Raw genomic sequence first — 57302 nt, 5'->3', positions numbered from 1 at the left:
ATTCTTGCGACATTTATTTTCCTTAGTAAATAGAATTAAGACATTAAAACACAAAAGCCAGCAAAAAATAATGCTGGCTTTCATCGGCTAACAACTTAGACTGAAAATATTATTATAACTGAGTAATTTCTGCCCACTCGTCATCTGATAATAACTTATCTAAATCGACTAAAATCAATAGTTCATTGTCACGGTTACTGACACCTTGAATAAACTTAGCGCTTTCTTCTGTGCCTACATTTGGTGCGTTATCAATTTCAGAACGGCGAAGATAAACTACCTCTGCAACGCTATCGACCAATATACCAATCACTTGTTTTTCCGCTTCAATGATAACAATTCTTGAAGAGTCATCCACTTCAGCAGCATCTAAACCAAAGCGTGAACGGGTATCAATGACTGTAACGACATTACCACGAAGATTAATAATACCTAGTACATACAAAGGTGCACCGGGTACTGGTGCAATTTCGGTATAACGCAAGACTTCTTGAACTTGCATAACATTAATACCGTAGGTTTCATTATCTAACTTAAATGTCACCCACTGTAATACTACGTCTTCTTTACCTGCAGCAACTGCCGCAACATTTCTCGAGTCTGTCATAAATAACCTCAGTCAATCGAATCTTGACAACCTAATCCTGCATCTAGCATTTCGATAAGTGCTTGCACGTTCAAAATACCACACATTTGTTCTTTTACTACTCCAGCAAGCCACGGGCGCTTGCCAGGTTTTTCACGCCAATTAACGTGTGATTTATCTATTCTAACTGCATTAACTAGAGATTCGCATGCAAGCCCCCAGTCACTGTCTTCAAGCATCACTAAATATTGATAATCAATGCTATCTGCCAATTCTTTAGTATATTTCTCTGGCATTACCCAACGGCAACTGTCGACTACATTTGCCTTTTGATCCCGATGAGTTTGAACACCTAAAAACCAATCTGGACGACCAATTAAATGATTTATATGCTCTATTTTAACAATACCACCCAAACTTACCAATGGCACAGCAAGGGTTAACCCCGCAACATTAAAAAATAAAACCTGAAACTCATCATCTAATACATCTTGTAAATTACGCGTAATACTTGGCGGTATAGCCGACTGCTGAAGCTTTGACGGTTGAATGTCTATTGAATCAGCTTCATTGTCAGTCTCACTAATATTAGTTTCTACTTTATCTAGATTTATATCGGCTGAAATTTCAGATTCTTTATTATCGATAGCAGATAAAGTCTCAATTTTCTCGCTTACAGCTTTTTCTGCAATGACTTGACCGAGTTGTTGCCTAACTAATTGAGCTTTCGATTTAATATCATCTTGCACTTGTTGCTGCGTTCTTTGAGCTGGTGCAGTACTTGCTTCTACCGTACCTGAACCTTTTACTGCAGAATCTTGCTCTAGTTTGATAGCGGGTTTCGATACCGCTGACAATAATTTTGAAAGTGCTGCTTTATCGACCTGAGGCTCAGCAAAGGTTTTTTTCGCTTCAGAAGGATCAACTTTAACCGTTTGGGCTGCCCCCACCGGCTTATACTTACCCGTAAGCTCATTATCATTAAGCTGAGGGTTGCCATTAAGCTGACTCTGAATATTGGGTTTGGAGATGGTTTTAGAATGCTGTTTTTTTAAGCTGACCGAATCTATTTTTGAGAATTTCCCACTAATTTTTTCATTCGAAGAAGCTAAATCAGACGCTAACGTATCTGGCACTGATGCTTCATGAATTGGAGCATCATCAATCGGAGCGTCATGAATCGGAGCGTCAATAGCCGGCTCTTGTAATAGAACTGAGAAGAAATCAAAAACAGTCTCGTCAACCGATTTTGACATGCTTAAACTCCTTCGCTAACAAAAAGTCTAATAATCGATTATAAGCTTTCATGCCGCGAGAACTAGGAAAAAAATGCGAAACAGGCACATGGGCTAAACTGGCATCTCTAAATTTAGTGTCAACAGGAATAACATCCGGCCATAAAGTATCAGGATAGGTTTCTTCTAAGGACTTTAGCGCTGTTGGTGAGGCTTTGGTGCGGCGGTCAAACATGGTCGGTAAAATAGTGAAACTATAAGATGTTTTTTTAGAACGTCCCATTAACCCCATAGTTTTGACCATCCTCTCTAAGCCTTTAATCGCCAGAAACTCAGTTTGTACAGGAATAATAATGTGCTCACTTGCAGCAAGCGCGTTTACCATTAATACGCCCAATATCGGCGGACAATCAATAATAGCGACATCATACTTATCTTCAAGTAATGAAATCACATTGCGAAGTACTAACCCCATCCCTTCTTGATGACCTAAAGCGCGATCTAATGTAGCTAATGCCATTGTCGCTGGTATTAAATCTAAACCATCAATCGATGTAGGAACAATATGTTTTTCAACAGCATCTAGTGTAAGGCTTTTATGCGCAAGAAAAATATCGTACAAAGAACTAGGCACTTGCTCAGAATCAATACCTAGATAATAACCAAGCGAGGCATGAGGATCGGTATCAATCATTAATACTCGTTGGCCACGCTTAACCAAAGCACCAGCAAGACTCGCAACCGTTGTTGTTTTACCAACTCCGCCCTTTTGATTAGCTATTGTCCATACTTTCAAATCACGCCTCGTCACTCAGTATTAATTGCACTATTTATTATTAGGTGATTCTGTTTCTCGCGTTGTCACGCGGATCCCACCATGGGGCAACGTGATAACTTTTACACCTTGTGCATTTTCAGTGACTGCTTGACTTGAAAGTGCAGGATTAGTTGTTTGTTTATTGCTTAAAAATGGAGCTGCTGAATCAGGACTGACACGTTCAGTCCCTGGGCCAAATGCCATAGTGATATCTTCACCTTTAGCCGCCCTTGCAGCCATAGCTTTGGTTTGCTCAGGATATTTTGCTAACCAATTAGCAATGTCTTCAGCCTGTTCGTCAGGAACCATTAACAAAACTTGTGAAGCTTTTAACTCAATGACTTCAGCGTTAAGTTCTCGATTTTTTTTGGCTAAATCAAAATATAAACTCCCCAAACAAATCACAGCAATAACCAATAGAAACACCAGTAGCATTTGCTGTGTCGACATTGATTGCTTAACCTTAGCCACGAGCAGTTTCTTTTATTATAGCTTCAGCCATATTTTCTAATGCAATTGAATGACTAGAAATACCCGCAGAAGCAACGGCTTGGGGCATACCATACACTACACAACTTGCTTCATCTTGAGCCCAAATGGTAGAACCAGCCGTTTTCAACATTCTAGCACCTTCGCGGCCATCAGCCCCCATACCGGTTAATACCACCGCCATAACTTCGCTACCAAAAGCTTTAGAAGCTGAAGCAAAAGTGATATCCACGCTCGGTTTGTAATTCATATCAGCATTACCGGCAATTACTTTCAAACGACCAAGACTGCCACTTTTTTCTACCATTAACTGCATACCACCTGGCGCAAGATAAGCGCAGCCTGGCTTTAATACATCGCCAGTTTGTGCTTCTTTAACTTCAATCTTGCATAAGCTATTAAGCCTGCTTGCAAATGCTGGAGTAAATGCTGCAGGCATATGCTGAATTAATAAAATAGGATGGGGGTAGTTAGCAGGAAAAGCCGTCAATATTTTTTGCAATGCAACTGGGCCGCCTGTTGACGTACCGATTAATAGAGCTTTATATTTTTTACCGCTGGCTCTAATCGAAGCCACAGAGGTAGAATTAGAAGCACTATTCAATTGACTTGCAGAACTTGCAGTCGTTGACCTAGCACTCAAAGATGGTTTAACACTTGTTGCTGCATTGCCAAGGCTAGAGCCTACAACTCTTGAGGTAGTGGAGCTGGTTCTTGGTTTATATAAACGACGACGACCTAATGCTTTTACTCTTTGTTGTAAAAGCTTAATCGCATCATCTTTATTTGATGCAATATCTTCAAAGCGTTTAGGTAAAAAATCTAACGCGCCAGCATCTAATGCATCAAGTGTTGCTTTAGCACCATCATGGGTTAGCGAAGAAAACATCAATATTGGAGTTGGATTTGCAGCCATAATTTTACGCACGGCTGTGATACCGTCCATTACAGGCATTTCTATATCCATCGTGATAACTTGAGGTTTCAATTGGGCAGCCATATCAACGGCTTCTTGACCGTTTACAGCAACGCCCACAACTTCTAAGTCAGGATCTTGATTAACAATCTCACTGACCCGTCGTCTAAAGAAACTTGAATCATCAACAACTAAAACTTTAGTAGCCATTTAATTCCTTAAATAATGGAACTTTTACTTCTTACTTTTGGCGTAATATTTTAATAAACCTGGCACGTCTAAAATGAGTGCGATACCGCCATCTGAAGTAATTGTCGCTCCTGCCATACCTGGCGTACCTTGCAACATACTGCCTAGAGGCTTAATCACCACCTCTTCCTGCCCAATAAGTGCATCAACAACAAAACCAATTTGCATGGTACCAAGCTGCACAATAACCACATGCCCTTGTTTTTTATCACCATGAGTAAAGTTAGTCTTATTTCGATGTAGCCACTGCTCAAGATAAAATAGCGGTACGGCTTTATCACGAACGATAACGGTTAATTGACCATCTACTACATTTGTTTTAGTTAGATCGAGATGGAAAATTTCATTAACGCTTGAAAGAGGTAAAGCGAATACTTGCTTAGCAACATCAACCATCAGAGTTGGCATAATTGCTAATGTGAGTGGGACTTTAATTTCTAAAATTGTTCCCTTGCCCTGAACTGAGTCGATATGAACCGTACCGTTTAGTTGGGTTATACGAGTTTTCACCACGTCCATACCAACACCACGACCAGAAATATCTGATATTTCTACTTTTGTAGAAAATCCAGGAGCAAAAATTAGATTATAAGCCTCGTTATCAGTCATACGAGCAGCAGAATCTTCGTCTAGCACTCCGCGACTAATTGCGATTTCTTTTAGTTTACCTGCATCCATACCCGCGCCATCATCTTCAATTTTAAGAAGAATGTGATCGCCCTCTTGGCTTGCTGATAAGGTAATAGTACCCGTTCTTGGTTTGCCATTCGCTTCACGCGTAATGGGCATTTCAATACCATGGTCAACCGAGTTTCTTACTAAATGGACCAAAGGATCGGCAAGAGCTTCAACTAAGTTTTTATCAAGGTCGGTATCTTCACCCACCATGATTAAATCAATTTCTTTATTAAGCGTGCGCGCTAAATCCCTTACAACACGTGGGAAACGACCAAATACTTTTTTGATCGGTTGCATACGTGTTTTCATCACTGCGCCTTGAAGATCGGCAGTCACTAAATCTAAATTTGCTAACGCTTTAGACATTTCTTCATCATCACGAGAAATACCTAAACTGACTAATCGATTACGAACTAATACAAGTTCACCAACCATATTCATAATTTGGTCTAAACGTGAAGTGTCGACACGAACAGTCGTCTCGCCTTGAGGCATGGCACTTTGCGCTTTAGCTGGTTCTGCTTTTTTCGTTGCTGGAGCAGGTGCTTTAGCAGCAGGTGCGGTCTTTGCTACTGGCGCTTTTGGTGTTTCTGCAGGAGCTGGTGATTTAGGAGCGGCTTTAGCTGGTTCAGCTGGTTTGTTAGTCTTAGGAGGACTAACTGGAGCAGCAGAGGCTGAAGGCGTTGGCGTAACAGCTGCTGGCGCTGAGCCTTTGCCATGTAACTCATCAAGTAATTTTTCGAATTCATCATCAGTGATGTCATCAGCGTCAACTTTAGGCTCTTCTGCTACAGGAGCAGGCTCACTAGCCTTGGGGGTTGATTGAAATCCCCCAGAACCATGAAGCTCATCAAGCAATGCTTCAAACTCGTCGTCAGTGATTTCATCGCTAGCGGTGCTTTCAGTGTTCTCTGTCGCTACAGGAACAACTGCTTCTACAACTGGTGCTTTTGGCGTTGCAGTAGGACTCTTACCTTGTCCGTGTAAAGCATCAAGTAATGCTTCAAATTCACTTTCATCAATATCATCAATGCTGCCTGCGGAGTCTGCATCAGCGGCGACACTTTCTATTGTGCTTTCAACTGTAGTTTCAACAACAGCTTCAGCGACGGTTGGTTCTTCGATGATGGCTTCTATGAGCTCTTCGACCGCTGCGGGTTCTGCAGAGGGTTCGCCAAGTTCAGAAGGAAGAGGAGCACCAGAGCTCAGCAGCTTAAGCTTTTCGAGTAACGTAGGATCAGCATCGTCTTGCTGCTGCCCTTGCTGAGTTTGTTCAAACATACTATTGATAGCATCAACAGCCTGTAAAATGATATCCATTAACTCTGCGTTTACTTGACGCTTGCCGGTTCTCAATAGATCAAAGGTATTTTCAGCTTCATGACAAACATCGACCATTGGTCCCAAGCTTAAAAAACCTGCACCACCTTTTACAGTGTGGAAACCTCTAAAAATAGCGTTAAGTAAATCAGCATCATCAGGATTATTTTCAAGAGCAACGAGCTGCTCTTGTAGAAGCTCTAAAATTTCACCAGCTTCAATCAAAAAGTCCTGGAGTATCTCTTCATCAACATCAAAAGACATTAAATTTGACTCCTAATTAGAAACCCAGACTTGATAGCAGATCATCCACCTCATCTTGCCCTGTCACCACGTCTTCTCGTGTTTCGGCATTCAAGATGGGGCCTTCTGCTTCAATTTTATTTTCATCAACGACCCGTGCGGAGTCTGCTGCATTCTCGCCAAAGATAGTGAGCATTGAGACTAAACTGCTCTCTACTTCTCTGACTAAATCAATAACACGACGGATCATTTGCCCAGTTAAATCTTGGAAATCTTGCGCCATCAAAATTTGATTAAGCAATTCCTTTAATCGTCCTGAGTCATGCTCGCTATGAGACATAATGTGTTGAACGTCATGGCACAGAGATTTAAATTCGCTTAAAGCGATGTCTCTACGCATCAATTTGTCCCACATTGGCGTGACCGATTGAATGTTATTAATTATTGTATCGGCCAAAGGTAAACATTCTTCAACTGCATCCATGGTTTTATTTGCAGCTTGCTCTGTCATGTCGATGACAAAGTTCAATCTTTCTTTTGCGTCAGGTATTTCACTGTTGGCAAGTTCAGCTAATCGCGTATCAATTTGGAATTCATTTAATGAACTATGAAGTTGACGGGTCAACTTACCTACTTCATCAAATAACTCTCGCTGAAGAGGGGCTGATAAGTCACGAATGACTTCATCTGCTTGTTCTTGCTGCCCTTCTTCAAGTAACTTTACGAGTTGCTTGGCTTGTTCAAGATCAATTAACCCCGATGTGGCTGCCTGCATAACTTATCCTTAGCTTATGCTAAACGCTCAAAGATCTTATCGAGTTTTTCTTTCAAAGTTGCAGCGGTAAACGGTTTTACTACGTAACCATTCACACCAGCTTGTGCTGCTGCAATAATTTGCTCACGTTTTGCTTCTGCAGTTACCATCAATACTGGTAAATGCTTGAGTGAATCGTCTGCACGAATCGCCTTAAGCAAGTCAATACCTTGCATTCCTGGCATATTCCAATCCGTTACAACGAAATCGAATTCGCTTTTTTGTAACATTGGTAAGGCGGTCGAGCCATCATCTGCTTCTTGAGTATTGTTGAATCCCAAGTCTCGCAACAAGTTCTTGATGATACGTCTCATTGTTGAAAAATCGTCAACAATAAGAATCTTCATATTCTTGTCCAAGGTTTCCTCCGGTGAGCTTTACACATTGTGCTCTATATGAATAATTATACCTGTGTCCAATGCTTGAGTTTGCCTTTAAGACGCAACATTGCCTGACTTAATATCTGACTAACACGCGACTCGCTGACCTCAAGAATGGCACCGATTTCTTTTAAATTTAATGCTTCGTCATAATATAGCGACAAAACTAACGCATCTCTTTCGGGTAATGTGGTAATTGCTTCCGATAATGCAGATTTAAATTGCATTTCAGCTAACGAATCAAAGCTCTCATCATGAGTTGATTCTTCCGTTACGATAACATCCTCAGAAACACCAAGATCTTCTATCCCAATGATTTTACCTACTGAAACATCATTCAATATGTGATGATACTCTTCTAGAGTCATCTCTAACTTTTCTGCTATTTCAGTATCTTTAGCATCACGGCCAAGCTCTTGCCCTAACTCATCAATAACCTGTGCAACTCGGCGCTGATTACGATGAACAGAACGGGGAACCCAGTCGCCACGACGAATTTCATCAATCATAGAGCCACGAATTCGAATACCTGCAAAGGTTTCAAACTTAGCCCCTTTACTACCATCAAACTTCGATGATGCTTCCAATAACCCCATCATCCCTGCTTGTAATAAGTCATCTAATTGCACTGATGCCGGCAGCCGTGCCAACATGTGATGTGCAATTCTTTTTACCAACGGAGCATACTGTTCAACAATTGAAGTTTTATTATCAAACTGAGTATACGCTGCGGCTTTATTCACTCGTCGAGTCCTCTTGTGTATCTTTACGCTGAACTAAACGTTCAACAAAGAATTCAAGATGGCCGCCAGGTTGTTGCGGAACAGGCCAGCTCATAATTTTATTTGCTAAGCCATGGTAAGCAATTGCCGCAGGTGACTTAGGAAATGCTTCGATAACCAACTTCTGTTTACGTACTGATTTACGTAAGTTTTCATCGAAAGGAACCGTTGCCACTAATTCTAAAGCAACATCCAAAAATCTATCAGTCACTTTACTGAGTTTTGCGAATAATTCCATGCCTTCGCGCAAACTTCTAACCATATTAGCCACAATTTTAAAACGAAATACGCCATGTTCGCGGCTCAGAATTTTAATTAAGGCATATGCATCGGTAATAGATGTCGGTTCATCACAAACCACAATCAATACATCTTGTGATGCGCGTGAAAAACTTAAGACCATATCAGAGATACCAGCTGCGGTATCAACGATTAAGATATCGAATTGAGTTTTCATCTCGCTGAAGGCGCGAATAAGGCCGACATGTTGTGCTTGAGTCAGTTCAACCATAGCCTGAGTACCTGAAGTCGCTGGCACAATACCAATCCCTTTAGGTCCACGAACAATAATATCATCTAATTCAGCTTCACCAGATAGTACATGTGATAAGTTGCGCTCAGCTCTAATACCTAACATCACATCAACGTTCGCTAGGCCTAAATCGGCATCAAGTACTAAAACCCGTTTGCCTTTTTCAGCGAGTGCCACAGCCGTGTTAATTGACACACTGGTTTTACCCACGCCGCCTTTACCACCACTGACTGCAATTACTTTTACTTTTTCGTTATTTGGTTGATTCATCATACGTAAACCACTTGCTTGATCTCGGGTCATATTTTTACTCGAATGCGTAGGCCATGTCATTTGACCACGCAGTGTCATGTGACGTTTGAGGTTTGGTGTCGTTTAATGCTGCTAACGCTTGTTTTGCCAGCATCAGCGTATCGGCAACTTGCATATCTTCAGGAACACGTTGGCCATCGGTTATATAGCTCAATGGTAACCCATTTTGAATCAATACACTTAACGCGCCAGCAATCGAAACTGATTCATCTAGTTTGGTTAAAATTACTCCAGAGAGTGGAATTCTTTTAAAATGCTCTACAGCATCTTGCAATACTCTTCTTTGAGAGGTTGCTGACATCACTAGATAACTTCTAATCGGTATTCTTGTATTTGCCATTAAATCGTCTAATTGCTGATAAAGGCGCATATCACGCTGCCCCATACCAGCCGTATCTATTAATACTAACTTACGATTCTTAAACTGATAGAGAATTTGTTCTAATTCAGCAAGATCATGAGCCTGTTTAACCGGACATCCCATTATTTTGCCATAAGTTGCCAATTGCTCATAGGCTCCAATACGATAATGATCTGTTGTAATCAGTGCAACCTGCTCTGGGCCGTGATGAGCTGCAAATCTTGCCGCTAATTTAGCAAGCGATGTTGTCTTGCCAACTCCTGTTGGGCCAACAAATGCAACCACGCCACCAGTGCGAACAATATCATCACCTTGGTTATCTAGAAGGTTAGCTAAACTTTGCGGTAAAGCCCGCACTAGATCAGCAGGTGTATATTGTTGACTCAATCCTGCAAGCTTTGCTGCAACGGCTGGAGAAAACTCAGCATTAATCAATTTACTTTCAAGCATAGCCCCTACAGGGTCAGTGCGTTTTTTCTGGTCTTTCATTAACGATGACACTTGATGAGTTAATAACCCACGCAATGACGCCATTTCTTCTCGCATTGCTTCAATTTCAGCAGACTGACTTTTATTCGATGTTCTTGGTTGAGCAAATTGCTGTTGCTCAATTTTAGGCTCAACTTTCGATGTCTTGGTATCTTGTAATTGCTTTGCCCAATCAGGTAGTTCAGGTTCTTCAACTCGCTGCGAAATTTGTTGCTGCAAACGATTATGCTGTTTTTCCAGCAAAGCTTGTAATGAGTCAGCAGCCGGTGGAGGACTCACTTTCGTTTGTGCTTTCACTATAGGCTTACTTTGCCCAAGTGATACTTGGTCATCGCTGACATTCATAAATCCAGGTACTGGCGAATTCACAGCGACATCCGCTTTAGGCTCATCGTAGTCAACTGCCGCAACGATTTCTATACCGCCTGTGACTTTTTTATTAGACATAATAACGGCATCTGAACCCAAAGTTTCTTTTACTTGAGCTAATGCAGAACGCATGTCTTTGGCAAAAAATCGTTTAATTTTCACTACGCACCTCTTTCAAACACAAAGTCATCGCTATTGCCCTACAGCAGATACTATGCGTATTTGCTTTTCATCAGGTATTTCTTGGTAAGAAATAACCCGTAAATTCGGGATAGTATATTTAACAAATCGTGACAGCGTTGACCTTAGCATGCCTGATGTCAATAAAATGGCTGGTTGTCCAACCATCTCTTGCTTCTGAGAAGCGTCTAATAATGACTTCTGCATGCGTTCTGCAAGGCCAGGTTCTATATTTGGCCCTTCACCGCCTGTCGCTTGCATAGACTTGTGCAACATCTGTTCCAACTCTGGTGCCAATGTTATGACAGGAATTTCTAATTCCGGACCAGAGATCTCTTGAACAATCATTCGCTTCAATGCAATTCGAACAGCAGCAGTTAATACTTCCGTATCATTACTCTTTGTACCGTATTCTAACAGGGTTTGCACGATTGTGCGCAAATCGCGAATAGAAACTCCTTCATTAAGAAGGTTTTGCATTACTTTAACGACTGAACCTAAAGGCATGATGTCAGGAATAAAGCCATCAATTAATTTAGGTGAGTTTTTACCTAACATATCCATTAACTGCTGTACTTCTTCATAGCCTAGTAGTTTCGCAGCGTTGTTAGTCAATAACTGGCTTATATGAGTGGCGACAACCGTTGCGGTATCCACCACGGTATAGCCTAAGGTTTGTGCATGCTCTCGCTGCTCTGGAGCTATCCAAACTGCTTCTAAACCAAATGCAGGATCAGTTGTTTCAATGCCATCTAGCTTGCCATAAACCTGCCCAGGATTAATCGCAAGCTCGCAATCGTGTCTCACTTCAGCTTCACCTACAACGACTCCCATTAATGAAATCCGGTAGCAATTCGGTGACAAATCGAGGTTGTCACGAATATGAACTGCAGGCACTAAGAAGCCAAGTTCTTGAGATAACTTTTTACGCACACCTTTAATTCTACCGAGTAATTCACCACCTTGACCTTTATCGACTAATGGAATCAAACGGTAACCAACTTCAAGCCCTATAGTATCGACATGCTGTACATCTTCCCAACTTAACTCTTTTGGCTCAGTATCTTTTACTTCTGCAGGATTTTTCACTGCTTGCTCAAGAGCAGCTGTTTTGTTGTCAATATTACGCTTATAAATCATATAGGCAGCAAAGGCTGTAATAAAAGCAAACGTTAAGAATGCAAAATGTGGCATTCCAGGGACGATGCCCATAATAAACAATACGCCTGATGCAATCGCCATCGACTTATGGCTGACAAACATCTGACTTATCATCATGCCACCCATATCACCAGATTCATTTTGGCGAGTCACCATCAATGCTGCTGCGATAGATAACAATAGACCTGGTATTTGTGCCACAAGGCCATCACCAATAGTCAAAAGAGTATAGATTTCAACCGCGCTAGAGAAATCTAACCCATGCTGAACCATACCGATAACAAAACCACCTAATATATTAATGACCAAAATCATGATGCCAGCAATAGCATCACCTTTTACAAATTTTGACGCACCGTCCATCGCACCATAAAAGTCAGCTTCTTTAGTGACTTCGGCGCGGCGAACTCGAGCTTGATCTTGGGTCAGCGTTCCAGCGTTTAAGTCAGCATCAATGGCCATTTGTTTACCTGGCATTGCATCCAAAGTAAATCGAGCACTAACTTCAGAAATACGACCAGCACCTTTGGTTACAACGGCAAAGTTGATGATAATAAGAATAAGGAAAACCACTAAACCCACGGCATAGTTGCCACCAATGACTACAGAGCCAAAAGCTTCAATAACCTTACCTGCAGCATCACCACCGTTATGACCTTCTAATAGTACGATTCGAGTGGACGCTACATTCAATGCCAATCTAAGTAAGGTGGCGACTAAAAGTACGCTAGGAAATGCAGCAAAATCGAGTGGTCTATCAGAATAAATAGCAACAAGTAACACAACTAGCGCTAATGCAATATTGAATGAAAATAGAATATCTAACAGGAAGGCAGGCATGGGTAATACCACCATACCTAGAGCAGCAAGCACTAATAATGGCGTACCAACACCTTTAAAAGTACTGAACCTAACTTGCTTAACTTGACCTAATGCTGCTTTTACATCCATCAGTAGGAAACCTTTATAGTAATATTCTTGACGCCGACCTAGTCAAAATGCAATTACTAAGCCAAAAGAATATTATTAAAAGAACAGCAAGTTTAATTGAAGATTTTGTAAACGATTTAGTGTTTTAAATCATCTGGTATGGGTTGATTCAAAGGAATAGGTTTTGGACGCTTACCTTTGCCTTTTTGATATTGTTTTAACTGAAAAACATAAGCCAAAATTTGCGCAACCGCTGTAAATAATCCTTCAGGTACTTGTTGCTCAATTTTAGTAGTGTGGTAGATTGCTCGCGCCAAAGGCGGTGCAGAAACAATAGGGACTTCGTGCTCTCTAGCTATTTCACGAATTCTAAAAGCAACATCATCAACTCCCTTAGCAATTAAAAATGGTGCAGCAGATTGACTAACATCATATTTAACTGCAACTGCATAATGTTCAGGGTTGACCACAATAACATCAGCATTTGGCACCTCAGACATCATTCGCTTATTAGCCATTTCATGCTGCATCTGCCTAATTCGGCCTTTTACCTCGGGTTTACCCTCAGTGTCTTTGTATTCATCTTTGACCTCTTGCTTGGTCATTTTAAGCTGTTTATTGTGATTCCATATTTGAAACGGTACATCAATCACCACAATGATTAGCATTGAAGAACACAATAAAATGAACATCCAAACAAGCAGTTCTAATGCGTGATAAACGTTGCCAGGTAAATGATCGCTCGATAATGTCATTATCTCAAAGAAGTAAAAACTCAATAAGAAATAAGCTGACACTGCAACAACCGCAAACTTGGCAATCCCTTTTGTTAACTCAACCAAAGCTTGTGTGCCAAACATCCGCTTGAACCCTTTCGCAGGATTCATTTTGCTGCCTTTTGGCATAAAAGCTTTAACAGAGAAAGTCATTCCGCCTAAGATAATATTGCCAATAAATGCTATCAAGGCCAAAAAAGCGATAAAGCTAATGAGCGGAAAAGCAAGTTCATTACCTATCACGCCCCATACAAGAAACATTGAATTGGTATCGAATATTTGATCCCGTTCCATGGTCAACATTTGGGTCATCACACTATGCAAACTACGAGCTAGATTGGGCCCTACAATAGCAAAACCTACAGCAGATGCTAATAACACTGCTGCAGTGCCTAGCTCTTTGGAGCGCGCCACCTGTCCTTTATCTCGCGACTGCTGCAGTCGCTTGGCGGTGGGGTCCTCTGTGCGTTCTTGACCTGTATCTTCTGCCATCAGTAACCTACTGAGTTATTGAGCCGTCAATTTGACAGGTCAGTAGCAAAATATCACACATCAATATTTGGCCTTGTAGCCAAACCTCATCGAAATGAGCCATGATGGGTCCTAAAGTTAGCCATAAAATTAATAGCCCTGTCACCATAGTGACAGGAAAACCAATGGCAAAAATATTCAACTGTGGTGATGCACGGGTCATCACACCAAATGATAAGTTGATAAGTAACAGCGCCACAATAGCAGAAATAGACATGGTTAACGCTGCGCCAAACATATAACCACCAAATTCAGCTAACTTACGATAGTTAGTAATACTGAAACCTTGATTTGAAATTGGAATGGTATCAAAACTTGCCACCAGCATTTTGAACATTAGTAAATGTCCATCTACCGCCAAAAAAATAAGTGTTGCTAGTAGTAAAAAGAAGTTACCCACTACAGGCGTTTGTTGCCCAGAACCTGGGTCAACCATAGATGCAAAACCTAAACTGGTTTGCATACCAATAATTTGACCTGTGAGTACAAAAGTCTGCATCACCAAAATGGTAACAAACCCCATCGCTGTGCCGATTAAAATTTGCTGAGCTGAAATAAACACAGCGCCTAATGAGAATAGTTCTATTGGTTCGACTGGAGCAGGCAAAACAGGTGCCACAGCGACTGTGATTGCAACTGATAAAAACAAACGAATTCTGGCGGGTGTGGTATTGGCGCCAAAAACCGCCATCACCATTAACATGGAAGATATTCTAAATAATGGCCACACATAGGCTGCTATTGTGCGGCTGATTTCTTCAAATAAAATTTCCACCAGTTAACCTATCACCATAGGGATCATATCCACCATGTTATAGAAAAAGTCCATCATGGTTTGTACTAACCAATGGCCTAAAAACATTAATGAAAATAGTGTCGTTAATAGTCTTGGAAGGAAGCTCAAGGTTTGCTCGTTAATCGAAGTCGCAGCTTGAAATACTGCCACAATTAAGCCAACAAATAGACCAGGTAAAATAATTGCCGCTACAATCAATACAATAACAGACAGGGCTTCACGAAAAATATCAATCAGTGACTCAGGTGACATCAGTAACGCTCCCTAGGTGCCGAAACTGTTTGCTAGCGTGCCCATGACTAATCCCCAACCATCTACTAGAACAAATAGCATAATTTTAAATGGCAGCGACACAATCATTGGCGATAACATCATCATCCCCATGGCCATTAAAATACTCGCCACCACCAAATCTAATACTAAGAATGGCACAAATAGCATAAAACCAATTTGGAAAGCGGTTTTTAGCTCACTAGTAATAAAAGCCGGAACCAACACACTCATTGGGGCTTGCTCAGGCGAGGTAATATTGGTGTAGCCAGAAATCTCTATAAAGGTTTCTAAATCAGTGGTTCTCACTTGGGAAAGCATAAATGCACGAAGAGGCTCTTTACCTACCTCGTAGGCTTGTTGCATGGTCAGTGATTCATTGATGTATGGCTCCACTGCTTGATCATAAATTTGATCAAAAACCGGCGCCATAATAAAAAATGTCATGAACATACTCATGCCTATGAGTACTTGATTAGAAGGTGTTTGCTGCAAACCTAAGGCTTGACGCAAAATTGATAGTACAACGATTATCCGCGTGAATGAGGTCAGCATTATCACCATTGCAGGGATAAAGCTCATTGCAGTCATCAGCAGCAATATTTGCATCGTTACTGAGTATTCAGTGCTGCCATCAGCTCCAGTAGATACAGTAACGGCTTTTAAAATACCTTCTTCAGCAAAACTAAAAGGTGTAAAAAAAACAGCGGCAAATAAGGCAAGTACTATCCACTTTTTCATTATTGCTATTCCTTAACCTGATCTTTTGCTTGCTGTTTTGCTTGCTTTAATCGACTGGCAAATGATGCTGTTTCGACATTAACTGCAGTATCAAGTTTTTCAATCAGGTTAACTTGTTGGGCTGTCACCCCAAGTAAATACTGTTGCCCTTCTAACTCAACCAACACCAACTTTTCTTTTTGACCTAATGGTGTCATGGCGACAGTTTTGATGACGCCTTGATTTGACTGAACCAAGTTAAGCTTTTTGACGATATAAGCTAATACAAAAATTATCGCAATAACAAGTATTAGCCCTCCCATCATGCTAGATAATGCAGCAATATTTGATGTTTCAGCTCCACGAATTGCAACTTCCGAACTAACTGGTTCTGATGCTGTAACTTCGGTGACAGCAGCATTGGCAACGGTGAATAAACTAACTGCATTTAGCACAGGTGAATCCTTAACGCTTTTTATTGAGAATAGAGATTACTTTAGTTTTTTAATTCGTTCAGTTTGGCTGATGACATCCGTTAAACGAATACCGAACTTGTCATTCACTACTACCACTTCACCATGAGCTATCAAGGTGCCATTGACCATTACATCTAAGGGCTCACCAGCTACTCTATCAAGCTCAACCACTGAACCTTGATTTAACTGAAGTAAATTACGGATACTGATAAAACTTCGTCCCACTTCCATTGAGATAGTGACAGGAATATCCATAATGCTATCAAGCTTGTCTGCTTCATCTTGAGAAATAGGCGCTGATTCATCCACTAATTCATCAAGTTCAACTTGCTCGGCAACATTTGCCTCTTCAAGGGCTTGTTCAGCCATTGCTGCAGCCCAATCGTCAGTATCATCACTCATTTTGTCACCTTATAATTCTGAAATATCACGCGCTTTGCTACTTTTGCGCGTAATTAGTTGTAACTCTGATTTAGCCGTTTCAGGGCGAGGAATTTTCTCGCTAATTTTCAACGCTAAATTATCTCGTGATTTACCCAATTTACATCGGTAAGTTGGTAAATCCTCAATGCGCATCATGATGTGTTCAGGTAATTCAATCGGGATGACATCGCCTGCTTTAAATTCCATCACATCTCGAAGTTTTACTTCGTGTTCAATAATATTTGCATCAATACCAACCTGTACATCCATAATCTCATCGCGTAATGCCTGTCCCCAACGCATGTCAGTATCTTGCTTATCACTTTGTACACCAGCATCAAGCAATTCGCGGATGGGCTCAATCATCGAGTAAGGCATTGTGATATGAAAATCACCACCACCACCATCCACTTCAATATGAAAAGAGTTAATGACCACTACTTCTGTTGGACTAACGATATTCGCCATAGCTGGGTTGACTTCTGAATCCAAATATTCAAACTCAACGTCCATAACTGGTGCCCAGGCATCTTTATAATCTTCAAAAATAATTTTTAACAGTAACTGAACAATACGTCTTTCAGTCGGGGTAAATTCACGACCTTCAATTTTTGCATGAAAACGACCATCACCACCGAAGAAGTTATCCACCAATATGAAAACAAGTCGTGCTTCCATTGTTATTAGTGCGGTACCTTTGAGTGGACTGAAACGCACCATATTAAGACTGGTCGGAACAAATAAGGTGTGAACATATTCACCGAACTTGAGCATTTGCACGCCATTAATCGATACTTCAGCAGCTCGGCGCATCATGTTAAACATGCTAATGCGTAAATGGCGGGCAAAACGTTCGTTAACGATTTCCAGCGTTGGCATCCGCCCACGAACAATTCTGTCTTGTGATGAGAAATCATAAACGCGCGTGTCTTCACCGTCGTTTATGTCATCTTCATCAACATCATCGACCCCATGAAGTAGCGCATCAATTTCGTCTTGGCTTAATAAATCACTCACATCATCACCTTGTCTTATTTACTGGTGTTATTGCATAACAAAACCAGTAAATAGTACTTTCTCAACTATTTTTCGGCCAGCTACTGGTTGTAATGTATTTTGCACATTTAACAGCGCCAGTTGCCTTAATTCATCCTTACCAGCCTGAGTACTTAACTTTTGCACATCTGCAGCACTAAAAGTCGTTAATAAGGCATCTTCAATCAATGGAATATGCATTTTCGCAGTTTGACCATCGTCACCTCGCACCATTAGCTGCACTTTGATTTCAACTAAGCGTGCTCTGTCTACGCCAGGTAAATTAAATAGAAAAGGTCTCGGCATACCAACATAATTGGCTCTACCCTTTTTTGATTCATCAACAACAGTTTCAGCCGTAGCTGCGGTTCCAGGAGTTGCTGGAGTAGACTCGTCATCCCCACCTAAGAAAAATAATGCAGCTCCAGCAATTAATGCTACTAACACTATGCCAATAACAATAAATATAATGAGCTTCTTCTTACTTTTCGGTTGATTGTCCGTTGTTAACTCTAGAGATTCTTCTTCAGCCATCATTTATTCCATTTATGTGTTGCCATTTTGCTGTCAATCTTGTCCCGATTATCACACGGCTTTGACTGTCTTAACTTAATGGCTATAGATTACCGACTTAGGCGTAATAATCTATAGCTGAGTTACTACTCTTTGCATGTTTTGTCACTATGTCGAGCTCTTGTGCTGATATTTCATCCAACATGTTATCGCCAGTGCTGCTTTGTTCATCATATTCAGAGTTTTGCTGATTGTCGCCATCTTGAGAAACCTGGCTATCTGCAAGTTGTAAGCCTTCTTCAGCCAACATGTCTCGTAACTTAGGAATTGCTTGTTCTATTAAGTCTTTTGTTTGCGACTGAGCAACTTGGAATTGCACTTGGGTTTGTTCACCATTAACTTGAACCTTCACCACCATATGCCCCAACTCAGCTGGATCAAGACGTATTTCAGCGTGTTGAACACCTTGGCCAACCATAGTGATCAATTGTTGTTTCATGACCGGAGCAAACTTTTGAATCATATCTTGCATTTGTACTGCAGACTCTGCACCTTGGCGTAATGAAAGTTGAAATTGAGGAACGTCACTTTTGTGTTGTGGAGTCAAACTGCTTTGGTTTTGTATAACCTGATGTTGAAGTGACTTTGAATCTACTGCATCACTTTCTTTTCCCGTTTCAGTCACTAACCCATTAATAGTGGAGTTACTTGCCGCATTGGCTAATGCATTATTAAATGCCACTTTTGATGTCGGTTGTTCTAACGAAACACTTAACTCGGCCTTGCTAAGATTGACTGGGGTACTATCTTTGTCTGCATTTTTTGAATTCAATTTATACGCTTCAGAAATCACTTTATCTTCAGCAATAGTTTTTTCTGCACTCGTAACTTGAGCAGCTGTAATTTGAGCATTAGCTATGGTTTGAGTCGTATTAGCTTGAGTAACGTTTACCTGAGTAGTGTTTACCTGAGTAGCAGTAGATTGACCTACGTTTGATGGAATAGCAGCTTGAGTAGTTGCATCCCCTTTTTTACCTGCAGCAACATTTGATTCAGCAATACTATCTTCACCTATAGTATTTGTAGCAGTTTCAGCATTAGGTTTTACATCTGGTATTAAAGGTAAAGCCTGAGTATTTGCCGAATCTGTCTGCTGATTAAAGCTCATAATTAATGTGTTCAATTCGGAAGGGCTCAATCCTGCAAGCTCTTGCTCACTCATAGATGAAAACTGACTTAATGCATCTAATTGTTCAGTAGATAATCCATTTAGGAATGATGCGGTTAAAAATTCACTATCTTGACCAATAGAATCAACAGGTATATCAATATTCAACGAATCTTTATCTGTTGAATGCTGCGTTTCATCGACTAATGCTAATTCGCTACCTGTTTGAGAAAGCTCTCCTTGAGACAGCAACTGTAAGGAAAGTGCAGTCTCCGACGGCAAACCTTTGCCACCAACCTCAATATCAGATGTTGACTCAAAGTTTTCAGCTAAACCTATTTGAGCAAAAATCAACTCAACATCACCTTCTTTTGATAACGATTCTTTACTATTTTCTGCTGAAGTTTTTGCATTAGTTGTTAGCTTCGTTTTATCAACATCAGTTTGTGATGCTTGATTAAATGCTGATAAAAATGATTTACTTTCAGCATCTTGCACTGAGCCTGCAACTTGTGTATTGGCTGCTTTACCACTATTCCCAAGTAAAATACTGCTCATTTGTTGCATAATGCACTCCACTAACAATCATTCAAAATGAACTAATTGGCATAAAATCAAATTCAGAATAACAGTCACAAAGCTGACACTTTGATGACTAACTCTACAAGTAAGCAAATAAAATGCCAGCTTCACAAACTATGCGTATATAAGTAGCGAGTTATCCGTTCATTGGATATTAGTTGGCATGATGACTTAACAAATAAATGAGGCAGAATATGTCTATCGAGGTGTTTTGCGAATGAATTGCTGCATGGCAAATTCATCTGAGGCTTTTTGTTCACGTTTATTTTCAATCAACTGCGCTTTCAATGCGTTTTTATCGAGCAGCATTTCTACCGCTTTACGCTTTTGTTGTTTTTCTTGCCAATGCACTTGACGATAACCAGTTTGCTTTTCCGCTTCTTTTACAGCATTGACTTGTTGAATAAGGGCTTGATCGACTTGCTTAATGAACTCATGAAAAGAGTGATATTCACTGGCACTTAAGGTTTTCCCTTGGGTCTCCCCCATTTGCTTCATGTATTCAAGGCGATAATTATTTAATGCATCAAGCTGACCTTGGCACTTTTGCTGCTCTAACTGAGCCGACTTTAATTGCAAGGCAGCTTGCTCTTCTGCTTCTTTATTTATTTTTAAGACTGTTAGTAAAGGGTCTGCGCGGCGCATTATTTACATTGGGCAGCGATTTGCCCAACCATTGTTTGGCTATCATTAAATGAAATAACGTCTTTAAAACCTTGCCTTAAAAACGCGTTCATTGCAGGCTGTAATCTAATGGCGTTATCGATACGAGGATCGCTACCTTGAGAATAGGCACCAATTGAAATCAAGTCGCGGTTTTGTTGATATGTAGAGTACATTTGCTTTACTAAACGCATCGACTCTAGGTGCTCTGGCGCAATGACCATCGGCGCAACACGGCTAATCGACTGTTCAATATCGATAGCTGGATAATGACCAGAATCAGCCAGGGTTCTGGATAAAACGATATGCCCATCCAAAATAGCCCTAGAAGCATCTGCAATAGGATCTTGCTGATCATCACCTTCTGTTAAAACAGTATAAAATGCAGTAATGGAACCTTGTCCAGGCCCACCATTACCCGCACGTTCCACTAAGCGAGGTAACTTAGCAAATACTGAAGGCGGATAACCTTTGGTGGCTGGCGGCTCACCAACTGCCAGTGCAACTTCACGTTGGGCTTGAGCATAACGGGTTAAGCTATCCATTAATAATAAGACGTTGTAACCTAAATCTCGAAAATACTCAGCAATTCTAGTAGAGGTTTCACACGCTCGAAGACGCATTAATGGTGAGGTATCGGCAGGCGCTGCAACAACAACTGAGCGTGCACGTCCTTCTTCACCTAGAATTTCTTCAATAAACTCTTTCACCTCACGGCCACGTTCACCGACTAACCCTACAACAATGATGTCAGCTGTTGTTCCACGGGTCATCATGCCTAATAACACACTTTTACCCACGCCAGAGCCTGCAAACAACCCCATACGTTGCCCTTTACCCACAGTGAGCATGGCATTAATTGCTCGAACCCCTACATCTAAGGGTTCTGATATAGCTCTTCTTGCTAAAGGGTTAATTGGCGGCGCATGACGAGAGGCTTGTTGATCTGTATTTAACGGTCCTAAACCATCAAGGGGCATGCCACTACCATCGAGCACTCTCCCAAGTAAACTTAATCCAACATTTAAACCTGATTGCTCACCTAGTGGTTGCACTCTAGCACCAGGTAAAACACCTCTTAATTCATCAACAGGCATCAAGTATAATAGTTCGTCATCAAAACCTACCACTTCAGCAACTAGTTCCCCCGCCATCGTTTCAATAGAGCATAAACTGCCTACGGGCGCTCTACAGCCAGTGGCTTCGAGCGTTAAGCCTACTACTCGTACTAGCTGACCACTCGCTACCGGTCTTAGAGGATTTACTTTTTGACTTTGAACTTTAAGTTTATTCAGTAGCTGATGTTGACGGTTTTGCATCGTCTCGTACCTCATCAGTTTCTAACACTTTGGGTTGCTTGTCTGCGCCATTTTCAATTGCTGTGGTGTGATGAGATTCAACTGAAGAATCTGCAACCTGGAAACTTTGATCTTTTATAGGTGATTCTTCTATTAATGGATCATGACGACCTGGTTCTTGCAAACTTGTATCATTTTCACTGATTTCTGCTTCAGTAGCTTCAGTAATTTGAATATTTTCCGTCGTTAAGCTTGAAGATTGCCTTTCGGGTAAATGATCCACGACCTCAGTCGTATATTGAGGGTGTTCAGCTTTTATCGTTTGCACATTAGCCTGAATCCCCCTGGCTTGTTCCTGAAGCTCATGGAGTACCTGACGCATTCTTTCTTCAACACGGAGATCGACACTTGAACGCAAACTGTTAATAATGCAATCACCCGGATTAAGGGATGGGTCAGCTTCAATATCCCAATGATTTTTCTGTAATTGTGCATCACTGTATAATTCAGTCACTAAAGTCGCATCATCAGGATGTAATCTAAGCTTAACCTGCTGATCTTTTATAGGGAGAGAGTCAACACCTTGACGAAGCACTGATAAGATATGTTCGGGATGAGTTTTAAGTTCGTGACCGACAATTGATTTTGCAAGATTAATAGCCAAATTTAGAACTTCTGCTTCAATTTCAGCATCAAGTAGCATCAGGGGTTGCTCAAACTGTTGAACGAGTTGAGTTAACCGTTCAAGTACTTCATTCGCTTTAACTTGGCCAACTTCGTAGCCTTGTTGCTCACCTTGAGCAAAACCCTCAGCATGCCCCTGTTCCAGCCCTTCAAGTTTACCTTGCTCAAGGCCTTGGTTATGACCTTCAATTTTACCTTGCTCTAAGCCCTCTTGTTCAGCTTCGACTCGTATTTGCTCAATCTCAGCCATAGTTGGCGGTAATAGTGGTTTTTCATCAGTTTGAGCGGGCGGATTTTGACTACCAAGATGACCAAATAAATTCGAAGGTGAATCCGTTTGCTCTTCGGTCACATCAGGCAATTGCCAGTGACTGAAATCTAAGTCATCATTTTCGATTGATTTTTTGGTTTTAGATTCCGTCATGAACTGGCCTAATTTTTACAGCAATTAATTGATATTATTGTGCGGTTCTTCGATGAGAGTGCCTTGTCGTAAATATTACAAGAACTCTTCACCACCACCACCGCCAAGCATAATTTCACCACTATCACTTAAGCGACGAGCAATTGCGAGAATTTCTTTCTGCGCCATTTCAACTTCACTGATCCTGATTGGACCCATTGCTTCGAGATCGTCTCGTAATAGTTCGCCAGCGCGCTTAGACATATTACCGATAATTTTATCTGATAATTGGTCATCAGCTCCTTTTAATGCTTTCATCAGTACATCTTGCTGCACTTCGCGTAGTAAGACTTGAACACCGCGATCATCAACATCTAGCAAGTTTTCAAACACAAACATAAGATCTTGAATTTGTTGCGCCATTTCTTCATCAGACTCACGCATAGTTTCCATGATTTGGCTTTCAACACCTGTATCAAGGAAATTCATAATATTAGCAGCAGCTTTAAGGCCACCCATTTTCGCCGCTTGCGCGCCGCCTTGGCCAGCAAACTGTTTCTCCATAATATCATTTAGCTCTTGCAGTGCGGCAGGCTGAACTTCTTCTAAGTTAGCAATACGCATCATCAGATCTAAACGAGTATTTTCCGGAAACTGGCTGAATATTTCAGCGGCTTGATCAGGCTCTAAATAAGATAAAACAATGGTCTGAATTTGAGGGTGTTCGTTTTGAATAATGGTGGCAACTTGGCGCGCATCCATCCACTTCAATGAGTCTAGGCCCTTAGCACCGCTGCCCATAATAATTTGTTCAATTAAATTGCCAGCTTTGTCTTCGCCAAGTGCTGCAGTTAAGGCTTTTCTGACAAATTCTTCACTATTAAAGCCAATAGATGAGAACTTTTGAATTTCCTCAAGAAATAACTTATGTACCCCGATGACTTTCTCTTGACCAAAGTCCTCCATGGCCGCCATCGACATACCCACTTTCTGAACCTGTTTAGGCTCTAAGTGTTTTAAAATTGAAGCGGCGTCAGCTTCACTTAGACTTAACAGTAAAATAGCCGTTTTTTCAGTACCGGTTAAATCATCAGGGTTAAACCCTTTAGTAGCCTCTGCTACTGCAACGTCATCATTTGCCATCGTCTTGTAACCAACTCTTAATTACTTGGGTAGAAAGTTCAGGTTCATTTGCTACTAAAGCCCGAATTGATTTAATCATATCATCATCTTTATGCAGATTAGGTATTTGAATTGAGCCATCGTCTGCATAACTGTAATCAGCTTGATTAGTATTAAGCATCCCTAAAGTGTCTGCTGCATATTGATCTTCAATCTCAGCAAGCTCATGACCCAAACGTGCTTCTTCAGGCATTTCAACATCATTTGTTTTCAGCAATTTATTCAGCATAGGGCGAATAACAAACAATATGAGCACTAAAACTAAAAACGCACCGAGTACCAGTCTGACAGCGCGCCAGAACCAAGGCTGCTCCCAGAGTTCAGGCTCAGGTAAAGCTTCAATAAGCTGATCCATAAATGGTACTGTCACTACTTCTAAGGTATCCCCGCGCTGACTTGTAAAGCCCATTGCACCTTCTAGCAAGCGTCGAATATTTGTCAATTCTTGTTCGGTTCTCGGTATTCTTGTTACCACACCATTTTCATCAACAGGCCCTGGTTTATAATCAACTGCGACTGACACACTCACTCGTCTAACCTGCCCAACTTGCTGACGTGTATGACTAATAGTGGTATCCAATTCAAAATTTCTTGTGGCTTCGCGGTGACTATCTCCGGTTGTTGAAGTTGTTTCTGCTGCTCCGGCTTCTTGAGGAATATCAGATTCCATTGGCGGCTGGTTTGATAATGCCCCAGGTATACCGCCCATCGATTGACCTGATGAATTACGCTCAACTGTCATTTCACTACGAATCGCAGGTAAATCTGGCGAGAAACGCTTAGCGGTTTGCTCTACCGCGGTAAAGTCCATGTTGACGTCAACTTGAGAAGTGAAATTCTCAGGGCCTAAAATCGGCATTAAAATTGAGTCAACTTTATTGCGATACTCTGATTCTTTCTGTTGAACCAGCTCTTGTTCACGACGGGCTCTAGAAGAAGCCGCATCTTGGCTACCTGAATTGAGTAAACGCCCATTTGAGTCAGTAACGGTAACTCTCGTAGGATCTAAACCTTGTACAGCAGAAGCAACAATATCAACTATCGAATCGATTTCTTCTTGCCCTAGACTACCGCGACGAACACTGACAACCACTGTCGCACTTGGCTTTGACTTGTTGCGCGCAAATACATTCTCTTTTGGTAAGGCTAGAATCACTTTGGCGCGGGTAACACTTTTTAGCTCTTCAATCACTCTCGCTAAATTAACTTCTTGGCTTTGCTTTAAACGGGCTTGTTCCATTCGTTGGCTCACACCAAAACCGCTATCTTTGCTTAGATAATCTGTTGGTTGGCTTGACGCTTCTACACCCGCACGACCTAATAATAATTTCACATTTTGGTATTTGTCTTCAGGAATACTAACCACATCACCAGAAATTTTATAAGCAATTTTATTTTTATCCAAAACGTCCAGTACTTGGATCATTTCGTTAGTTTCCATTTGCCCTAAAGGTCTAAACTCTGGCTCTTGCGCCCATATCATCATAAATACAGCCAATACTAAACACACGGCTAATGCCAAGATCATAGTAATTTGACGCATAAAATCAGCACTACCAAAAGAACTCATCAAACCAGGTTTATTCTCCTGCTGAATCCCTGTGCCACTTACGGTATCTGAATCTAATACGAGGTCTGTACTCACAATAATTACCTACTTTCTAATCTAATAAAGAGGCCTAAACAGGCATGCTCATAATTTCTTTATAAGCTTCTACAAGCTTATTTCTTACCTGTACTGTCGCTTCAAAAGCCACACCAGATTTTTCTCGAGCAATTACGGTATCTGATAAGGTCACAGTCGAGTCCCCCATTTCTAAACGGGTGGCTAAGTTGGCAGAGTTTTTTTGCAACTCTGTCACACCACCAACCGCCTGAGAAAGCAATTCTCCAAAGTCAGCACCTGAAGTATTGCCAACTTTTTGGATCATTTCCGGTTGCATTGGAGAACGAAGATTAGGTGAAATTTCACCGCGAAGAGATTGCATCTCTTGTAAGAAAGGGTTCGAGCTAATCTGCATTGTAATCTCCTATTCGTCGGATAATTGACGACTAAAAACCAGTTACAATAGATTTAGCAAGTAAGATGCCAACAATCGAGTTAAGGCTACAGATGATGTTGATTTGTCATTTAGATGGGACAGTTTGGCTAGCAAATAACCAACAAACCTAATCAGCACATGATTAGGTTCGTTAAATTAAACTTAAAAGAATTTATACAAGCACTTTCTATGCGGGCACCTGAATGCCCATATCGCGCATTTTTGCCATTTTATAACGTAAGGTTCTTGCGCTAATACCTAGTTTTTCAGCCACGTCTTTACGGCTACCATTACATTGGTTTAACGTCTCTAAAATAATGACATGCTCTTGCGCTTTTAACTCTCCACCTAAACCGTCATTTTCAGCAGCAGTTTTCGACTGCTTCGGTTCAGGTTGTTGTAAATCAACTTCACTGGAATCTAGGATTATATCATTGGTTGAAATGCCATCCCCTGAGTGAAGGATAAGCGCTCGTTGAATAACATTATCAAGCTCACGCACATTACCCGGCCAGCGATAAGTCAATAAACGCCTGCATGCGACTTCATCTAAAGCTGGAGTTGGAGAGATATTGGCGTTTTTAGCATGCTTAACCAACAAGTGACGCGCCAAGGGTAAAATATCAGCAGGACGTTGATTTAATGCTGGCCAAGTTAGTGGAAAAACGTTAATTCGATAATATAAATCTTCCCTAAAACCTCCAGCAGCGACCATTTCTTTTAAATCACGATTTGATGTTGCCAAGACTCGCACATCTAATGAGATGGTTTTGCGACCACCTAAACGTTCAACTTCGCGCTCTTGCAGCACCCTTAACAATTTAGCTTGTAAGCCTAATTCCATCTCTGAAATTTCATCTAATAAAATGGTGCCGCCTTGGGCTTGCTCAAACTTACCTGGACAAGCTTGATATGCGCCAGTAAACGCGCCTTTTTCATAACCGAATAACGTGGCTTCAAGCATATTTTCAGGAATTGCAGCACAATTAATAGCTATAAAAGGTTGTTCTGAACGGGTACTATTTTGATGTACATAACGTGCGAGTACTTCTTTACCTGAACCACTTGGCCCCATAATCATAACTGATGCATCAGAACTTGCCACACGTTGTGCTATAGACAGTAATGCCAAACTTTTATCGTCAGCAACCACTGGTTGATCTAGATTTTGTTTCAATGGTAGATAGCGTGACACTTGATTTAGTAGAACTTCTGGCGCAAAAGGTTTTGCTAGATAATCTACAGCACCTAATTTTATCGCACTGACAGCACTGTCAATTGTGGCGTAGGCTGTCATTAGCAATACGGGAACTTTATTATTTTGTTGCTGTAAGTAATTAAGCAATCCGATCCCACCAATGCCTTCCATTTGCACATCACTGATCACCATATCAAATTCAGTTGATTTTAACGCAATAATGGCATCTTCAGCAGAAGCAACATCGACACATTCATAGCTTGCTAAAAGCAGTGTATCAAGCAAGGCCTCACGTAAAGATTCATCGTCTTCAACGAGTAAGAGTTTTGCTTCAACCATGTGATGTCTCCACACCTGTCAACTTTGCAGTTAAAGGTTCACTATTAATAGATTCTTTCGCGGCAAGTTCGGCCGCTTGTGGTTTTATTGCTTGATAAATCGGAAATGAAAGTCTTATCAAACACCCTTTATTAGGTTGTGATGAAACTTGTACTGTCCCATTATGGTTTCTAACCACGGTTTGCACCACAGCAAGTCCTAAGCCGGTTCCTTGACTTTTAGTGGTAAAAAATGGCTCCAAAATTTGTTGCTGCATTTCCGCAGCTAACCCTTTGCCATTATCAATCACATCGATATGAATATGAGTACCTGATGAAGCCGTGATAATCCTAATTTCAGTTGCATTAGCTTCCAAGCTATTCATCACTAAATTATTAATTGCAGAACTTAACGCATTTCCATTCGCTAGTATTTGCTCGTTGCTATTGTTGAAGTAATTTAGCTTACATTGTTTATTCTCTGCAATGGGTTCACAACTTGCTAAAACAGGTTCAATAATATCCTCTGCTATCATAGGTTCAGAAGCATCATCTTGTTTATTTTTTGCCATTAACAACATGTCATTCACTTGACGCTCAAGCTCATTTAATCTGTCAACTAGCTTAGTTTGAAAGCGTTTTCTAGCAGTATCGTTTAGTTTGGGACTCGCAAGGTTTGATGCGTACAACATCGCAGCAGACAATGGCGTTCTCACCTGATGTGCCAACGTCGCTACCATCTTACCTAGCGCTGACAAACGTTGCAGATGAGACAAGTTCTTTTGCAATAGACGAGTCTCGGTTAAATCGGTTAAGACTATTAATTGTCCAGGTTCAGGCGTTAGAGGAGTAATAGCGAGTTTTACTCTCCGACCATTTCTAAGTGAGACTTCATGTCCGTCGTCTTCTTGAGGAGAGAAGGCACGATTAATGATATCGAACCATTTAGCCCCTTGTAATGGTCGGCCTAGAAGTTCAGTTGCTACTGGGTTAGCCAAAGTGACTAAGCCATCGCCATTAATAATCACAACCCCAGATGGCATTGCTTGAAGAATGTGTGCCATTTGATTCGACATATTCGCCGCCTTTTGCGGTGTTGAACGTCCGATATGTTCAGCATTATCTCTGTTAACTTCCGTTTTGACGGTTGCAGAACGAATAACGAAACTCTCAGATTTTTTAGAGACGTTTCTATTACTATCATTAGAAAGTTGAACCTCTGTACTCATAGCTTCAGCTAGGGAGCTTGGCTCTACCATAGTTTGTGCTGAACTGCTGTGCCCGAAAAACATAGCCACTCCGTCAAAATATTAACTCTTAAAAGAGCTAATGCATTTGATGTGCCAAAATACTGATTAAGAGTATAGCTTATGATTTTCGAACATAAAAAAAGCATGCCATTTGGCATGCTTTACTGTAACAGTTAATTGTAAAAACGGTTAATCTTTGCCCATTCCATACTTTCGCATTTTTTCAACAAGTGTTGTTCTTCGAATGCCCAGCATTTCAGCAGCTCTAGCAACCACATTATCTTGTTGTTCTAGTGCTTGGCGAATCATATCTATTTCTAATTCGGCCAACAAATCTTTAAGATTTACGCCCTCTGGCGGTAATTCACTTGGAAAGCGTGTCTCAGGAATTTCAATCGGTTCATCATCATTGAAAATTGATGCTAATGCATCGCGTTCCTGTTGTTCCTCACTAATTTCAACACAGTATTCAGGTACATCTATGTAACGATATTTTCGAGGTAAGTCATTAACATCAACAAGACCACCTGGAAATAAAATCGTTAATCTTTCAACTAAATTCGATAGTTCGCGGACATTTCCAGACCAGTTATGTTCCTTTAATGACTCTATCGCGCGTTGAGTGAAACGGATTTTTCCGCGGCCTTCATTAAATACTCTGCTGACGAGTTCTTGTAATAATAGTGGCACATCATCACGTCGCTCTCTGAGTGATGGCATTTCAATAGGAAACACATTTAAACGATAATAAAGGTCTTCACGGAATAAGTTGTCGGTAATCATCGTTTCTAAATCTCGATGAGTCGCCGCAACCACTCTGACATCGGTAGTAATGGTTTTTGAACCACCAACTCTTTCAAAAACCTTTTCCTGCAAAACACGCAGTAATTTAACTTGCATTTGCAGCGGCATATCGCCAATTTCATCTAAGAATAAGGTACCATTTTCTGCTAGTTCAAAGCGCCCTTTACGAGTCGATATAGCGCCTGTAAAAGAACCTTTTTCATGACCGAAAAGTTCACTTTCTAGCAGTTCAGGAGGAATAGCACCACAATTGACTGGAATAAAAGGCCCATCACGACGCTCAGACATATAATGAATATTACGCGCGACCACTTCTTTACCTGTACCTGATTGGCCCAACACTAGCACTGTGGCATCAGAACAAGCAACTTGACTTATTAGGTGGCGAACATTGGCAATGCCTTCGCTTCGTCCAACAAGAGATCTAAATAACTTTGTTTGGTTCGCGCTAGTGGGTATTTGAGGTTGTTTGGCTTGACCATATACCTGACAAAAATGAAGTAGCTCAGTTAACTGTGGATAATTAACCGGTTCATCGATTGTACCTAGAATATTGGCGCCATTAATATCTAGAGAGCCAATTAACAATACTGGTTGCCAAGGTATTGAAGACTGAACATCTTTAATAAATTCAGCAGGAACAGATTCAGTATCAATGACCAAAGCTCTGAAACGAGATTCGCGTGTTAACGAAGCAAGGTCATCTGTCGTAATGACATGATATTTTTCATCTAAGAATTCAAAAATACAACAAAGACGAGATACACGCTCAGAAGGTTCAGCAACAATTAAAATTCGTTGTTCTATTTGCATCATTCAGAAGGCCAAAGCTCTAGTTATTAGTTATTCAAGGTCATATTCATGTTACAGGCTCTATCTCACCCCAGAAATCAGAGGCTCGACTTGAATATTTATTAAGCTGCTATATTTATTTGTGTCAAGTGACACAATTATAATATAAACATTAACATAGCAGAATGCATACTCATATTTTTTAATCTTTACTTAAATATAGCTAAACCTGCAATAAAGTTTAAACGAATACTCAAAATTAAATATTGTATTATCAGAGCAGGAGAATCAAGCATCACATGGCATTATTCTACCATGCTGTTGATTTAAGTCACTAACAGCTCATTTTATATGCAACAGTTAACGCAGACTTTCGAGTGTAGCTGCTTTTCTGCTAGCTTTGAGTTTTAAGCTCACTAATAAAAAAGACGCCTATGGCGCCTAATCAAACTTAGAGTAACAAGCTTTATCAGCTAGCTTCTGAAGTCATTTGATGCATATCTTGGGGAATAGCATCCCAACCTTCTTTAATGGTTCGCAGAATGCCTGTTACATCATCAATGGCTTTTACATCGTTATTCATATTGGCTTCTGAAATACGGCGTAACATAAAGTCATATAAATCACTCAAATTACTGGCTACGGAGTCTTTTACATCCATGTTCAAGCTATTATTTAGGCCATTAATAATCCCAATGGCTTTATTGATTGCAACACCTTTGCCTTGTAAATCTTGAGTTTCAATTGCGTAGCGACTTTGAGCTAAACGCAATAAAGCACCATCGAACATCATTTGAATAATACGATGTGGGGAAGCAACAGCAATCTCACTATCTAGAGATACTTTGCGGTATGATTTTATTGAGCCTCTCATAGGTCACCTTCGCTACTTATTTGAATCGACTGATTGATAAATATTTATTTGGCGTTGATTTTTCTTTCTGGCCTGAAGCAAAGATTGAATATGTTGCTGCAATTTAAACACTTTCTTTTCAAACAATTTTCCGAGAGAAATTTGCTCTGCTAGCATTTTTCTTTCATGTTCAACATTGTCAATTTTCAGGTCGTCGAGTAAAATTTGACGCTCTCCAATAAGTACAAGCAAGTTAGATACCAACTCGTCAGAAGCTTCATTTTCGGACGGAGTATTTTCAAGAGTATTCAACACCTCTTCTATCTGTGCGTTTTTATCTGTTAGTTGTTTCATATACATTCAGTTAACTACTTGGAACCGAACCAGGAAGCGAGTTTAAACGTTCAACTAGTCCTGAGCTCTGCTCATTTAATTGAGCAACCACTAGGTCCATCGCATTAAATTGTTTAAATAACCTTGCTTCTAACAATTCCATTTTCAACGAGAAAGCTTCCCGTTGATCATCTAAACGGCTTTTCTCACTTGTCAAACTGTTGTTACGTGTATCAATTAATCCACCCGTTTTTACATAACCTTCAACAACCGAGTCAAGACTACTGGCAATACCTGTATCAGGAGTCGTGAATAAGCCTTCAACTAAGCTCATGTTCTCACTTAATGCAGTATCAAGCTTTTCACTATCAATAGACATTTTACCGTAGCGATCTGTTTCAATCCCTATATCATATAAAGCAACCGACTGACCGTCGACATCGACTCGGTTACTGATCATACTCCGCATTTGAGACTCAATCGAGCGGATCATAGAGTCGCCTTGCAAAGCTGCTGCTTCTTCATTTTCTACATCGTACTTTGACATATCACTAATTGACGTCACCAAAGTATTATAAGCATCAACAAACGCCTGAATGTTCTCTTTAACCAATTCATCATCTTGTTCTATTTTCAATGTTGATGTTTGAGATACATCCGCACTTGTTAGAGATAGTGTTACACCTGCAATGGCATCTGTTACTTCATTTGATTGTGAAGTCACTTTTTGCCCATCAATGTACACAATGGCATCTTGTGCATTTTGCAGCGTAGTGAGATTTCCCGTCCCAAACATATCATTAAGACCTGTACCTGCTGTATCAGTCGCTGATACTGATACTTGGTTATCTGTACCTGATTCATCAGAGCTAAATACGAGTCTGCTACCAGCATCACTTTTAATAATCGTTGCTGTAACACCAACATTATCAGAAGCACTATTAATCTTGCTGGCGATATCTTCAAGTGAATCAGTCGCTTCAACATCAATTGAAAATGCTTCACCATTAACCGATAAATCAAGGCTGCCCGTTCCCACCCCAAGACTTGGATCTGCAACATTTGTTCCTGCCACTTTATGTGAAGAAGCAAGTTGTTCAACTTGAATTTGATAACTACCTGATTGTGCATCTTTACCGGCTTCAGCACCAAAATAAATACTATCGCCTGTAGACACTTTTCGAATATTTAACGCTTCAGAATCTGTTAGTTTTTCTAGTGCATCTTGAAAAGTCGACAATTTACTTTTTAATGATCCAATAGCAGAAACTTTGGCATCAATTGTGGCTTCATTTTTATCAAACAAAGCTTCTTTTGGTAGTTTTTCAGCGTCAACTAACACTCCAACAATAGTGTTGATATCTAAGCCTGAGCCAATACCCGTTGCTGTTAATGCCATAATGTCCTCTCAGATATAACTTTCAGGTTAATTTATCAAACTTTGTAAGACAAAAAGTTGATTTATGCCTCTGTATTAAGCAATAAACCTGCCACCTCAGCCATTTTTTTAGATAGTTCTAGTGCTTCTTCATTTGGGATTTGTCGGATAATATCACCCGAATCGATATCCATCACGCTAATCACATTCTGCCCAGAATCTTCATCTAATTTAAACGCTAATCCTTTTCGGACGAGTGAATCAATATTGTTCAACTCTTCTGTAAACTCAGCTAGTTTTTCATCTTTAGCTTTTTGATTAATTATAGCTTTATCTGCCAGTTTTTCAGATTGTTGTTCAGTTTTAGATAATTCAGACACTTTCAATTGTGCTTTTTCTGCTTGGGCGTTGCTGTCAGTAAGTTGACGGGTTCCCAAATTATCAATATGCGTATTTGCAGCACCTGTTAAATTGATATCTATCGCCATGTCTTACCTCCAGATTTTGTAATCTATTTAAATCAGTTTGGTTTTAACAACAAAAGGGAGACCACTTAAGATCTCCCTTTTAAATTGTTTTACTACTGTTTGACGAAGTCAATTATAAAAGGGATAGTGCAACTTGCGGTAGCTGGTTAGCTTGAGCAAGCATTGAAGAACCCGTTTGCTGTAATACTTGATTTTTAGTCATTTCAGCTGTTTCTTTAGCAAAGTCTACATCAACAATACGTGATTTAGCATCAGCAACGTTTGCTTGAGTATTAGCACTGTTAGCAATGTTGTGAGCTAGGCGATTTTGTTTCGCACCTAAATCTGCACGTTGATTATCAATTGTCGTAATAGCTGCATCAATAGCGGTAAGCGCAGCAGTTCGATCACCTGCAGATGCATTATCTAAAGCACCAACAGCTAAAGAGCTAGCATCAGTTTTTAATACTGTGATACTAATTGTTTCGCCCGCCTGATGACCTACTTGGAAGTTTTTACCTGCTGCAAAACCACCACTCATTAATTTAGTATCACCAAAAGCAGTATTATTACCAATTTCAGTAATTTCTAACGCTAACTCATCCATTTCAGCTTTAATGGCATCTAAATCTTCAGCGCTATTTGCACCATTCTCAGATTGTACAGTCAAGTCACGCATGCGCTGAAGCATGTTTGTCTGCTCTTGCATCGCACCTTCTGCAATTTGAGCAATTGAAATCGCATCATTTGCGTTACGCATACCCACTTCTAAACCATTGACTTGAGAGTTTAAGCGATTTGAAATTGCTAAACCAGCAGCATCATCCTTTGCACTATTAATGCGTAAACCACTAGATAGACGTTCCATTGAAGTTGCTAAATTTGAACTTGAAGCATTTAAGTTCTTTTGCGCTTTCATTGACGTTACGTTTGTATTAACTGTAATTGCCATAATTTAAGTCCTCTTCACCTGGTTTTAAATCTTGCCTGCTTATATCCAGGCTCGTCTTTTAAGTTACTAATTATGTAACGGCAGCAATTTAAATTACTTTAGAAGTTTTTGAATGTTTTTTCAGCAGCTCAAACTTGAACTTCTTCTTCGACAAAAACAAATTTCAAAAATTAAAAAACCTCACTTGTCATGGCAAATGAGGTTTTCATAAAGTACCTTTATATTGCTAAATGGGTTTATAACAATGAAAGTGCAACTTGTGGCAATTGGTTTGCCTGTGCCAGCATCGAACTACCCGTTTGCTGTAGTACTTGATTTTTAGTCATTTCAGCTGTTTCTTTAGCGAAATCCACATCTACAATACGCGATTTTGCATCTGCGACATTTGCTTGGGTATTAGCACTGTTTGCAATGTTATGGGCAAGTCGGTTTTGTTTTGCACCTAAGTCTGCACGTTGAGTATCAATTGCTGTAATTGCTGCATCAATCGCAGTTAATGCAGAGGCACGGTTAGCAGATGTAACATTCGTTAAAGCGTTAACTGAAAGGCTAGTTGCATTAGTTGTTTCAACAGTGATTGAAATTGTTTCTCCAGCCTGGTGACCTACTTGGAAGTTTTTACCACCAGAGAACCCACCTGCCATCAACTTGGTATCACCGAAGGCTGTATTGTCACCAATTTCAGTAATCTCCAATGCTAACTCATCCATTTCAGCTTTAATTGCAGCTAGATCATCTGTACTATTTGCACCATTTTCAGATTGCACAGTCAAATCACGCATACGCTGTAGCATGTTTGTTTGTTCTTGCATCGCGCCTTCAGCAATTTGAGCGATTGAAATTGCGTCATTGGCGTTACGCATACCCACTTCTAAACCGTTAACTTGAGAATTCAAGCGATTTGAAATAGCTAAACCCGCTGCATCATCTTTTGCGCTGTTAATTCGTAAACCACTTGATAAACGTTCCATCGATGTTGCTAAGTTCGAGCTAGAAGCATTTAAGTTTTTCTGCGCTTTCATTGACGTTACATTGGTATTTACTGTAATAGCCATAATTTGATTCCTCTTTACCTGGCTTTAAAACTTGCCTGTCTTTATTTCCAGGCGGGTCTATTGGGTTACAAATACTTTAACGGCAGCAAATTTAGATACTTTAGCTTTTTTTGAACATTTTTCGTTCAAAACCTTAGTGTATTAAAAATCAATAACTTACAGAAACAAAAAAGCCATATTTATCTTAAATAAGAAAATATGGCTTAATTTAATGACTAACGAATAAGTTGCGTATTAGCTTAACTCGTTTATTAACCTAATAATGATAGCGCGACTTGTGGTAATTGGTTAGCTTGAGCCAACATTGAACTACCCGTTTGTTGCAACACTTGGTTTTTAGTCATTTCAGCTGTTTCTTTAGCAAAATCAACATCGACAATACGTGACTTTGCGTCTGCAACGTTTGCCTGAGTATTCGCACTGTTAGCAATATTATGTGCTAATCGGTTTTGCTTCGCACCAAGGTCCGCACGCTGTGTATCAATGGTTTTGATTGCCGCATCAATCGCTGTTAATGAAGCTGAGCGGTCACCAGCAGATGCATTATCTAATGCACCAACCGCCAGTGAACTAGCATCTGTTTTTTTCACGCTAATAGATATTGTCTCACCCGCTTGATGACCCACTTGGAAGTTTTTACCTGCAGAAAATCCGCCAGTCATTAATTTAGTATCACCAAATGCCGTGTTATGACCGATCTCACCAATCTCTAAAGCAAGCTGATCCATTTCAGCTTTTAGCGCTGCTAAATCTTCAGTACTGTTTGCACCGTTTTCCGATTGTATCGTCAAGTCACGCATACGCTGCAACATGTTGGTTTGTTCTTGCATCGCACCTTCAGCAATTTGAGCAATCGAAATAGCATCGTTAGCATTTCGCATACCAACATCTAAACCACGAACCTGCGAGTTCAAGCGGTTAGAAATTGCTAAACCGGCAGCATCATCTTTTGCACTGTTAATACGTAAGCCACTTGATAAACGTTCCATCGAAGTGTTTAAACCTGAAGTTGCGGTATTTAAGTTTTTCTGCGCTTTCATTGATGTAACATTGGTATTTACTGTAATAGCCATTTTAATTCCTCATTCTTAGTTTTGTTGCCAAGACTTTGGAGCTTGGCTAAATTTTACAATTTAACGATGGTTATTCTTGTTAATTACTCTATGCATAAAATTGCTAGATATAATCAAACAATGAAATTGAACCCACTTTGCCGAATACACTCGACACGGCATTTAATGCCAGTTGCTGTTTCTCAAATTCTGTAATAGCAGCGGCATAGTCCAAATCTTCAAGCATGGATAGCGCACTATCGTTCACAATTTTTTCTTCAGCGTGGTTGGTAGAAATACTTTCTAAGCCTTTCAAGCTATTGCCTGCAATACTCCTTGCCGCACTGACTTGATTTTGACCACTATCGATATTATTCAATAGCTGTGCCAACTTTGAACTTCCTTGCGGAGTATTTGCTAAAGATGGGTCTTCTAGGAGTGCTATGGCCTCATTCATACTGTCTAAAATACTGACAGTCTCTTGAGGTTCCATGGTAAAAGAGTCGCCTGCGACGGGGGATCCAGACAGTTTCACTTCTATGCCATTAAAGCTCACAGGATTATTTGGATCAAAATTGGGTACAGTGGAAACTATGGTGCCGCCAGAATCTTCAATTTGTAAATCAAGCACGCCAGCATTATCGACAAACTTAAAGGTATAGGTATCTTCAATATGGGCAGCAGAGTCAAAAATAGCCGCCTTTTCAACAGTGAACTCGCCTTGTTGGGATGGCAAATAATTGACGCCATAATCACCTAGAGGGTTTAAGGCATTCATAAACACAGTATCACCTGGCACATTTGTTCCTATAGTGACACCTGAGGCAACAACACTTTGCCGCACACCGCTATCGCCGCTATAAACTATTTGGCCATTACTATCAAAAGCAAACGGTGGATTATTGGTATCGTTACCAGCAAAGATATAATTACCCGCCTCATCACGGGTATTTGCGATAGACATGAGTTCTTCTAGGCTACCGCGCATTTCATCGGCAATCATTTGCCGCTCATTTTGTGCCAAGCTGCCGTTCGCGCCGCGTTGTAGTTGCTCACGCATACTCGCCATCAGAGTCTCGGTGCTGCCAAGCTTACTTTCACTTAAACCTAGATGTTTTTGAGCGTAATCTATATTTTTGACATACTGATCAACTAATGAGTTTTTCTGCCTTAAATTATCAACACCAATTGCAGCAACAGGATCATCACCCGCGGTATTAATCTTTTTACCACTAGCAAGTTGTTCAAGGATTTTATTGGTTGCCGACTGTCCTTTGGAGAGACTCGTCGTATTCTGGTTAAACATTTGTGCAGTTGAGATACGCATGACTAACTCTCCTAACGAACCGAACTAAGCAATGATTCAAACATTTGCTGAGCTGTAGACATTATTCTGGCGGAAGCTTGATAAGATTGTTGAAAACGCATGAGGTTTGCCGCTTCCTCATCTAAATTGACCCCTGACTCACTTTGTACTCGGTTATAAGCTTGCAAATAAACCGCTTCATTTGACGAAAGTGAAACTGCAGCAGCTTTAGTTTGGCTGCCGATATCTAATTTACTGCCCTCAAAAACACCCGCTAATGTTGTCGAACCGCCATTCATTAATTTGGCATCAGATAGTTTCGCCATTTCAACCATATTGCTGTTATCGCCTTCAGCAAAAGACAAATCGAAGGTGTATGTGTCAATCACGCCACTTGTTGAACTGTCATCAATTTCAAAATCAAATCCATAAGGGGTGCTGATTTGAGGTGGAGTAAATGCAGTAGGCCCACCAACGGCAGCTCCTGTTGAATCAAAAGCTTGATAGGTATTAGTGACAGTATCAATTTGAAACGTTAATTCACTGTCAGTAATTGGGAAATTAGGGTTGGTTCTATCAATACTGGTCAATTTTACGCTAGTGTCGCCTGAATTCGTTGGCTCAGCAGTAATTTGTGGCCCAGCTGCTGCAATACCTTTGGGGTCGGTCATCACCACCCCTATACCGGCAGCTGCGCCTGCGTTAGGTCTAATTTCAAAGGTATCGCCATCAGCAAAACCTGCAGGGACTGAATCAATTTGAATAGAGAAACCGTCAGCACCAGTTAATTGGTTGTTAACAGCATCATAAGTTAACGCCTGCACATCACCTGTTTTAGTATCTTTTAACTCATAGGTCGAAGGTGCAGTAAATGACAATTCATATGAACTTCCTGTTAATTGACTGACGTCATCGATGTTGACTCTTAATTTTGCCGTACCAGTATTACCTTCGTATTCACCAACACGACCCGCTGCCATGGTAGGATCATTGATATCAGTAAAAATGTTTTCACCAAGCTCACCGTTTAAATCAAACCCTTTAGACTGCATTTCGTTAAACGCATCTGCAATACCGAGTGCTAACTGACCTAGTTCCTGGTTGACAGGTATTAACGTTTCATCTCTAAATTTGAAAAGTTCACCGAGCTGCCCGCCTAACTTTGACCCATCAATGACTAATGTTTGATTGCCTGTAGAAGTCGTTAACCTCACTTCATTTGGATAAGGATCGCCAGTTGTTGTCCCCACTTGCATGGCTACTTCGCCAGAAACAAGCATCACCGAGCCACCTAACATGACACTTTTACCACCGTTATCTAGTGGTATTACATTCACTTCAGAGTATTCACTTAGTTCAAGGATCAATGCATCTTGTTGATCAAGTAGCTGACTATCTTGATTACCACTTTTCATCAACTCTAGATTGATATTTGCCAGTTCATTACTAATTTCATTAATACGATCAGCTACGGCGCCAATTTGACTGTTGGTTTGCTTCATTTGTGAATCAAGATGTGATTGCATTTGATTCAAGCTTGTCGCTGTTTGCTGCGCAGCGCCTAGCATGCTGTCGCGCATTCCAAGATCGGTTGGTAAATCTGCCACACTGTTAATACTGGCAAAAAAATCATTAAGTCTGTCAGGTACCATAGAACCAATTTGCGAGTACAACTGGTCCATTTCATTCATTTTGGTATATCGCGTTTCAGCGCCACTCATTGCAGTTTGACCAATCCGCAACTCACGGGCTGCAAAGTCGTTATAAATGCGTTTTACATCGGATACATAAGTACCTTGGCCATAAAAACTACTACCAATTTTTTGAGATTCTAACGTCGATTGCTCGGCAACTTGGCGGTGATACCCCACTGTATTGGCATTAGCAATATTATTACTGGTCACCCCCATTTGAGATTGAGCAGCCAGTACACCCGTTCGGGCAATATTCAGTAAATCAACAGCCATTAGTTAGTCTCTCCTGGTAATACAGACTTAAGTCCATTGGTCACTGACTCCATCACTTTCAGCACCTTTTGTGCATATTGAGGGTCAGTGGCATAACCGGCTTTTTGCAATGCATTAATAAACTTGGCAGGTTCTGCTGCCACTTTTTTAGCTTCTTGATACCGTTCGCCATTTGAAATAAATGACACAAAATCATTAAAACTTTGTTCGATGTTGTCATACATCCTAAAATCTGCTTTTTGCTTCACTGCAACCCCTTGTTCATATTCAAGGGTATTAACAGAGGCTTTATCTCCTTGCCAACGTCTATCAGCCTTAATGTTGAACAAGTTATTACTTGCGCTGCCATCGTTACGGCGGATCATCTTTTGACCCCAACCGGTTTCAAGAGCCGACTGAGCTAACAACACTTCAGGAGTTGTACCCAATGCTTTAGCGGCTTTTTCAGCATGAGGGTATAACACAGCAACAAAGTGCTCTGGATTTTCAAATTCGTTTGGTGCTTGATTCAATGATTGCGGCAATTGATTGCCACTAGAGGCAACTGAAGTCACAGCTTTACCGGCCAGAATTTGCTTAATCGCAGCTTCATCAATCGCATCGTGATTTGACGATAGTTGCTGAATATTGATATCAGGCTGCTGGCTAGTATTAGCCGCTGCATTCATTGATTGAAGTGGCGATTGAAATGCAGATTGCTCTAATGGGGAGTTAGTATTTGGGCCAGTTTTGTCATCGAACATCGCATGACTGATTTTCGCATCAATATCACCACGTAGCACAGATGCAGGTTTAAATGGGGTATCTTGCGGAGATAACTGCTGAACCATTAAATCAGCAATACCCAGCATTCCCTTATCAGACAAGTCCACCGACATTTGTTGATCACGCATGTTTTCAAAAAACTCGGTGGTTTGGCTATTCATCGGACTATCGGACTTAAAAGCAGCATTGGCATCTCGCATGCTTTTCATTAGCATTTGAATGAAGATGCCTTCAAACTGCTTTGCGACTTCTTTAAGTGCCCCTTTCTCGTCCTTCTGGGCTTGAGAACGTAATGAATCTAGTCCTCCTAGATCCAGAAAGTGCGATGAATTTGACAGCTTTTCCATAGTCGTACCGACAATTTTTAGATGATGATAAGTTCACCATGCAAAGCGCCTGCCATCTTTAACGCCTCTAGTATTGCAAGTACATCAGAAGGGGCGGCACCAACCAAGTTTACCGCTCTAACTAGCTCATCTAGGGTCGTACCGGGGTCAAATAGGAACATACGGCTATCAGCTTCTGCAACATCAATAGTACTGTCAGTAGTGACAACGGTTTGACCATTAGCAAAAGCATTAGGCTGGGATACCTGTGTCGCTTCAGCAATCGTAACCGTTAAGCCACCATGCGTAACCGCAGCGGGCATCAATTTAACGTTTTGCCCAACGACAATGGTGCCAGTACGAGAATTAACAATGACTTTTGCCGACTCACTTGCAATCTCTACTTCAACATTTTCAAGAGTAGCTAAAAATGACACCCGCTGGGATGCATCACGTGGCGCACTGACTTGAATAGAAGTACCATCAAGAGCACGAGCCATGCCTGGGCCTAAAAAACTATTAATGGCATCAGCCATACTTTTCGCGGTAGAGAAGTCAGAACGGTGTAGATTAAAGGTTAGATGATCGCCCGTTGCAAACGGCGACATAACGCTGCGTTCCACCATGGCTCCACCAGGAATACGGCCAACGGTTGGTGTATTTTGAATGACTTGCGAGCCATCTAAACCTTCAGCACTAAAACCACTAACGACTAAACTGCCTTGAGCTATGGCATAGACATTACCATCAACACCTTTCAAGAATGTTTGAAGTAATGTGCCACCGCGTAAGCTTTTGGCTTCACCAATACTGGAAACCGTTATGTCAAGATTTTGACCGGGTTTGATAAAAGCAGGCATTTCAGCATGCACTGCAACCACTGCCGCATTCTTGGTTTTTGGACTGACGTTATCAGGAAGGTTGATACCAAAGTTTTTCAACATGGTTCTAAACGTTTGTTCGGTATAACGGGTTTTCTCGCCTGTTCCGGGTAAACCTACTACTAGGCCGTAACCAATTAGCTGGTTACTACGTACCCCTTGAACATTGGCAATGTCTTTAATCCGTTGAGCATGACTTGGGGCCGATAACGACAGTGTTGCAACGGTAACAGCTGAAATCACTGCACTGATAAATAATGATTTAATCTTCATGGCATACTCCTTAGAAAGGCCACCACTCGCCCATGAAGAATGAGCTTAACCACCCTACTTTTTGGACATCTGCAAAGGTGCCTGTGCCACTGTATTGAATCCGAGCATTAGCAACTCGAGTTGACTCAACTGTATTTTCTGGGGTGATATCCTGGCTACGAACCATACCTGTGACACGAATAAACTCGTCACCATTGTTAATCGAAATCCATTTTTCACCACGAATAACTAAGTTACCGTTACTCAATACTTGCATGACATTGGCAGAGATACTGCCATCTAAACTGTTTGACTGATCGGCATCTGACTCACGTTTGGTATTCATTTCATCTGAGTAACGTAAGTCGAGAGGTACCCCTTTGATCGTGACATTGCCTCCACCGGCATATATCGGATCTACACTTAAATTCGAGTCTTTCTTAATTTCGTTGTTGGCGCTTTTTTTAGCTTGGGTCGACTCATTAAGTAGCACAGTAATAATATCGCCAACTTTATGGGCTCGAATATCCGAATATAAACTCGACGATTGATGATCAATAAAAATAGACCCTGTAGACACCATCTTTGTCGGCGGCGCCTCTGGATACACTGGTGCATAAAATGGATCATCAGGGATAGGTTTTTGCTGTGTCGAGCTACAACCTGCCAATATAATTGCTGATGCTAAGACTAGATATTTATTCATCATCCCTTCTCCTAATCATCAAACGCTATAAGTTTTGTGTCACGTAAGACATCATCTGATCGACAGCTGAAATCACTTTAGAATTCATTTCGTAAATTCGCTGACTTTGAATAAGATTCACTAACTCTTCAGTCACATTTACATTTGACGTTTCCAATGCACCCTGTCGAATAGCACCTAAACCATCTAGTGAGGCAGTACCCTGGATTGGTGTTCCACTTGCACCCGTTTCGGTATAAAGGTTTTGCCCCAATGGATCTAGCCCTGATGGATTAATAAAATCACTCATCGAGAGTTGACCGACAACAGTACTTTCCGTCGCGCCAGATAATTTTACTGATACTTCACCTTCAGCTGAAACAGTAATCGATGTGGCATCGTCAGGAATAGTGATTGACGGCTGCAATACATAACCAGAACCCGGTGTAACTATTTGACCATTTTCATCAAGGCTGAACTGACCATTACGAGTGTAAGCTGCTGTGCCATCAGGCATTTCAACTTCAAAAAAACCTGGTCCTTCAATCATCAAATCCAAAGAGTTATCAGTGGTGAGCATATTACCTTGGGTAAACATCTTTTGAGTCGCGACCACTTTGGTACCCGCACCAATGTTTAAGCCATTTGGCAATTTAGTGTTATCAGCACTAATACCACCAGCTTGATTAACCGTTTGGTAAAGTAAATCTTCAAATACCGCACGGCTTTTTTTATAGCCAACGGTACTCGCATTTGCCACATTGTTAGAAATAACTGCAATATCGGTTTGTTGGGCGTCTAGGCCAGTTTTACTTATCCATAAAGCGGGATGCATAATAATTACTCCTAACTAATTCTCATTAAAGATGACGAGGCGCGATCAAGATCTTCGGCATTTTTCATCATCTTCACTTGCATTTCGTATTGACGTTGAATATCAATTAACGCCACCATTTCCGATACAGCATTAACATTGCTGCCCTCAACCGCCCCACTTTCGACAGTAACATTAGGGTCATTGGGTGCATTTAAACCCGAAGTCAGTCTGAATAAGCCATCTTCACCACGCATCATTTCAGCGTTATCTGGATTAACTAATTTAATTCGTGCAACTTCTTCAATCACATCTGCAGTTGCGCCCTGCGGTCTTACTGAAATAATGCCATCAGGTGATATTTGAACTTTATCGATAGGCAGCGGCAGTACAATTGGTCCCGCTTCACCCATCACTGGATTACCACGGCCATTGGTAAGTAGCCCTGTACTGTCAAAACTTAGACTTCCTGAACGGGTATAAGCTTCACCGCCTTCTTTACTTTGCACCGCAATCCAACCTTGATCTTTAATCGCAATATCTAAATCACGACCAGTTGTTTTAATTGGGCCAGAGTTAAAGTTATGCCCAGGACTTTCAGTCATAGCAAACACACGCGTTGGTAAACCTTCGCCAAACGCTTGCATGGAGCGAGCTTGAGCTAGATCAGCTTTAAAACCATCAGTATTGGCATTAGCTAAATTATTGGCACGAACAGCCAAAGCATTCATATTTTGCTTTGCTCCACTCATGGCAACATAAAGTAGTTTGTCCATTTGCTGCTCCGTCAAACTTTTTACATAACAAAAGATATACACAGAACTAGCAATCAATGTGCCAAAACACAAAAGGAGCATCAATAAAGGCTAACAAAATGAATTTAAAAAGAAATGAAGTATAAAGTGATAGAAATGAAAGGAGGAAAGAACAATAAAATGGCAAAGAGTTGCCATAGTGGCAACTCTTTGACTAGCTAAAATCGTTGATTCTTACGATTTAGCGGATTTGAAGAATTGATTGGTTCAAGGTGTTATTCACTTCAAGCGTACGCGAGTTAGCTTGGAAGTTACGTTGAGCAGAAATTAAATCAACCAACTCCGTTGTCAGATCAACATTAGACTGCTCAAGTGCTGAAGACCGAATGCCGCCAAATGTACCGCTATTCGCTTCACCCGCTAGTGCGGCGCCAGAATCTAAGCTCGCCTTCCAAGATGTATTACCTACTTGAGTTAAACCTTGTTCATTAGCAAAACGAACCAAAGCAACTCGTGCTAACGGCTCTGTTGTACCATTACTGTAACTTGCTGTTACTAATCCATCTTCACCGATCCCAACATTAGTTAAGCGACCTACAGTAGTACCATCTTGGGTTAACTCAGTCACTTCAAATGGTGATGCGTATTGCGTTGGGTTATTAAATCCAAGTGTGATTTTCTGGGTCCCATCAGCGCCAGGACCTAAAACATTGGCGCCGTTTACACCCAGCTCTACCGTTTCAACTGTGGTAGGGTCAGATCCAGTATAAGCACCAGCATCATTGAACTTTAATACTGAGCCTTTCCAACCTGAAGCGTTCTCTGCTAATGCTGTACCATCAGCAATGCCATCACCAGTTGTATCAACGCCATATGAACCACCATTGGCTTGGTCTATGTCCACTTGCTTGCCATCAACCGCGTAAAAAGCAACCCAGTTACTTTCGCCGGTGTAAGCCCCATCAGTCGGCTTAACAAAATAAGTCGTCATGATATGAGACTCACCTAACGAATCATATATCGTTACAGAAGTTGAATTATTAAACGTGTCTGGATCATTCGGGTCGAAGTTAGCAGGATCTAATGTTGACTCACCCACATTTAAATTCATTTGCAAGCCAACATTACTGGTTTGAACTGGGCTACCTGCGGTATCAGGGATTTTAATCGGTACCGTACTCGATAAACTCACCGAGGTTGAGTTGCCGTCAGCATCCACAGGGAAACCTTGAAGATAATTACCTGCAGAATCCGTCATAAAGCTTTCAGAGTTAACTTTGAAAGCGCCAGCACGGGTAAATGAATGATCCTGTGTGCCCACTTCAGAAGCTGTGACAAAAAAACCACCGCCACTGATTGCCATATCAAGTGAGTTACTGGTGAACTGTAAACTACCTTGCTGGAACTGCTGAGCAACTTGAGTCGTTGTTGCACCACCACCCACTGCTGTTTTACTGTTAGAAAAGATAGAATTAGCATAAACATCAGCAAATTCTGCACGCGACTCTTTAAAGCCGATAGTGTTAACGTTGGCAATGTTATTTGCTGTGGTATTGAGATCTTTTTGAGCAGCGGAAATACCACTCAAAGCAATGTTAAACGACATAATTTACCCCTTCTCTTACTAATTCTATTTGTTTTTAATCGACAGTATTCTGACAACTATCGCAATTTAGTTTTTAAGCTTGCCATTATCTAACTTGCCTTAAATTAACTTTCAGCTACTGCAAGTACGTCTGATAATTGAATACCGCCAATACCACGAAGATTTAATATTGCACCAGTTGTTACATCACCTAATGAAACACTGGAAACGTGAGCGTAAGTCGATACCGCTAAATCTTCTGATGTGCCATCAATTTTACCGTTCGCTTTGATGGCATAGTTTCCTTCAGCAACGGGCTCACCATTCTTATCAAGACCGTCCCATGTCACATCGATGTTCCCGCCCGCAGATCCATCAACTTCAAATGTTCTAATGACTTGACCCGTTTCATCTTCGATATTGACAGTAATCCTATCAATCGGAGTTGGCGTACTGATCACCCCTTTGACTTCAGAGCTATCAGTGCCAATATGGCCTGTATCAGACGGAATAAGTACTTTCTGTCCAACAAGGCCAGATGCCTGCAGTGCTTGGCTAGAGCTGGTTAAGGTATTGAGGTTTAGAATCTCTTCATTTAGCTTGGCAATACCATCTACCGTCGAGAAGGATGCCATTTGAGAAATCATTTGATCATTTTCTACTGGTTTAAATGGGTCCTGCATAGACAACTGCTGACTCAATAATGCAAAGAAATCTGATTGAGTCAGTTCCTGACTATTAGGTTCAGGTGTTTCAGCTGCTTCAGCATGCTGAACACTGTCTAAATAAGCATTACTACTCGTTTCAGTTTGCGTGGTGTTAGAAGCTATACCAGTAGAACTCGCTGACTGGGTTTGCGGCAAACTTTGACTACTGTAAGGATTAACGAGGCTCATTTGTTACCTCCAACAAAATTCATATTACTTACCCATACGAAGCGTTTGTTGCAGCATCGATTTTGCCGCATCAGCCACTTGGACATTCATTTGATATGACCGAGAAGCAGAAATCATATCTGCCATTTCTTCCATCACATTCACATTCGGTTTATAAATAAATCCGTCACCATCAGCCATTGGGTGATCAGGAGAAAACTCCTTTAACAACGGTTTATCACTTTCAACAATGCCTTTAACGCTGACACTGTGAGAACTATTCTGTTGACTGGTTGCTTTAGCCATTTCAGCTTCAAAAATCGGATGGCGAGACTTATAAGTTTGCTCAACGCTACTTGAGACAGAATCAGCATTAGCAATGTTACTGGCAGTGGTATTAAGTCGTACCGATTGCGCTGACATACCAGAACCTGACACATTAAATATATTAAAAAGACTCATAATTAATCCCCTCTAATCGCTTTACGCATGCCAGAAAATTTACTTTCCAGAAATCCTAGTGACATTTGATACTCTAATGAGTTTTGCATAAACGCTGCTTGTTCTTGCTGGGAGTCAACGGTATTGCCATCACCTGTATCAGGTTGATTAGGAACGCGGAACTGAACATGTTCTTGGCTAAGGGCCTTTAAATCGAAATGTTTGTCAGTTGTTTGACTCATCTGTAGCCCTTGCTGATGTGAACGAGCACTGTTCATTGCAGATGCAAAGTCGACATCACGGGCCTTATAGCCTGGCGTATTTGAATTGGCGATATTGCTTGATAGCACTTCAGCCCTTTGAGCGCGTATGCCCAATGAGTATTGATGTATCCCCAAACCATTTTCAAAATTAATCGCCATAAAATTGCCTCCATCAGCTAACTGAGATGAATAAAGCAAAGGCTGTGCCAAAAAAATGTAGAAATAACCTAGGAAAGGATAAAAAACAAAATGCCAGCGAATGCTGGCATTAAAATATATAAAAACTCTTTAATTACAAAGCGTTGAAACTAAGTTTTCTTTTGGTAGTAAATACCTGGATTACATCGAACCATATTGAACTCATCGGTTAACCCTGAAATAGATTCTGACGCTCCTAAAAATAATATGCCGTTAGGGTTTAGAGCGGCAGCAAATTGCCGCAGTATTTTAGCTTTTGCCTCAGGGGCAAAATAAATCAGTACATTACGGCAGAAAATAATGTCGTATTTGCCAAGTAAGCTATAACTTTCTAGCAAATTATGCGCTCTAAAATTCACTAAACGCTTAACATTATCTTTAATCTTCATATTGCCAGAAGGCAATGGATCAAAAAATTGCCTTTTACGCTCAGGGGATAAACCACGGGCTAATGCCAAACTGTCATATTCCGCATTTTTACAGCGCTCAAGCATAGACGGCGATAAATCGGTAGCTTGTATCGTTGCACTGCTAGGCAAAGCGCCAGGCTTACGTTGCTGATATTCAAGAATAGTCATTGCTAAAGAATAGGGTTCTTGCCCTGATGAACACGCCGCTGACCATATTTTTAACGGTCGGCCTAGACGACTATATTCTGGCAATAAAGTATTGTGCAGTAATTCAAACGGGTATTTATCTCTAAACCACAATGTCTCATTCGTGGTCATCGCATCGATAACTTCTGCTCTTAATTGTCTTTCTGTGGGCTTCATCGAACGTTTAACCACTTCAGATAATGAAGGAAGATCATACTTCCCCATTAAAGGTGCTAAACGACTTCTTACTAAATATTGTTTATTATCACCTAATACAATGCCGCTGTGCTGCTCTAAAAAGAGCTTAAACTGATTATATTCTGCTTCAGCGAGTGATTTATTAGTCACATTTACACCCTATTATAAAGAGATTGCCCTTGTGGCCATCTCAGTGTGAACCGGTCACTTAACTATCAAACTTGTTTAATCTTCAGAAAAGGCATAATAAACCTAAGTCTGCCTTTGTATATACTGTCTTTGCATATAATAATAGACAGACTATTGCCACAATGCTTATAAAATTAAGTGTTTATTCACAGCAGATGCTAATTCATCAGGGTTAAATTTTGCGATAAAATCATTAGCCCCAACTTTCTCGACCATAGCTTGGTTGAAAACCCCACTTAAAGAGGTGTGCAATACCACTTTTATGTCTTTAAGCTTAGGATCATCACGTATTTCTGCGGTCAAGGTATAACCATCCATTTCTGGCATTTCAATATCTGAAATAATTAATGGGATCTCGTCAGCAACATTATCCATTTCAGTTGCAATGGCTTTGAGTTTTTCAAGGGCATCTTTACCATCAATCGCAGTATCGATTTGCAAATTCAACGACTCAAGTGAACGTATAATTTGTTTTCTCGCTACCGCTGAATCATCAATGACCATAATGTGATAATGCTGTTCGCGATCAATGGTTAGCGCTTCATCTGCTTCTTTACTGATTTCAGTTTTAACTGGTGATATTTCATCTAAGATTTTTTCAACATCCAAAATCTCTACCAATTCACCTTCAATTTCTGTCACCGCCGTCAAATATGAGTTACGACCGGCACCTTGTGGAGGCGGCATAATAGATTCCCAATTCATATTGATAATGCGCTCAACAGAACTGACTAAGAAACCTTGAATACTGCGGTTATACTCAGCAATAATGATGAAACAGTTTTCAGTTGAAGTTAATGGGCGGCCACCCGTTGCAGCACTTAAATCAATCACAGAAATAGTCGAGCCGCGGATATGTGCAATGCCTTTAATCATAGGGCTTAGGCGCGGTAAAGTGGTTAATGGCGGACACTGTAAGACTTCTTTTACTTTAAAAACGTTAATACCAAAACGTTGACGGCCATTCAATTTAAAAAGCAACAACTCGAGTCTGTTTTGACCAACAAGTTGGGTACGTTTATTGACTGATTCAAGAATACTCGACATAACCCTGCCTTAATTAATACAGCCCCTTCGGGCATTTTCTTATGATTTAAAGCGACACTAATCCTACTACCATCAAATTGTAACACACGCTTGATGTGATTTATTCGCTATATTAATAGCTTTAATGTAATAGGCATACTTATTGCTTTAAATTAATCAATTACCATATAAACCAATATTTTCAGCTGAAAAGTCAAACTTCTGACTTCTGGTTCAATTATTCTTCAGTGAATAGTTCAGCTTAAAAGAATCTTGTTTAAATCAATGTATTTAAACCGCTAACATGAAGTATAGAGGTATTCTGGCAATACTCGCTAGAAACAAAATATGAAGAAAAACATTCTTTTGTTACTTATCTTAATGTGCTCTGCTTTTCCGGCTTTAGCCAGTGAAGACAGTACTATCACCTATTCTTTATCGACCATTACTGCGTTAGCTAAAGAGACTGTTGCAAAAAAAATTGCCGACTCACCTTCATTTAATAGCAATGCAAAAATAAACATTTTGCCGCAACGATTAGAAGGAAGGCTTACCCCCCCTTCATGTTATCCACCCATTCAGGTAGAAATGGCCAGTGACCGACCTATTAACCGCACTAATACTGTCAAAATAAGCTGTATAAGTCCTGAGTACGATTACCCTTGGCAAATGTATTTATCAGTAAAAGTTGAGGTACTCTACCCGGTTGTAACCGCTAAAGGTATTATCGAAAAAGGCGAACTCATCACTGACGACACCATTGAAATCAACTTTGTAGACCAACACAGCATTCGTGGTCAATTTTTCTCTGGTATATCAGACATTATTGGCACGCGCTCAAAAAGGCGAGTAGCAGCAAAAGCACCATTACTTAATAATAACCTATGTTTTGTCTGTAAAGGTGATTCGGTATCGATATACGCAAAAACAAGTAGCTTTGAAATCAAAACAGCTGGAGAAGCGTTGCGAGATGGTAACCTGGGAGATACTATTAGAGTCAAAAACTCTAACTCAAACAGAAGACTAGATGTTATTGTCACAGGTGTTGGAGAAGTTGAAGTTAGGATGTAAAATAATCCTAAAGTTATTTCCATCAAGGCCGATACCCTGTTAGGAATACCATAAATTACGCTGGAGCCTTACATGGCAATTGATATTAACAATCTAAAAACAGCTTCACACACTCAGTTACGCACCAATCGTAACTCAAGTGCTGCGACTAATACTGCAGAAACACCAAGCAGTAATAAAGCAGATGTGAAAACTGATTCGGTCAGCATCACCTCGCAAGCCCAACAGCTGCAAGGAGCTCAAAGCAAAATGGCATCGTTACCAGAAATTGATCAAAGCAAAGTTGATGCAATTAAAACAGCGATTTCAGAAGGTCGATATAAAGTTGACCCAGAAAAGCTCGCTGCTAACATTGCAAGTTTTGAAGCTGACATGAGCGGACTAAATTTCGACCAAGAGTAGTTTCATAATGACTCTTGGCTAATCAAGCGTTACATCAGTAACGTGGATTTTATAAAGAGTAACTTATGAACGAATTACTACAGCTGTTATCTTTTCAGCACGGCACCTTGTCGTCGCTGAAAAAACTTGTATCTGCAGAAAAACAAGCATTAACGGACCAAGACGCTGATACCCTGTTAGCCTTGGCTCGAGAAAAAGTCACTTGCCTTAATAATTTACAACAAAATGACCAGAAACTGGCTAACCATCCAGATAAAGAGCTGCTCAATACAAATGCCGAGTTAGTTCAAAAGGTAGAGGAAGCTAAGGCCATTTTAGAACAATGCAAAGACATTAATAATCAGAATGCCAGCCTTATCGAACTAAATATTGCCAGCCTGAATCGTTTCTCACAAGCAATGCAAATGAGCCGTAATGCTACCAGCCTGACTTATAATGACAAAGGTCATACTTCAACCATCTCTTCATTAGGGTCAAACCTAAAAGCTTAGGTACAAATTCAGGTGTAACCCTAGGTTTAAATCGAAGGTTTAAATCGAAAACTTAGTCTAGCTTTTAAGAGTAACTCTATTGATAGCCTTACAAACAAGCGCCTTGTTACATTGCAGTTTTAGACACAAAAAAGCCGCTAATCAGCGGCTTTATTATCAATTTGAACCCATCAAGATACGGTCTAACTAATAACGTATTAATAAAACTAAAAGTATGTCACTTCTTTGATCTTTCTTGGTCGATTAGCTTGCTGATAAAGCTCCCATACTTGAGCGTAGTCTAACTCCAGCTCAGTTACGTACATATCGCCTGCTGGATAACTTTTTATCACCTTAGCGCCTTTAATCATGCCAGATACATTAGCAGACACAGTTTCGCTATTTAATAGCCAATCACTCATTTGGCTATTGGCATCTATTTGTTGGCCGTAAACTTGCTCGGCCAATTCGCGATAGGCTGCTATTTTAGAGGCCTGCATCGCCATTAACACTTTATGTGATTGATCTTTTGCCGGTTGCGTTTTTAAAGGCGCATAACCAATAGCTGTTAATGTCGGAAACTGCTCAGGCGCTTCTGTTTCCCACTGCACATACTTATCATTACTCGCACACCCGCCTAAAGATAATGCTGCCACCGACATCAGCATAAGTAGTAATTTTTTCATAATTGTTCACCTAATACTGCAACCTTCCCTAATCCCGATTGCTCATTACGAAATAACAGACCATCTTGTGAAGTCACCTTATTTGATGGCGATAAGAATCCCGGTAAGCTCGCTAAATGCACGAAAGTCTGAACTGCTGATACAACACGGTTGTTGGTCACATTAACAATCCTAGCGTTCAACACTAATCCCTGAGTAGTTGTATCCATTGTCGACACCACTACATGAGAAACCGGTAAATCAGAAGGTAATAATTTCCAGTCACGGCTCAGGATAAATTCACCTTGTTCAGTTGCCCTTATGGCATTAGCAACGTTCATATCGACGAGGTTAAACTCATGAGCATGAAATGCAGCGACAAGACCTTGTTGAAGCTGCAACCCTAATGCATCGGTTTGACTAAACTGGCCCACCTTCACAGGTGTTGTTACCAGCAAAGGCTGATCTGTTCGTAAACTGTCATTTTGCAAAACCAGCTCATTGACTATTTTTTCAGCAAGAATATTAATGTGAGATTTAGGTGCTAGGCCAACTTTTTCGATATCATAGTAAAGCGCTTGTTTTGATTCAGCTTGTGGCTCAGATGCAAACCAATAGTTAGTATCTGTAGGCTGCACAGCATAAGTCAACTCATCAGGAGCTGCAGGCTCTTTATTAGCACAAGCAACCACCATTAAAGCAATGGGGATTAATATCAGTGATCGCATAGCCTTCCCTTAAATCAGTTATATTTGAATGAAGTCAGTTTTCAAATTCATCGATAAGATCATTAGTGAATTAATACCAAGTAATCAAAATCACATTCCATGCAACTCTATCGGCGGATAATTCAAAAACTTTACTAAGAATGAGCGATAAATTAATCAGAGCTGACAAAAAGACTTTAGTTATAACAGGCACAGTTTTTGCTTTATTTCAGACATTAATAAAAACAGTGCTCAAAAGTCATTTAGTTGGCACTGCAATCGTACTGATTTGTCAAAAGTGAAAATGAACATGCCAAATTTAAGCCTAAAATTATTCGTTTTTTTCTTGTTAGCAATGCTTTCAAGTACTGCTAGCAGCTTAGCTTTTGCGCAACAAGTCGAAGTATCAGGCCAAGCAAAAATCATCGACGGGAATATCGATAAAGCCCGTGAGGCTGCAATCAACCAGGCACTTAACTATGCTAGTTTAAAAGCTGGGGTTAACTTTAATAGCCAGCAAACAATCAACCAAGGTAACCTCACTCAAGATGCGTTTCACATTCAACGAATGGGCGAAGCCAACAATATAGAACTGTTATCTGAAATTGTTACCAAAGCCGATATCACCGTTTTACTAAGGCTTAACCTACAATCACAAAAAGTGGTTCAACAATGTCATAGCCAACAACTCAAAGCAGCGATAATGATCCCGCAAGCAACCATGCGCGACCGCTCACAGTTGCGCTATGGACAACTCGCCAAGTTTGAACAAGCGCTATCTCAACAATACGGTTCAGTCATTAATGGACTATCAAACTATAGTTTTGCTCACATGCATGCAGAAGAAAAACTCGACCATACAAACGAGTTAATTAACTTCAAAGGCAATAGAATCCCTAGCTGGTTAGGTGAAATCACAGATAGCCAATATATATTGCAACCTGAAGTATTAGATATTTCCACCGAGCCTTATCAAAGTTCAATATTCGGTCTATGGAACGATTATCCGGAGCGACAAATCAACTTGCGCTTTACTTTATTCCATGGCATTAGCGGTGAAAAAGTCTGGAGTAAAGACTACTCAACAATGGCAGTTTGGGAGTTTGACCGAGATGAAACAGTGTCACCTTCAACCCAACGTTTCTGGGGTTCTGAATACGGGCAAGCAATGAACCAATTACTACAACAAAGTACCCAAGACATTGATAACTTGCTCAATTGCCGTCCTTTACTGGGTCAAATTGTGGCGAAACAAGGCAACAGAATCATTATTAACTTAGGCCGCAAAAATAACGTCAAGATGGGTGATAACTTCCAAATTGTGTTACAACAAAATATTCCTGATAGAGTGAATTTAATGCGCGCTGTAGCCACCAAGAATCGAGCGACAGTGACCATTGAGCAAGTATCAGAAGAAAGCGCCACTGCTATTCTTGAAGGAGTTAACAGCTCTGGCAATATCCAAATTCAAGATATTGTGATTAAGATTTAAGCCCAAATAGTTCTATATAAAGTTACAACATCCTGGAATCGGCTCAACATTAAGAGCATTCGAGATATTGACCCTATATACAAAGGTTTTAATACAATGACAGCATCAAACTCAGTAATAAAAAATCAATTTGCTATCAGTCAATTTAATGAATATTACCTACCTAGTATCAACAGGAATACCTTCGAAAAAGTCGACTCTACAACTGTTTTTAAGCAAAAATTTAAACAGGATATTTTTACAGAAGACACTCTTCATATAATTGTAGGCTTAGACTCCGGTTTACTGGTTAACTACATTATAGAAGCACCTAAAACCGAAGGGAGCAAATATTTATTCGTTGAGCTCCCTGAAGTTATGACAATGTTAAATATTGATCTTCCTGAAAAACAGAAGGAATACCTTGATGTCATGAGCTTCGATGAGTTTTCTAAAATTATTCAATCTAGCCATCACAACTTGTTTTTAGTTAAAAACCAGGTAAAAGTAACCCTTTCATTATCAGCGTCATCAGGCGTCATTGAAGATTACTCTGTTTGCTACAACAATATTTGTAAATTGCTGTCACAGAAAAGCTCATCTTTAAAAGCAAATTTAAATCAGAAATTATTTTTTGCAGAACAATTACTCAATGCTAGTGAAAATCAACAACCTGCAACAATCTTAAAAAATACTTTTAGCGGTAAAACATGCGTTATCGTCGGAGGAGGCCCTTCACTTGATGAACAACTTGATTGGCTCAAACTAAACTACGATAAATTATTCATTATTACCGTATCAAGGTGTGCTTCTAAGCTGTCACTACTTGGTATACCTGCACACATTATTGTGTCAATTGATCCACAAGAGCATAGTTTCGAAGTTAATAGAGAAATGATGGGTCTAGCCCATGAAAGTTTGCTCGTAAACTCCCATCATATTTGCCATAGAATTTTAGCCCAATGGCAAGGACGATCTGTTTTTCTTGGGGAACAATTACCTTGGATTGATAGTAATAACATCCCCACAGTTGGCCCAACTGTTACAAACAGCTCAATTAGAATTGCCATTGAAATGGGGTTTTCTCAAATTCTTTTAACTGGGGTAGATTTTTGTCATTCAAGCACAGGGCTTACTCATACTAAAGGAAGTGTTGAAGCAGCATCTGGAAGTGATAATAGTAGAATCAATCAATGGGTTGAAACTTATGCAGGGAATTTAGCAGAAACCCCCATGTCCTTGTTCCATGCAGCAAATGCTTTACAGCAAGAGGCTACAGCATACCCAAAAACCAACATAATAAACTTGTCCATTAATGCAGCAAAAATTGATGGTATTCAACATATTGACGTAAAAAACATTAAAATTGAACCCGTTTCTTGTACAATTAAGCAGTTCATCGAAAACTTACCACAAAAGCGCCAGAAGGAAAGTCAATTTTTCTATTCACTAGAAAAAGAGCTACGCGCAGCTAAACGTTCTCTTAATAAAATTCACACATTATCAAAAGAAGCGCTTTCACTTATTTCAACGGCCAAAAAATATTCAGTTAAGAGTGACGAATACCAACAAAAAATTGCAGGCATTGAAAGAATCGAATCTAAAATAAATAACCAACATTCCTCTTTCAGTAAACTCATCAAAATTTATGGTTATTTTGAGTTCTCGCAGTTTTTAACCACAAAAGAAACAAACGACTGGTCAGAAGAACAAATGAATTCAATGACTAATAAGTATTATCAAGCATTTGAAATCATGTCAAAAGAGTTAAATGAGTTAGTTCAACAGTCCTTAGAATTAGTTACTGTTAGAAAAGAAGAGTTAAAAGAACGCCCTTCATTTGTTTTATTAAGCACAACTTGGTTCTACTTTAATCAACCAGGCAGAGTTTACTTATGGATAAACAATGCAGGAAAGCAAATAGCTTCAAATTTACCTCAAAGAGATAATGAAGTAATCATTAAATTGCAAAACTCCTATAAAGTACAACTTGAAAGTCGCGCTCATCCATATTTTTCAATGAAGAAAAAAAACCAAGTTCTAACAAACACACTCGCAAAAATTATAGATTTAAAGCAAAGCAAAAACATTGCCGGGCTAAAATTACTTGCCACTAATTTACGTCCATTAATAAGTGTTGATCAATATGCTTCACGATTGTTTCACTTAACCCAATATTTTACTTTTTTTTTAAAAAACGAGTTTGAATCTGCTTTAAATTCGATATTAAGTATTGAAGAAAGCAACCGTTCTGAAGTGGAACATAAACAGATTTTACTTATAGCATTTAAACTACACAATCTAGATTTAGCAGAAAAAACCCTTAATGAATTAGTAAAATACAGTGATGAATATCAACCTCAACACGCACATATTTTATCTTTAAAAGGGGAAAACCAGCAGGCTTTAGATAAATACTTAAATTACCTAGATAAATACCCAACGGATGAAAATACACTCATAAAGCTAGGGATTTTTTTAGCTAACATTGGGCAAACAGAAGGGGCTAGATCTTCTTTTTCTCAAGTATTATCTATT

At 40.3% G+C, this 57302-nt stretch carries 57 protein-coding genes; 5 read left to right on the top strand and 52 right to left on the bottom strand.

Going from position 1 to position 57302, the window contains the following annotated elements:
* Positions 1–112: 112 nt before the first annotated feature.
* The 50 genes from K5Q58_RS15160 to K5Q58_RS14915 all read right to left on the bottom strand — a co-directional run bounded on the left by K5Q58_RS15160 (position 113) and on the right by K5Q58_RS14915 (position 49999).
* Positions 113–607 carry a chemotaxis protein CheW gene (locus tag K5Q58_RS15160; RefSeq protein ID WP_102529032.1) on the bottom strand — a complete coding sequence of 165 codons (495 nt, stop codon included), beginning with the start codon at positions 605–607 and terminating at the stop codon, positions 113–115.
* A gap of 8 nt (positions 608–615) precedes the next feature.
* Positions 616–1842 (bottom strand): chemotaxis protein CheW, encoded by a 1227-nt coding sequence (locus K5Q58_RS15155; RefSeq protein ID WP_220754749.1) that lies wholly within the window; start codon positions 1840–1842, stop codon positions 616–618.
* Entirely contained in the window at positions 1826–2617 is a 792-nt protein-coding gene (locus K5Q58_RS15150) for a ParA family protein (RefSeq protein WP_220754748.1), read from the bottom strand. The genes K5Q58_RS15155 and K5Q58_RS15150 overlap by 17 nt, the downstream gene beginning before the upstream one ends.
* A 30-nt stretch (positions 2618–2647) precedes the next feature.
* Complete coding sequence (locus K5Q58_RS15145) at positions 2648–3109, bottom strand: membrane anchored protein in chemotaxis locus (protein ID WP_259651357.1); 462 nt, start codon at positions 3107–3109, stop codon at positions 2648–2650.
* Positions 3102–4253, bottom strand: coding sequence for a chemotaxis response regulator protein-glutamate methylesterase (locus K5Q58_RS15140; protein ID WP_220754747.1), 1152 nt, complete (start codon positions 4251–4253; stop codon positions 3102–3104). The genes K5Q58_RS15145 and K5Q58_RS15140 overlap by 8 nt, the downstream gene beginning before the upstream one ends.
* Before the next feature lie 24 nt (positions 4254–4277).
* Entirely contained in the window at positions 4278–6554 is a 2277-nt protein-coding gene (locus K5Q58_RS15135) for a chemotaxis protein CheA (protein ID WP_220754746.1), read from the bottom strand.
* Between the two features lie 16 nt (positions 6555–6570).
* Positions 6571–7308 (bottom strand): protein phosphatase CheZ, encoded by a 738-nt coding sequence (locus K5Q58_RS15130; RefSeq protein WP_220754745.1) that lies wholly within the window; start codon positions 7306–7308, stop codon positions 6571–6573.
* A gap of 14 nt (positions 7309–7322) precedes the next feature.
* Positions 7323–7706 carry a chemotaxis response regulator CheY gene (gene cheY, locus K5Q58_RS15125; protein ID WP_080916243.1) on the bottom strand — a complete coding sequence of 128 codons (384 nt, stop codon included), beginning with the start codon at positions 7704–7706 and terminating at the stop codon, positions 7323–7325.
* 44 nt (positions 7707–7750) lie between these two features.
* Positions 7751–8470, bottom strand: a complete 720-nt coding sequence (locus K5Q58_RS15120) for an RNA polymerase sigma factor FliA (protein WP_220754744.1) — start codon at positions 8468–8470, stop codon at positions 7751–7753.
* On the bottom strand, positions 8463–9344 hold the full coding sequence (locus K5Q58_RS15115) for a MinD/ParA family protein (protein WP_259651356.1): 882 nt from the start codon (positions 9342–9344) through the stop codon (positions 8463–8465). Before K5Q58_RS15115 ends, K5Q58_RS15120 begins: the two co-directional genes overlap by 8 nt.
* Before the next feature lie 4 nt (positions 9345–9348).
* Complete coding sequence (flhF, locus tag K5Q58_RS15110) at positions 9349–10734, bottom strand: flagellar biosynthesis protein FlhF (protein WP_220754743.1); 1386 nt, start codon at positions 10732–10734, stop codon at positions 9349–9351.
* A gap of 30 nt (positions 10735–10764) precedes the next feature.
* A complete protein-coding gene (gene flhA, locus K5Q58_RS15105) occupies positions 10765–12864 on the bottom strand; it encodes a flagellar biosynthesis protein FlhA (protein WP_220754742.1) in 2100 nt (699 codons plus the stop codon).
* A 116-nt stretch (positions 12865–12980) separates the two neighbouring features.
* Positions 12981–14111 carry a flagellar biosynthesis protein FlhB gene (gene flhB / locus K5Q58_RS15100; protein WP_220754741.1) on the bottom strand — a complete coding sequence of 377 codons (1131 nt, stop codon included), beginning with the start codon at positions 14109–14111 and terminating at the stop codon, positions 12981–12983.
* Positions 14112–14118: 7 nt separating this feature from the next.
* Positions 14119–14925: a flagellar biosynthetic protein FliR gene (gene fliR, locus K5Q58_RS15095; RefSeq protein WP_220754740.1), complete on the bottom strand. Its 807-nt coding sequence runs from the start codon at positions 14923–14925 to the stop codon at positions 14119–14121.
* A 3-nt stretch (positions 14926–14928) separates the two neighbouring features.
* Positions 14929–15198, bottom strand: coding sequence for a flagellar biosynthesis protein FliQ (fliQ, locus tag K5Q58_RS15090; protein WP_220754739.1), 270 nt, complete (start codon positions 15196–15198; stop codon positions 14929–14931).
* 12 nt (positions 15199–15210) lie between these two features.
* Positions 15211–15957 (bottom strand): flagellar type III secretion system pore protein FliP, encoded by a 747-nt coding sequence (fliP, locus tag K5Q58_RS15085; protein ID WP_220754738.1) that lies wholly within the window; start codon positions 15955–15957, stop codon positions 15211–15213.
* 5 nt (positions 15958–15962) lie between these two features.
* Positions 15963–16391, bottom strand: a complete 429-nt coding sequence (fliO, locus tag K5Q58_RS15080; protein WP_374758514.1) for a flagellar biosynthetic protein FliO — start codon at positions 16389–16391, stop codon at positions 15963–15965.
* Between the two features lie 36 nt (positions 16392–16427).
* On the bottom strand, positions 16428–16814 hold the full coding sequence (gene fliN, locus K5Q58_RS15075; protein WP_220754737.1) for a flagellar motor switch protein FliN: 387 nt from the start codon (positions 16812–16814) through the stop codon (positions 16428–16430).
* Between the two features lie 9 nt (positions 16815–16823).
* Positions 16824–17852, bottom strand: a complete 1029-nt coding sequence (fliM, locus tag K5Q58_RS15070) for a flagellar motor switch protein FliM (RefSeq protein ID WP_220754736.1) — start codon at positions 17850–17852, stop codon at positions 16824–16826.
* 27 nt (positions 17853–17879) lie between these two features.
* Positions 17880–18404, bottom strand: a complete 525-nt coding sequence (gene fliL, locus K5Q58_RS15065) for a flagellar basal body-associated protein FliL (RefSeq protein ID WP_220754735.1) — start codon at positions 18402–18404, stop codon at positions 17880–17882.
* A 97-nt stretch (positions 18405–18501) separates the two neighbouring features.
* Positions 18502–20118 (bottom strand): flagellar hook-length control protein FliK, encoded by a 1617-nt coding sequence (locus K5Q58_RS15060; protein ID WP_220754734.1) that lies wholly within the window; start codon positions 20116–20118, stop codon positions 18502–18504.
* A gap of 213 nt (positions 20119–20331) precedes the next feature.
* Positions 20332–20778 carry a flagellar export protein FliJ gene (gene fliJ, locus K5Q58_RS15055; RefSeq protein ID WP_220754733.1) on the bottom strand — a complete coding sequence of 149 codons (447 nt, stop codon included), beginning with the start codon at positions 20776–20778 and terminating at the stop codon, positions 20332–20334.
* The gene (gene fliI / locus K5Q58_RS15050) at positions 20778–22115 is read right to left on the bottom strand and encodes a flagellar protein export ATPase FliI (RefSeq protein ID WP_220754732.1); all 1338 of its coding nucleotides are present in this window, start codon (positions 22113–22115) and stop codon (positions 20778–20780) included. Before fliI ends, fliJ begins: the two co-directional genes overlap by 1 nt.
* Positions 22084–23202, bottom strand: a complete 1119-nt coding sequence (gene fliH, locus K5Q58_RS15045) for a flagellar assembly protein FliH (RefSeq protein ID WP_220754731.1) — start codon at positions 23200–23202, stop codon at positions 22084–22086. Before fliH ends, fliI begins: the two co-directional genes overlap by 32 nt.
* Positions 23203–23277: 75 nt before the next feature.
* Positions 23278–24324, bottom strand: coding sequence for a flagellar motor switch protein FliG (fliG, locus tag K5Q58_RS15040; protein ID WP_220754730.1), 1047 nt, complete (start codon positions 24322–24324; stop codon positions 23278–23280).
* On the bottom strand, positions 24314–25933 hold the full coding sequence (fliF, locus tag K5Q58_RS15035) for a flagellar basal-body MS-ring/collar protein FliF (protein ID WP_220754753.1): 1620 nt from the start codon (positions 25931–25933) through the stop codon (positions 24314–24316). The genes fliG and fliF overlap by 11 nt, the downstream gene beginning before the upstream one ends.
* Before the next feature lie 109 nt (positions 25934–26042).
* Complete coding sequence (fliE, locus tag K5Q58_RS15030; protein ID WP_220754729.1) at positions 26043–26384, bottom strand: flagellar hook-basal body complex protein FliE; 342 nt, start codon at positions 26382–26384, stop codon at positions 26043–26045.
* A gap of 208 nt (positions 26385–26592) precedes the next feature.
* Positions 26593–27942: a sigma-54 dependent transcriptional regulator gene (locus K5Q58_RS15025; RefSeq protein ID WP_220754728.1), complete on the bottom strand. Its 1350-nt coding sequence runs from the start codon at positions 27940–27942 to the stop codon at positions 26593–26595.
* Positions 27935–29212: a PAS domain-containing sensor histidine kinase gene (locus K5Q58_RS15020; protein ID WP_259651355.1), complete on the bottom strand. Its 1278-nt coding sequence runs from the start codon at positions 29210–29212 to the stop codon at positions 27935–27937. Before K5Q58_RS15020 ends, K5Q58_RS15025 begins: the two co-directional genes overlap by 8 nt.
* Before the next feature lie 147 nt (positions 29213–29359).
* Positions 29360–30790 carry a sigma-54 dependent transcriptional regulator gene (locus tag K5Q58_RS15015; protein ID WP_259651354.1) on the bottom strand — a complete coding sequence of 477 codons (1431 nt, stop codon included), beginning with the start codon at positions 30788–30790 and terminating at the stop codon, positions 29360–29362.
* Between the two features lie 445 nt (positions 30791–31235).
* Entirely contained in the window at positions 31236–31640 is a 405-nt protein-coding gene (gene fliS / locus K5Q58_RS15010; protein WP_220754727.1) for a flagellar export chaperone FliS, read from the bottom strand.
* A gap of 12 nt (positions 31641–31652) precedes the next feature.
* Entirely contained in the window at positions 31653–31973 is a 321-nt protein-coding gene (locus K5Q58_RS15005; RefSeq protein ID WP_220754726.1) for a hypothetical protein, read from the bottom strand.
* 10 nt (positions 31974–31983) lie between these two features.
* The gene (gene fliD / locus K5Q58_RS15000) at positions 31984–33351 is read right to left on the bottom strand and encodes a flagellar filament capping protein FliD (RefSeq protein WP_220754725.1); all 1368 of its coding nucleotides are present in this window, start codon (positions 33349–33351) and stop codon (positions 31984–31986) included.
* 62 nt (positions 33352–33413) lie between these two features.
* Complete coding sequence (locus K5Q58_RS14995; protein ID WP_220754724.1) at positions 33414–33818, bottom strand: flagellar protein FlaG; 405 nt, start codon at positions 33816–33818, stop codon at positions 33414–33416.
* 112 nt (positions 33819–33930) lie between these two features.
* Positions 33931–34749 carry a flagellin gene (locus K5Q58_RS14990; RefSeq protein WP_220754723.1) on the bottom strand — a complete coding sequence of 273 codons (819 nt, stop codon included), beginning with the start codon at positions 34747–34749 and terminating at the stop codon, positions 33931–33933.
* A gap of 236 nt (positions 34750–34985) precedes the next feature.
* Positions 34986–35804, bottom strand: a complete 819-nt coding sequence (locus K5Q58_RS14985) for a flagellin (protein WP_220754722.1) — start codon at positions 35802–35804, stop codon at positions 34986–34988.
* 251 nt (positions 35805–36055) lie between these two features.
* Positions 36056–36877, bottom strand: coding sequence for a flagellin (locus K5Q58_RS14980; RefSeq protein WP_220754721.1), 822 nt, complete (start codon positions 36875–36877; stop codon positions 36056–36058).
* 103 nt (positions 36878–36980) lie between these two features.
* Positions 36981–38183 carry a flagellar hook-associated protein FlgL gene (gene flgL / locus K5Q58_RS14975; protein WP_220754720.1) on the bottom strand — a complete coding sequence of 401 codons (1203 nt, stop codon included), beginning with the start codon at positions 38181–38183 and terminating at the stop codon, positions 36981–36983.
* A gap of 11 nt (positions 38184–38194) precedes the next feature.
* Entirely contained in the window at positions 38195–40129 is a 1935-nt protein-coding gene (gene flgK / locus K5Q58_RS14970) for a flagellar hook-associated protein FlgK (protein WP_220754719.1), read from the bottom strand.
* Positions 40129–41241 carry a flagellar assembly peptidoglycan hydrolase FlgJ gene (gene flgJ / locus K5Q58_RS14965; protein ID WP_220754718.1) on the bottom strand — a complete coding sequence of 371 codons (1113 nt, stop codon included), beginning with the start codon at positions 41239–41241 and terminating at the stop codon, positions 40129–40131. The genes flgK and flgJ overlap by 1 nt, the downstream gene beginning before the upstream one ends.
* Positions 41242–41258: 17 nt before the next feature.
* The gene (locus tag K5Q58_RS14960; RefSeq protein WP_220754717.1) at positions 41259–42374 is read right to left on the bottom strand and encodes a flagellar basal body P-ring protein FlgI; all 1116 of its coding nucleotides are present in this window, start codon (positions 42372–42374) and stop codon (positions 41259–41261) included.
* 10 nt (positions 42375–42384) lie between these two features.
* Positions 42385–43059, bottom strand: a complete 675-nt coding sequence (gene flgH, locus K5Q58_RS14955) for a flagellar basal body L-ring protein FlgH (RefSeq protein ID WP_220754750.1) — start codon at positions 43057–43059, stop codon at positions 42385–42387.
* Between the two features lie 25 nt (positions 43060–43084).
* Positions 43085–43873 (bottom strand): flagellar basal-body rod protein FlgG, encoded by a 789-nt coding sequence (flgG, locus tag K5Q58_RS14950; RefSeq protein WP_220754716.1) that lies wholly within the window; start codon positions 43871–43873, stop codon positions 43085–43087.
* Between the two features lie 11 nt (positions 43874–43884).
* Positions 43885–44628, bottom strand: a complete 744-nt coding sequence (flgF, locus tag K5Q58_RS14945) for a flagellar basal-body rod protein FlgF (RefSeq protein ID WP_102528995.1) — start codon at positions 44626–44628, stop codon at positions 43885–43887.
* A 220-nt stretch (positions 44629–44848) separates the two neighbouring features.
* Positions 44849–46213 carry a flagellar hook protein FlgE gene (gene flgE / locus K5Q58_RS14940; protein WP_220754715.1) on the bottom strand — a complete coding sequence of 455 codons (1365 nt, stop codon included), beginning with the start codon at positions 46211–46213 and terminating at the stop codon, positions 44849–44851.
* Between the two features lie 104 nt (positions 46214–46317).
* Positions 46318–47088 (bottom strand): flagellar hook assembly protein FlgD, encoded by a 771-nt coding sequence (gene flgD / locus K5Q58_RS14935; protein ID WP_220754714.1) that lies wholly within the window; start codon positions 47086–47088, stop codon positions 46318–46320.
* 24 nt (positions 47089–47112) lie between these two features.
* Positions 47113–47529 carry a flagellar basal body rod protein FlgC gene (gene flgC, locus K5Q58_RS14930; RefSeq protein WP_220754713.1) on the bottom strand — a complete coding sequence of 139 codons (417 nt, stop codon included), beginning with the start codon at positions 47527–47529 and terminating at the stop codon, positions 47113–47115.
* Positions 47530–47531: 2 nt separating this feature from the next.
* Entirely contained in the window at positions 47532–47930 is a 399-nt protein-coding gene (gene flgB / locus K5Q58_RS14925; protein WP_102528991.1) for a flagellar basal body rod protein FlgB, read from the bottom strand.
* A gap of 149 nt (positions 47931–48079) precedes the next feature.
* A complete protein-coding gene (locus K5Q58_RS14920) occupies positions 48080–48913 on the bottom strand; it encodes a protein-glutamate O-methyltransferase CheR (protein ID WP_220754712.1) in 834 nt (277 codons plus the stop codon).
* A gap of 165 nt (positions 48914–49078) precedes the next feature.
* Positions 49079–49999, bottom strand: a complete 921-nt coding sequence (locus K5Q58_RS14915) for a chemotaxis protein CheV (RefSeq protein ID WP_220754711.1) — start codon at positions 49997–49999, stop codon at positions 49079–49081.
* A gap of 327 nt (positions 50000–50326) precedes the next feature.
* On the opposite strand from K5Q58_RS14915, the gene flgA reads away from it, so the two are divergent.
* The 3 genes from flgA to K5Q58_RS14900 all read left to right on the top strand — a co-directional run bounded on the left by flgA (position 50327) and on the right by K5Q58_RS14900 (position 51942).
* The gene (gene flgA / locus K5Q58_RS14910; protein WP_220754710.1) at positions 50327–51049 is read left to right on the top strand and encodes a flagellar basal body P-ring formation chaperone FlgA; all 723 of its coding nucleotides are present in this window, start codon (positions 50327–50329) and stop codon (positions 51047–51049) included.
* A 72-nt stretch (positions 51050–51121) separates the two neighbouring features.
* Complete coding sequence (gene flgM, locus K5Q58_RS14905) at positions 51122–51451, top strand: flagellar biosynthesis anti-sigma factor FlgM (protein ID WP_220754709.1); 330 nt, start codon at positions 51122–51124, stop codon at positions 51449–51451.
* 65 nt (positions 51452–51516) lie between these two features.
* Positions 51517–51942 carry a flagella synthesis protein FlgN gene (locus K5Q58_RS14900; RefSeq protein ID WP_220754708.1) on the top strand — a complete coding sequence of 142 codons (426 nt, stop codon included), beginning with the start codon at positions 51517–51519 and terminating at the stop codon, positions 51940–51942.
* A gap of 206 nt (positions 51943–52148) precedes the next feature.
* Here the strand turns inward: K5Q58_RS14900 and K5Q58_RS14895 are convergent, their stop codons facing one another.
* Both K5Q58_RS14895 and K5Q58_RS14890 read right to left on the bottom strand, forming a co-directional pair.
* Positions 52149–52607, bottom strand: a complete 459-nt coding sequence (locus K5Q58_RS14895) for an LPP20 family lipoprotein (protein WP_220754707.1) — start codon at positions 52605–52607, stop codon at positions 52149–52151.
* Positions 52604–53314: a FlgO family outer membrane protein gene (locus K5Q58_RS14890; protein WP_220754706.1), complete on the bottom strand. Its 711-nt coding sequence runs from the start codon at positions 53312–53314 to the stop codon at positions 52604–52606. The genes K5Q58_RS14895 and K5Q58_RS14890 overlap by 4 nt, the downstream gene beginning before the upstream one ends.
* A 283-nt stretch (positions 53315–53597) precedes the next feature.
* On the opposite strand from K5Q58_RS14890, the gene K5Q58_RS14885 reads away from it, so the two are divergent.
* Together K5Q58_RS14885 and K5Q58_RS14880 are read left to right on the top strand one after the other, a co-directional pair.
* Complete coding sequence (locus K5Q58_RS14885) at positions 53598–54785, top strand: flagellar assembly protein FlgT (RefSeq protein WP_220754705.1); 1188 nt, start codon at positions 53598–53600, stop codon at positions 54783–54785.
* 96 nt (positions 54786–54881) lie between these two features.
* On the top strand, positions 54882–57302 hold a 2421-nt coding region (locus tag K5Q58_RS14880), incomplete at its 3' end, for a 6-hydroxymethylpterin diphosphokinase MptE-like protein (RefSeq protein ID WP_220754704.1).

Source organism: Shewanella sp. KT0246 (assembly GCF_019654955.1).
GTDB lineage: Bacteria > Pseudomonadota > Gammaproteobacteria > Enterobacterales > Shewanellaceae > Shewanella > Shewanella goraebulensis.
This window is presented reverse-complemented; position numbering and strand designations above follow the sequence as displayed.

Coding starts and splice junctions, on each gene's coding strand:
- K5Q58_RS15160 (WP_102529032.1), bottom strand. CDS start 607: ATGACAGACTCGAGAAATGTTGCGGCAGTTGCTGCAGGTAAAGAAGAC.
- K5Q58_RS15155 (WP_220754749.1), bottom strand. CDS start 1,842: ATGTCAAAATCGGTTGACGAGACTGTTTTTGATTTCTTCTCAGTTCTA.
- K5Q58_RS15140 (WP_220754747.1), bottom strand. CDS start 4,253: ATGGCTACTAAAGTTTTAGTTGTTGATGATTCAAGTTTCTTTAGACGA.
- K5Q58_RS15135 (WP_220754746.1), bottom strand. CDS start 6,554: ATGTCTTTTGATGTTGATGAAGAGATACTCCAGGACTTTTTGATTGAA.
- K5Q58_RS15130 (WP_220754745.1), bottom strand. CDS start 7,308: ATGCAGGCAGCCACATCGGGGTTAATTGATCTTGAACAAGCCAAGCAA.
- K5Q58_RS15115 (WP_259651356.1), bottom strand. CDS start 9,344: ATGACCCGAGATCAAGCAAGTGGTTTACGTATGATGAATCAACCAAAT.
- flhA (WP_220754742.1), bottom strand. CDS start 12,864: ATGGATGTAAAAGCAGCATTAGGTCAAGTTAAGCAAGTTAGGTTCAGT.
- flhB (WP_220754741.1), bottom strand. CDS start 14,111: ATGGCAGAAGATACAGGTCAAGAACGCACAGAGGACCCCACCGCCAAG.
- fliQ (WP_220754739.1), bottom strand. CDS start 15,198: ATGTCACCTGAGTCACTGATTGATATTTTTCGTGAAGCCCTGTCTGTT.
- fliP (WP_220754738.1), bottom strand. CDS start 15,957: ATGAAAAAGTGGATAGTACTTGCCTTATTTGCCGCTGTTTTTTTTACA.
- fliN (WP_220754737.1), bottom strand. CDS start 16,814: ATGAGTGATGATACTGACGATTGGGCTGCAGCAATGGCTGAACAAGCC.
- fliL (WP_220754735.1), bottom strand. CDS start 18,404: ATGGCTGAAGAAGAATCTCTAGAGTTAACAACGGACAATCAACCGAAA.
- K5Q58_RS15060 (WP_220754734.1), bottom strand. CDS start 20,118: ATGCAACAAATGAGCAGTATTTTACTTGGGAATAGTGGTAAAGCAGCC.
- fliJ (WP_220754733.1), bottom strand. CDS start 20,778: ATGCGCCGCGCAGACCCTTTACTAACAGTCTTAAAAATAAATAAAGAA.
- fliI (WP_220754732.1), bottom strand. CDS start 22,115: ATGCAAAACCGTCAACATCAGCTACTGAATAAACTTAAAGTTCAAAGT.
- fliH (WP_220754731.1), bottom strand. CDS start 23,202: ATGACGGAATCTAAAACCAAAAAATCAATCGAAAATGATGACTTAGAT.
- fliG (WP_220754730.1), bottom strand. CDS start 24,324: ATGGCAAATGATGACGTTGCAGTAGCAGAGGCTACTAAAGGGTTTAAC.
- fliF (WP_220754753.1), bottom strand. CDS start 25,933: ATGAGTTCTTTTGGTAGTGCTGATTTTATGCGTCAAATTACTATGATC.
- fliE (WP_220754729.1), bottom strand. CDS start 26,384: ATGCAGATTAGCTCGAACCCTTTCTTACAAGAGATGCAATCTCTTCGC.
- K5Q58_RS15025 (WP_220754728.1), bottom strand. CDS start 27,942: ATGGTTGAAGCAAAACTCTTACTCGTTGAAGACGATGAATCTTTACGT.
- K5Q58_RS15020 (WP_259651355.1), bottom strand. CDS start 29,212: ATGTTTTTCGGGCACAGCAGTTCAGCACAAACTATGGTAGAGCCAAGC.
- K5Q58_RS15015 (WP_259651354.1), bottom strand. CDS start 30,790: ATGATGCAAATAGAACAACGAATTTTAATTGTTGCTGAACCTTCTGAG.
- fliS (WP_220754727.1), bottom strand. CDS start 31,640: ATGAGAGGCTCAATAAAATCATACCGCAAAGTATCTCTAGATAGTGAG.
- K5Q58_RS15005 (WP_220754726.1), bottom strand. CDS start 31,973: ATGAAACAACTAACAGATAAAAACGCACAGATAGAAGAGGTGTTGAAT.
- fliD (WP_220754725.1), bottom strand. CDS start 33,351: ATGGCATTAACAGCAACGGGTATTGGCTCAGGCTTAGATATCAACACT.
- K5Q58_RS14995 (WP_220754724.1), bottom strand. CDS start 33,818: ATGGCGATAGATATCAATTTAACAGGTGCTGCAAATACGCATATTGAT.
- K5Q58_RS14990 (WP_220754723.1), bottom strand. CDS start 34,749: ATGGCAATTACAGTTAATACAAACGTAACGTCAATGAAAGCGCAAAAG.
- K5Q58_RS14985 (WP_220754722.1), bottom strand. CDS start 35,804: ATGGCTATTACAGTAAATACCAATGTAACGTCAATGAAAGCGCAGAAA.
- K5Q58_RS14980 (WP_220754721.1), bottom strand. CDS start 36,877: ATGGCTATTACAGTAAATACCAATGTTACATCAATGAAAGCGCAGAAA.
- flgL (WP_220754720.1), bottom strand. CDS start 38,183: ATGCGTATCTCAACTGCACAAATGTTTAACCAGAATACGACGAGTCTC.
- flgK (WP_220754719.1), bottom strand. CDS start 40,129: ATGGCTGTTGATTTACTGAATATTGCCCGAACGGGTGTACTGGCTGCT.
- flgJ (WP_220754718.1), bottom strand. CDS start 41,241: ATGGAAAAGCTGTCAAATTCATCGCACTTTCTGGATCTAGGAGGACTA.
- K5Q58_RS14960 (WP_220754717.1), bottom strand. CDS start 42,374: ATGAAGATTAAATCATTATTTATCAGTGCAGTGATTTCAGCTGTTACC.
- flgH (WP_220754750.1), bottom strand. CDS start 43,059: ATGAATAAATATCTAGTCTTAGCATCAGCAATTATATTGGCAGGTTGT.
- flgG (WP_220754716.1), bottom strand. CDS start 43,873: ATGCATCCCGCTTTATGGATAAGTAAAACTGGCCTAGACGCCCAACAA.
- flgF (WP_102528995.1), bottom strand. CDS start 44,628: ATGGACAAACTACTTTATGTTGCCATGAGTGGAGCAAAGCAAAATATG.
- flgE (WP_220754715.1), bottom strand. CDS start 46,213: ATGTCGTTTAACATTGCTTTGAGTGGTATTTCCGCTGCTCAAAAAGAT.
- flgD (WP_220754714.1), bottom strand. CDS start 47,088: ATGAGCCTCGTTAATCCTTACAGTAGTCAAAGTTTGCCGCAAACCCAG.
- flgC (WP_220754713.1), bottom strand. CDS start 47,529: ATGAGTCTTTTTAATATATTTAATGTGTCAGGTTCTGGTATGTCAGCG.
- flgB (WP_102528991.1), bottom strand. CDS start 47,930: ATGGCGATTAATTTTGAAAATGGTTTGGGGATACATCAATACTCATTG.
- K5Q58_RS14915 (WP_220754711.1), bottom strand. CDS start 49,999: ATGTCGAGTATTCTTGAATCAGTCAATAAACGTACCCAACTTGTTGGT.
- flgA (WP_220754710.1), top strand. CDS start 50,327: ATGAAGAAAAACATTCTTTTGTTACTTATCTTAATGTGCTCTGCTTTT.
- flgM (WP_220754709.1), top strand. CDS start 51,122: ATGGCAATTGATATTAACAATCTAAAAACAGCTTCACACACTCAGTTA.
- K5Q58_RS14900 (WP_220754708.1), top strand. CDS start 51,517: ATGAACGAATTACTACAGCTGTTATCTTTTCAGCACGGCACCTTGTCG.
- K5Q58_RS14895 (WP_220754707.1), bottom strand. CDS start 52,607: ATGAAAAAATTACTACTTATGCTGATGTCGGTGGCAGCATTATCTTTA.
- K5Q58_RS14890 (WP_220754706.1), bottom strand. CDS start 53,314: ATGCGATCACTGATATTAATCCCCATTGCTTTAATGGTGGTTGCTTGT.
- K5Q58_RS14885 (WP_220754705.1), top strand. CDS start 53,598: ATGAACATGCCAAATTTAAGCCTAAAATTATTCGTTTTTTTCTTGTTA.